At 70.2% G+C, this 57,671-nt stretch carries 39 protein-coding genes and 7 pseudogenes (1 of these 46 cut by a window edge); 27 read left to right on the forward strand and 19 right to left on the reverse strand.

Translation table 11 applies throughout. The features are described from left to right. Nucleotides 1–376, reverse strand: the start of a protein-coding gene (locus OG230_RS03245) for a S8 family serine peptidase (RefSeq protein WP_328908603.1). Its footprint begins 3,740 nt before the window's first position; only the first 376 of its 4,116 coding nucleotides appear in the window; it begins with the start codon at nucleotides 374–376; its stop codon lies beyond the left edge, outside the window. Nucleotides 377–716: 340 nt separating this feature from the next. Between OG230_RS03245 and OG230_RS03250 the strand changes: the two genes are divergently transcribed. Further along, a complete protein-coding gene (locus OG230_RS03250) occupies nucleotides 717–5,006 on the forward strand; it encodes a S8 family serine peptidase (RefSeq protein ID WP_328908604.1) in 4,290 nt (1,429 codons plus the stop codon). 516 nt (nucleotides 5,007–5,522) lie between these two features. After that, entirely contained in the window at nucleotides 5,523–6,536 is a 1,014-nt protein-coding gene (locus OG230_RS03255; RefSeq protein WP_328908605.1) for a helix-turn-helix transcriptional regulator, read from the forward strand. 232 nt (nucleotides 6,537–6,768) lie between these two features. Here OG230_RS03255 and OG230_RS03260 read toward each other — a convergent pair whose 3' ends face one another. Next, complete coding sequence (locus tag OG230_RS03260) at nucleotides 6,769–7,383, reverse strand: ALF repeat-containing protein (RefSeq protein WP_328908606.1); 615 nt, start codon at nucleotides 7,381–7,383, stop codon at nucleotides 6,769–6,771. A 617-nt stretch (nucleotides 7,384–8,000) separates the two neighbouring features. Here OG230_RS03260 and OG230_RS03265 point away from each other — a divergent pair. The 8 genes from OG230_RS03265 (at nucleotide 8,001) to OG230_RS03300 (ending at nucleotide 25,194) form a co-directional block, all read left to right on the forward strand. Then, nucleotides 8,001–11,264, forward strand: a complete 3,264-nt coding sequence (locus OG230_RS03265) for an amino acid adenylation domain-containing protein (protein WP_328908607.1) — start codon at nucleotides 8,001–8,003, stop codon at nucleotides 11,262–11,264. Then, entirely contained in the window at nucleotides 11,261–16,816 is a 5,556-nt protein-coding gene (locus tag OG230_RS03270; RefSeq protein ID WP_328908608.1) for a non-ribosomal peptide synthetase/MFS transporter, read from the forward strand. Before OG230_RS03265 ends, OG230_RS03270 begins: the two co-directional genes overlap by 4 nt. Further along, the gene (locus tag OG230_RS03275; RefSeq protein ID WP_328908609.1) at nucleotides 16,813–18,312 is read left to right on the forward strand and encodes a class I adenylate-forming enzyme family protein; all 1,500 of its coding nucleotides are present in this window, start codon (nucleotides 16,813–16,815) and stop codon (nucleotides 18,310–18,312) included. The genes OG230_RS03270 and OG230_RS03275 overlap by 4 nt, the downstream gene beginning before the upstream one ends. Then, entirely contained in the window at nucleotides 18,309–21,329 is a 3,021-nt protein-coding gene (locus tag OG230_RS03280; protein ID WP_328908610.1) for a non-ribosomal peptide synthetase, read from the forward strand. The genes OG230_RS03275 and OG230_RS03280 overlap by 4 nt, the downstream gene beginning before the upstream one ends. A 4-nt stretch (nucleotides 21,330–21,333) precedes the next feature. Further along, nucleotides 21,334–21,558: an MbtH family protein gene (locus OG230_RS03285; protein WP_328908611.1), complete on the forward strand. Its 225-nt coding sequence runs from the start codon at nucleotides 21,334–21,336 to the stop codon at nucleotides 21,556–21,558. After that, a complete protein-coding gene (locus OG230_RS03290; protein WP_328908612.1) occupies nucleotides 21,555–21,821 on the forward strand; it encodes an acyl carrier protein in 267 nt (88 codons plus the stop codon). The genes OG230_RS03285 and OG230_RS03290 overlap by 4 nt, the downstream gene beginning before the upstream one ends. After that, nucleotides 21,818–23,299, forward strand: a complete 1,482-nt coding sequence (locus tag OG230_RS03295) for a condensation domain-containing protein (protein ID WP_328908613.1) — start codon at nucleotides 21,818–21,820, stop codon at nucleotides 23,297–23,299. Before OG230_RS03290 ends, OG230_RS03295 begins: the two co-directional genes overlap by 4 nt. A 65-nt stretch (nucleotides 23,300–23,364) precedes the next feature. After that, nucleotides 23,365–25,194, forward strand: a complete 1,830-nt coding sequence (locus OG230_RS03300; protein WP_328911282.1) for a N,N-dimethylformamidase beta subunit family domain-containing protein — start codon at nucleotides 23,365–23,367, stop codon at nucleotides 25,192–25,194. Nucleotides 25,195–25,275: 81 nt separating this feature from the next. Here OG230_RS03300 and OG230_RS03305 read toward each other — a convergent pair whose 3' ends face one another. After that, nucleotides 25,276–26,979, reverse strand: a complete 1,704-nt coding sequence (locus OG230_RS03305) for an ABC transporter ATP-binding protein (protein ID WP_328911283.1) — start codon at nucleotides 26,977–26,979, stop codon at nucleotides 25,276–25,278. Between the two features lie 612 nt (nucleotides 26,980–27,591). On the opposite strand from OG230_RS03305, the gene OG230_RS03310 reads away from it, so the two are divergent. From OG230_RS03310 to OG230_RS03320, 3 genes are read left to right on the forward strand one after another with little or no spacing between them, the layout of a single operon-like run. Further along, the gene (locus OG230_RS03310; RefSeq protein WP_328908614.1) at nucleotides 27,592–28,404 is read left to right on the forward strand and encodes a hypothetical protein; all 813 of its coding nucleotides are present in this window, start codon (nucleotides 27,592–27,594) and stop codon (nucleotides 28,402–28,404) included. Continuing rightward, entirely contained in the window at nucleotides 28,374–28,706 is a 333-nt protein-coding gene (locus tag OG230_RS03315) for a hypothetical protein (protein WP_328908615.1), read from the forward strand. Before OG230_RS03310 ends, OG230_RS03315 begins: the two co-directional genes overlap by 31 nt. Continuing rightward, a complete protein-coding gene (locus OG230_RS03320; protein WP_328908616.1) occupies nucleotides 28,703–29,209 on the forward strand; it encodes an HAD family hydrolase in 507 nt (168 codons plus the stop codon). Before OG230_RS03315 ends, OG230_RS03320 begins: the two co-directional genes overlap by 4 nt. Nucleotides 29,210–29,734: 525 nt before the next feature. Here OG230_RS03320 and OG230_RS03325 read toward each other — a convergent pair. From OG230_RS03325 to OG230_RS36365, 5 genes and pseudogenes are all read right to left on the reverse strand, one after another. Further along, nucleotides 29,735–30,040: pseudogene (locus tag OG230_RS03325) on the reverse strand (transposase); the annotation flags it as partial. 111 nt (nucleotides 30,041–30,151) lie between these two features. Further along, nucleotides 30,152–30,877 (reverse strand): hypothetical protein, encoded by a 726-nt coding sequence (locus OG230_RS03330; protein WP_328908617.1) that lies wholly within the window; start codon nucleotides 30,875–30,877, stop codon nucleotides 30,152–30,154. Beyond that, a complete protein-coding gene (locus tag OG230_RS03335; protein WP_328908618.1) occupies nucleotides 30,877–33,906 on the reverse strand; it encodes a transglycosylase SLT domain-containing protein in 3,030 nt (1,009 codons plus the stop codon). The genes OG230_RS03330 and OG230_RS03335 overlap by 1 nt, the downstream gene beginning before the upstream one ends. A 68-nt stretch (nucleotides 33,907–33,974) precedes the next feature. Next, nucleotides 33,975–34,466, reverse strand: coding sequence for a DUF2690 domain-containing protein (locus OG230_RS03340; RefSeq protein WP_328908619.1), 492 nt, complete (start codon nucleotides 34,464–34,466; stop codon nucleotides 33,975–33,977). 1,492 nt (nucleotides 34,467–35,958) lie between these two features. Then, nucleotides 35,959–36,264: a tyrosine-type recombinase/integrase gene (locus OG230_RS36365; RefSeq protein ID WP_443051484.1), complete on the reverse strand. Its 306-nt coding sequence runs from the start codon at nucleotides 36,262–36,264 to the stop codon at nucleotides 35,959–35,961. 139 nt (nucleotides 36,265–36,403) lie between these two features. Here OG230_RS36365 and OG230_RS03345 point away from each other — a divergent pair. Continuing rightward, a pseudogene (locus OG230_RS03345) lies at nucleotides 36,404–36,739 on the forward strand (phosphodiesterase); the annotation flags it as partial. Between the two features lie 173 nt (nucleotides 36,740–36,912). On the opposite strand, the gene OG230_RS03350 reads toward OG230_RS03345, so the two are convergent. Beyond that, nucleotides 36,913–37,884 carry a tetratricopeptide repeat protein gene (locus tag OG230_RS03350; RefSeq protein WP_328908620.1) on the reverse strand — a complete coding sequence of 324 codons (972 nt, stop codon included), beginning with the start codon at nucleotides 37,882–37,884 and terminating at the stop codon, nucleotides 36,913–36,915. Between the two features lie 280 nt (nucleotides 37,885–38,164). Beyond that, nucleotides 38,165–38,548 (reverse strand): annotated as a pseudogene (locus tag OG230_RS03355) (IS5/IS1182 family transposase); the annotation flags it as partial. A gap of 198 nt (nucleotides 38,549–38,746) precedes the next feature. Between OG230_RS03355 and OG230_RS03360 the strand changes: the two are divergent. From OG230_RS03360 to OG230_RS03370, 3 genes and pseudogenes are all read left to right on the forward strand, one after another. Continuing rightward, nucleotides 38,747–40,300, forward strand: coding sequence for an outer membrane protein assembly factor BamB family protein (locus OG230_RS03360; RefSeq protein ID WP_328908621.1), 1,554 nt, complete (start codon nucleotides 38,747–38,749; stop codon nucleotides 40,298–40,300). Nucleotides 40,301–40,344: 44 nt separating this feature from the next. After that, nucleotides 40,345–41,510, forward strand: a pseudogene (locus OG230_RS03365) (PP2C family protein-serine/threonine phosphatase). 210 nt (nucleotides 41,511–41,720) lie between these two features. After that, on the forward strand, nucleotides 41,721–42,080 hold the full coding sequence (locus OG230_RS03370) for a hypothetical protein (protein ID WP_328908622.1): 360 nt from the start codon (nucleotides 41,721–41,723) through the stop codon (nucleotides 42,078–42,080). Between the two features lie 105 nt (nucleotides 42,081–42,185). Here OG230_RS03370 and OG230_RS03375 read toward each other — a convergent pair whose 3' ends face one another. The 5 genes from OG230_RS03375 to trhA all read right to left on the reverse strand — a co-directional run bounded on the left by OG230_RS03375 (nucleotide 42,186) and on the right by trhA (nucleotide 46,492). Further along, on the reverse strand, nucleotides 42,186–42,497 hold the full coding sequence (locus OG230_RS03375) for an SCO5918 family protein (protein WP_328908623.1): 312 nt from the start codon (nucleotides 42,495–42,497) through the stop codon (nucleotides 42,186–42,188). Nucleotides 42,498–42,553: 56 nt separating this feature from the next. Next, nucleotides 42,554–42,958 carry a CBS domain-containing protein gene (locus OG230_RS03380; RefSeq protein ID WP_328908624.1) on the reverse strand — a complete coding sequence of 135 codons (405 nt, stop codon included), beginning with the start codon at nucleotides 42,956–42,958 and terminating at the stop codon, nucleotides 42,554–42,556. A 46-nt stretch (nucleotides 42,959–43,004) separates the two neighbouring features. After that, complete coding sequence (locus tag OG230_RS03385; RefSeq protein ID WP_328908625.1) at nucleotides 43,005–44,525, reverse strand: DEAD/DEAH box helicase; 1,521 nt, start codon at nucleotides 44,523–44,525, stop codon at nucleotides 43,005–43,007. Nucleotides 44,526–44,850: 325 nt separating this feature from the next. After that, a complete protein-coding gene (locus OG230_RS03390) occupies nucleotides 44,851–45,054 on the reverse strand; it encodes a cold-shock protein (RefSeq protein WP_328908626.1) in 204 nt (67 codons plus the stop codon). A 607-nt stretch (nucleotides 45,055–45,661) separates the two neighbouring features. Beyond that, nucleotides 45,662–46,492 carry a PAQR family membrane homeostasis protein TrhA gene (gene trhA / locus OG230_RS03395; protein WP_328908627.1) on the reverse strand — a complete coding sequence of 277 codons (831 nt, stop codon included), beginning with the start codon at nucleotides 46,490–46,492 and terminating at the stop codon, nucleotides 45,662–45,664. Between the two features lie 216 nt (nucleotides 46,493–46,708). Here trhA and OG230_RS03400 point away from each other — a divergent pair, with 216 nt between their 5' ends. Next, complete coding sequence (locus OG230_RS03400) at nucleotides 46,709–47,245, forward strand: hypothetical protein (RefSeq protein WP_328908628.1); 537 nt, start codon at nucleotides 46,709–46,711, stop codon at nucleotides 47,243–47,245. Next, nucleotides 47,238–47,363, forward strand: a complete 126-nt coding sequence (locus OG230_RS03405) for a hypothetical protein (protein WP_328908629.1) — start codon at nucleotides 47,238–47,240, stop codon at nucleotides 47,361–47,363. Before OG230_RS03400 ends, OG230_RS03405 begins: the two co-directional genes overlap by 8 nt. 307 nt (nucleotides 47,364–47,670) lie before the next feature. Here the strand turns inward: OG230_RS03405 and OG230_RS03410 are convergent, their stop codons facing one another. Next, nucleotides 47,671–47,985 carry a helix-turn-helix domain-containing protein gene (locus tag OG230_RS03410; protein ID WP_328908630.1) on the reverse strand — a complete coding sequence of 105 codons (315 nt, stop codon included), beginning with the start codon at nucleotides 47,983–47,985 and terminating at the stop codon, nucleotides 47,671–47,673. A gap of 911 nt (nucleotides 47,986–48,896) precedes the next feature. On the opposite strand from OG230_RS03410, the gene OG230_RS03415 reads away from it, so the two are divergent. Together OG230_RS03415 and OG230_RS03420 are read left to right on the forward strand one after the other, a co-directional pair. Beyond that, the gene (locus OG230_RS03415) at nucleotides 48,897–49,325 is read left to right on the forward strand and encodes an ATP-binding protein (RefSeq protein ID WP_328908631.1); all 429 of its coding nucleotides are present in this window, start codon (nucleotides 48,897–48,899) and stop codon (nucleotides 49,323–49,325) included. Between the two features lie 99 nt (nucleotides 49,326–49,424). Then, nucleotides 49,425–49,604, forward strand: a complete 180-nt coding sequence (locus tag OG230_RS03420) for a hypothetical protein (protein ID WP_443051485.1) — start codon at nucleotides 49,425–49,427, stop codon at nucleotides 49,602–49,604. A gap of 105 nt (nucleotides 49,605–49,709) precedes the next feature. On the opposite strand, the gene OG230_RS03425 is transcribed toward OG230_RS03420, so the two are convergent. Then, nucleotides 49,710–50,342, reverse strand: a complete 633-nt coding sequence (locus OG230_RS03425; protein WP_328908632.1) for a carbonic anhydrase — start codon at nucleotides 50,340–50,342, stop codon at nucleotides 49,710–49,712. Nucleotides 50,343–50,553: 211 nt separating this feature from the next. Here OG230_RS03425 and OG230_RS03430 point away from each other — a divergent pair, with 211 nt between their 5' ends. Beyond that, nucleotides 50,554–50,760 carry a ferredoxin gene (locus OG230_RS03430; protein WP_328908633.1) on the forward strand — a complete coding sequence of 69 codons (207 nt, stop codon included), beginning with the start codon at nucleotides 50,554–50,556 and terminating at the stop codon, nucleotides 50,758–50,760. 75 nt (nucleotides 50,761–50,835) lie between these two features. Here the strand turns inward: OG230_RS03430 and OG230_RS03435 are convergent, their stop codons facing one another. Then, the gene (locus OG230_RS03435; RefSeq protein WP_328911284.1) at nucleotides 50,836–51,390 is read right to left on the reverse strand and encodes a tellurite resistance TerB family protein; all 555 of its coding nucleotides are present in this window, start codon (nucleotides 51,388–51,390) and stop codon (nucleotides 50,836–50,838) included. 397 nt (nucleotides 51,391–51,787) lie between these two features. On the opposite strand from OG230_RS03435, the pseudogene OG230_RS03440 reads away from it, so the two are divergent. Both OG230_RS03440 and OG230_RS03445 read left to right on the forward strand, forming a co-directional pair. Then, nucleotides 51,788–52,042: pseudogene (locus tag OG230_RS03440) on the forward strand (thioesterase II family protein); the annotation flags it as partial. 130 nt (nucleotides 52,043–52,172) lie between these two features. Beyond that, nucleotides 52,173–53,753, forward strand: a complete 1,581-nt coding sequence (locus tag OG230_RS03445; protein ID WP_328908634.1) for an ISL3 family transposase — start codon at nucleotides 52,173–52,175, stop codon at nucleotides 53,751–53,753. A 246-nt stretch (nucleotides 53,754–53,999) separates the two neighbouring features. Here the strand turns inward: OG230_RS03445 and OG230_RS03450 are convergent. Continuing rightward, nucleotides 54,000–54,483 (reverse strand): annotated as a pseudogene (locus tag OG230_RS03450) (SAM-dependent methyltransferase). Between the two features lie 862 nt (nucleotides 54,484–55,345). Between OG230_RS03450 and OG230_RS03455 the strand changes: the two are divergent. The 3 genes and pseudogenes from OG230_RS03455 to OG230_RS03465 all read left to right on the forward strand — a co-directional run bounded on the left by OG230_RS03455 (nucleotide 55,346) and on the right by OG230_RS03465 (nucleotide 57,465). Continuing rightward, nucleotides 55,346–56,464, forward strand: coding sequence for a hypothetical protein (locus OG230_RS03455; RefSeq protein ID WP_328908635.1), 1,119 nt, complete (start codon nucleotides 55,346–55,348; stop codon nucleotides 56,462–56,464). Beyond that, nucleotides 56,451–57,125 (forward strand): annotated as a pseudogene (locus tag OG230_RS03460) (enolase C-terminal domain-like protein); the annotation flags it as partial. The gene OG230_RS03455 and the pseudogene OG230_RS03460, both read left to right, overlap by 14 nt. A 73-nt stretch (nucleotides 57,126–57,198) precedes the next feature. Further along, on the forward strand, nucleotides 57,199–57,465 hold the full coding sequence (locus tag OG230_RS03465; protein ID WP_328911285.1) for a hypothetical protein: 267 nt from the start codon (nucleotides 57,199–57,201) through the stop codon (nucleotides 57,463–57,465). Nucleotides 57,466–57,671 lie beyond the last annotated feature (206 nt).

Here is a 57,671-nt window from a genome sequence, read left to right on the forward strand (position 1 = left end):
TGCCACCTGCCTCCGGGAACATCTCCCCCAGTGCGCTGCGGAATTCGGCGTGGGACTTCTTGACCGCGTCCTGCGCGTCGGCGTCGCTGAGGCTGCGCCCCTCGGCCGCGGCGAGGAGGCGGGCCGCGTGTGCGGGCGGCGTACGCAGCTGCACGATCACGTCGACGGGCTCGGTGGAGCGCAGCGCGGCGGCGTCGGTGACGTGCAGGCCGCCCAGGTCCAGGGTGGCCATCCGGTGGAGGGCCTGGATCTCCTGGCCGTCGAGGGAGGCCAGCACCTCGCGTGCGGTCGCCGTGCCCTCCTCCGAGGGCTGCGTGGCCGCTGCCGCGGGTGTCGCGGCTGTCAGGGTGGCGAGCACGGTGGCAGCGGCTGTCATGACGAGGCGTATTCGCCCCGGGTGTTGCGTCATTGGTTCCTTGGCTCCGCTCAGGACGGGAACGGTACTGCCCGCCGCGCCGTCGGGCGGGAAGCCGGCATCGTACGAGCATCGACGAGCCGCTGACCAGCGGGAAGGCGATCCGCTGGCGAGAGTGCGCCGTGGCGCCGACTCGCCATCCGCCGGGCTCCGTGCCGCGGCCCGCGGCACGGACCGGCAGACGCCGGGGCCCGGTTGACGACTTCACGCCGTGTCGGACACCCGCCATCCGTCTCCGCTGCGCCGGCCCGCCCGGCTCGGCCAACGTGGCCCTGAACTCCCCCTCACCGAAAGGCAACCCATGCCCCGCTCCCACCCGCTCCGCAGACCGCGGCTCACCGCCGCCGTCCTCGCGGCCGGTCTGACGGGCTCACTGCTGAGCCTGTCGGCGCTCCCTGCCCAGGCGGCCGACGTGCCGCAACCGCTGGGTACGGCCGTCGCCGACTCCCCCAAGGGGCCGCCGGGTTCGGCGCGCGACAAGCTGGGCTCGCACGACCGCTCCCTGTTGCAGAAGGCGGAGAGCAAGAAGGAGAAGACGGTCACCCTCCTGCTGGCCACCGGTGCGGGCGACACCGAGAAGCTGCGCGCCGAGGTCGCCGACATCGGCGGCCACGTAGGCAGGTTCGCCGACGCGCTCGGCTATGTGCGTGCCACCGTGCCCACCGGGAAGGTCACCGCGCTCGCCGCGCTGGCCTCGGTCCGCGCCGTCGACCTCGGTGAAACATTCGAGCTCCCCGATCCGTCCCCGGTCACGGAGCAGGACAGGAAGAACGGGGCCAGGAAAAGCGGGAACACGGCCGCCGAAGGCGGCGGCCCGGCCGCGCCCGGCAAGAACACCCCGGCGGACAACCCGTACCTGCCCACCGGCGAGATCGGCGCCACCGACTTCACCGAGGACCACCCCGGGTGGGACGGCCGCGAGGTGACGATCGGGATCCTCGACACCGGCGTCGACCCGTCGCACCCCGCGCTGCGCACCACCACGACGGGCGATCCGAAGATCCAGGACTGGGTCACCGCGACCGACCCGGTCGGCGACGCCGACCCGACCTGGCTCGAGATGCGCATCAAGGCGACCGCCAAGAACGGGACGTTCCGGTACGGCGGCATCGACTGGAAGGCGCCCGACGGCGACTACACGTTCCAGATCTTCGAGGAGGGCGGGACCTGGGGCAGTGAACTCGCCGGTGACGTGAACCGTGACGGCGACTACAAGGACGCCTTCGGTGTCCTGTACCGCACGTCGGACCACACCGTCTGGGTGGACGCCGACCTCGATCACACCTTCGGTGACGGCGACGTCGTCGAGCCGTACGCGCAGAGCGGCACGTGGGGCACGTTCGGTACCGACGACCCGGACACCGCGGTGAACGAGTCGATGGCGTTCACCGTCGAGCACCGCGACGACGTCGACCTGTCGCCACGCGGCGGCTCCAGTGTCGGCAAGACCGCCGACTTCGTGAACATCGGCATCGTCTCCGGCGCGCACGGCACCCACGTCGCCGGCATCGCCGCGGGCAACGGCCTGTTCGGCGGAGAGATGGACGGAGCGGCGCCGGGTGCGCGCGTCATCTCCGAGCGCGTCTGTCTGTTCGCCTCCGGGTGCACCTCCTACGCCCTGGCCGAAGGCATGATCGACGTCGTCGTGGACAAGGGCGCGGACGTGGTCAACCTGTCGATCGGCGGACTGCCCACGCTCAACGACGGCAACAACGTGCGGGCCGTTCTGTACAACCGGCTGATCGAGGACTACGGCGTCCAGATCGTGTCGTCGGCGGGCAACGACGGCCCGGGCATGAACACCGTCTCCGACCCCGCCGTCGCCGACAAGGTGATCGCGGTGGGCGCCTCGGTCAGCAGGGAGACCTGGTGGGCCGACTACGGCTCGCAGGTGCGGGACCGCCAGTCGCTGTTCCCGTTCTCCGCACGCGGTCCGCGCGAGGACGGCGGCATGAAGCCCGAGATCGTCGCCCCGGGCGCAGCCGTCTCGGCGATACCGACCTGGCTGCCGGGCGAGGGCGTACCGCAGACCGGTTACGAACTTCCTTCGGGATACGGCATGTTCAACGGTACGTCGATGTCCTCGCCGCAGGCGGCCGGCGCAGTGGCGCTGTTGCTGTCCTCGGCTGCCGACGCCGGGGTGAAGGTGACGCCGGCGGCGCTGCGCACGGCGCTCAGCAGCTCGGCCCGCCATCTCGACGACCAGCCCGCGTACGCGCAGGGCGCCGGTCTGATCTCCGTGCCCGGTGCGTGGAAGCTGCTCGCGAAGCAGCTCCGGCCCACGGCCTACGCCGTCGAGGCGCCGGTGTGCGGCGTGCTCGCGCCGCTGCTCGCCACCCCGAAGGCGGGAGCCGGCATCTACAACCGCTGTGCCCCCGGCGACGGCGGCCAGACCGTGCACCGTCCCAGGAACTACGACATCGAGCTGACCCGCACGGGAGCCGGCAGCGGCGTGGCCGAGCTCTCGTGGCTGGGCAACGACGGCACGTTCGACGCCCCGCGCTCGGTGCGGCTGGCCGAGGGCAGGCCGACCGAGGTCACGGTGCGCGCGCACGCGAAGTCCGCGGGCGCCCACTCGGCGCTGCTGCGCGTCGACGACCCGGCAACGCCCGGAATCGACCGGCTCGTTCCGGTCACCGTCGTGGCCGCCGCCGCCCCGGCGAAGCCGTCGTACGCCGTGTCCGACAAGGGCGCGGTGGACCGCAACGCGACGCGGTCGGTGTTCGTGGCCGTTCCCGAGGGCGCCGCGGCACTCACGGTCGGCCTGAGCGGCGTCGCCGAGGGCAGCCAGACCCGCTTCCTGGCGATCGACCCGCAGGGCAAGCCGGCGGAGGACACCGGGGTCGCCCGCTGCTACACCAACTACTCGGACGCGAAGGACTGCGACCCGGCCTCGCGCACGTACGAGCAGCCGATGCCGGGCGTCTGGGAGTTCGAGGTGGAGGCGCGGCGTACGTCGCCGGTCCTGGAGAACCCGTTCCGTCTGGACGCCACCGTACTGGGCGCACGCTTCGACGAGCCGTCCTCGGTGATCGAGGAGGCCGCGCTGCACGCCCCCGCCGAGAAGTCCTTCACGGCGGTCAACCTGTTCGCTCCCGTGACCGCTCACGCCGTGGGCGGTTCCCTGGGCGCGCTGGCCCAGGCCACGCCGACGCTGGGCGACCAGCAGATGACCGGCAAGACGGTGACGGTGCCGCGGGACGCGACCCGTCTGGAGGTGTCGATGGGCAACGCCTCCGACCCGGACGCCGACCTGGACCTGTATCTGATCGCGCAGTCCGGCGCGCTCGTCGCCTCGTCGACGAACGGCGGCGCGCGTGAGTCCCTGACGGTGAAGGACCCCGCGCCGGGGTACTACCTGCTCTACATCGCGGGCACCGACGTGCCCTCCGGGAGCACCACCTTCGACATCCAGGACACGATGTTCTCCGCGTCGCTCGGCTCGGTGACCGTGGACGAGGGCGCCCCGGTGCGTCTGGAGCCCGGCGAGTCGGCGAAGGTCGGCGGCCGGCTGGTTCCCGCCGCGGTGCCGCCCGCGGGCAAGCGTCTGGTGGGCCGGTTCTCGCTGGCCACCGAGGAAGGCACGGCACTGGGCAGCGCGGACGTGCTGCTCGGCAGGGTGACGCAGCCGCAGGCCGAGGTCACCGGCTGGTTCGGTCCCGCCGTCGGCATGAGCCTGGACGACACCGGCCGGGTCGCGGGCTCCCAGCAGGTGTCCGGCAAGGGCCGGCCGGTCCGCTGGGACGCGGAGCACGGCGTCGAGTTCGTCGAGAACGCGGACGCGCGAGACGGCCACGTGCTGAACCAGAGCCGGTCGGGCGGGCACGCCGTCGGCCAGCTGACCCTCGCGGAGGGTACGCGGGCCGCCGTGTGGGACGCGGACGGCAAGCTCACCGCACTGCCGCTGCCCGACTGGGAGGCGTACAGCTTCGCGCGGGCCTTCGCCGTCAACGACCGTGGCACGGTGGTCGGCAACGCGACCGGCTACATCAAGGACCCGGCGACCGGCCGCAGCCTCCAGGTGAACGACCCCTTCGTGTGGACGGCGGAGGGCGGCTTCCGCAAGCTGGCGCACCTGACCGACCGCCGTACGCTGACCGAGCCGGTCGCCCTCAGCGACTCCGGTGAGGCGGTCGGGCACTCGTCCGTGAACGGCGTGCGACACGCCGTACGGTGGGACGCCGACGGCACCATCACCGATCTCGGTGTGCTGCCGGGGATGGCCGACAGCACCGCCAGGTCGGTCAACGCCTCGGGCGTGATCGTCGGCACCAGCGGCGACGACGCGTTCGTCCTCAAGCCCGGCGGCACGATGACCCGGCTGCCCGACTACGGGTTCGACGCGAAGGCGCTGAGTGTGAACGACGCCGGCTGGGTCAGTGGCACCGTGGAACGCGAGCCGGAGGTCGAGACCGCCGTGGTGTGGGACCCCGAGGGCCGTATGTACGACCTGAAGGCGATGGTCGATTCGACCCGCTGGGTCCCGCTGGAGGGCATCGGCGTCAACAACCGCGGTGAGGTGGCGTTCTACGCCATGGACCGTGAGGCGCAGGGCGGAACGAGAATCGTGCTGGCCAAGCTGCCCGTCTGATCGTCCGCTCCACCCGTACGCGCGGCCCCCCGGCCCGGCCCTTACTCCGGGCGGGGGGCCGCAACGCTGAGGGCCCGCCCCCGGCACACGGCCGGGAGCGGGCCCAGGGAAGGTGGCTCCTGAGGAGAGGGGCGGGGCACACACCGCGTGATCATCGATCACGTCCGCCGGCCTGTCGACATCACGTCATGTCGCAGTCTCGTCAACCGTGTCCGAGCCCGCCCGCCCAAGGACCTGGACACACACCTGCGGGCGGGCCGAGGACCCCGTCGCTCCCCGCCCCCGTCCGCTTCGTTCGGATCCTGGAACCACCGTCCTCTCCCGGATTCAGCAGGTCCCGGCCGGGGGCGGGCGCGCTCCACCGGGTTCGTCGAGGCGGTGGTGCCGCCCAGCCGGAGCACGCGATTTCCGGTGTCGGCCGCCGCGAAGATCCGGTCCGGACAACGGATCACCTGTTCCGAATAGTGGACACACTCACTTGTGTGGCCTGTGACCTTCGAGTAAAGATCCCTCCCCATGAACTGGCCTGACAGAAACTCCGATTGGGAAGAGCTCGGTCTCGGGCCCGATGAACTGACGCTCTACGAGGCTCTCCTCGCGCCGAGCCGGCCGGCCTCGCTCGCCGCTCTCGGCCAGGCGACGGGCCTGCCGTCGGCCCGGGTCGCGACCGCTCTCGGCACACTCACGGATCAGGGCTTCGCCCTTCCTCCGGCGCCCGGCGATGCGCTTCCGAGCGCGGTCCCACCCGCCACCGCCTTGCGCAATCTGATCCGTCTCCGCCAGGCCGAACTCCTCGGCCGGTCGGCCCGCCTGGAGATGTTCAGCGCCTCGGTCGACCGCCTGGCAGCGCGCCTGCCGGGGGGCCTCCCCGACGAACGGTCCTCGGGGATCGAGGCGGTGCGCGGCCAGGAGGCGATCGCCGCTCGGGTGCGGGCACTGATGGCCTCGGCCACCAGCGAACTGACCCTTCTGGACCGTCCGCCGTACGCGTCACGGGGCGGCAGCGGTACGCCCGCCCCGCTCGCGGTCGCCGACCTCGTGGAGCGCGGTGTCGCCGTACGCGTGGTGGTGGACCGTGACGGTTTCGACCATCCGGGGCGGGTCCGTGGGCTCAACGAGCTCGCCGATCAGGGGGTCTCGATCCGGGTGGCCCGGGACCTGCCGACGAAGCTGATCGTGGCCGACCGGCGGGTCAGCCTGCTGCCGCCCACGGACACCGCCGACCCGACGGCGTCTGCGCTGGTCGTGAAGGACGCCATGCTGCACCACGTGCTGGTACCCCTGTTCGAGTCGGTATGGGACCGGGCGATGCCGATCGGTCCGGGCGATCAGGGCGACGTCACGGCCGACGACCGGGAACTCCTGACGCTGCTGGCCTCCGGCCTCAAGGACGAGGCCATCGCCCGCCGGATGAACGTGCACGTGCACACCGCCCGGCGGCACATCAAGCGGCTCCTGCGCGTCCTGAACGCGGAAACGCGCTTCCAGGCCGGGGTACAGGCCCTGCGCAAGGGCTGGCTGACGTCGTGAGGCGGCAAGGGAACCCGCCTCCAGTAATGCGCCGGTAACGGCGTCTCCCTATGGTCCGGTTGACCGGGAAGCCCCTGGCCCGTCTGGGGAGGCGGGGCCACGGGCCGACCGTCGACCCAACCCTCGGAACCCACAGGAGCCGGAATGAACGCCGCACCGCCCGGCGGTGCCCGACAGTACGCGCCGGACGGCCACGCCCCCGGCCCCCCGCACGCGGCTCCGGCCTCGGTGCCTACGGGGTGTCCACCTCGTACCGCCCGACCTCCAGGAAGTACCGCAGCTCCTCCGGCGTACCGTCGATGACCTCCTCGGCCGCCGCACGGAGAGCCGCACTGATGGTCGGATCGGCCAGGATGCGGGCGACAGCGACGCGATCGTCCTCGGCCTGAGCCAGGCGGTAACCGGTCTCCAAGAAGGCACGCAGAGCCTCCGGACTACCGTCGTCGAGGACCTCGTTGACCTCCCGGACGACAGCCCTGTCACCGTTCTGCTGCGCCACGTACAGAATGCGGAAGACAGCGACGCGATCGTCCTCGGCCTGAGCCAGGCGGTAACCGGTCTCCAAGAAGGCACGCAGAGCCTCCGGACTACCGTCGTCGAGCGCCTCGTTGGCCTCCCGGACGACAGCCCTGTCACCGTTCTGCTGCGCCAGGTGCAGGATACGGAAGACAGCGACGCGATCGTCCTCCTCCGAGGTTCCGCCCGCCGGCGCCTCGTCCACCGGCGTCCGGGACGTGGCTGTGACGGTCGTCGGCACGGCCGACGTGCCCGTGGCGAACGCCGGGGTCGCGAGGGCCGATGTCAGGGCGGTGGCCGCTACGAGCAGGGCAACGCGGGTCAGTCTCATGGGTGAGTTCCTCCGTGGTCGGGTGTCGGTGGGAACGTCCCACTCCAGGGGCTCCGATGTCACTGCCGGGAGTGGGCAGTCTTCGTCGCCCGTCGTTGCCGTCCCGATCTCCCCGTAGTTCACGACCAGGTGGGTGTCTACGTAGCGGGCCGACGTGAACGGGCGCTGCGGGTCGAGGCGGGAGCGCGGGTGAGGGCTCGGCGGCCGGACGGGGGGTGATCCGGGGGCGGGTTTCAGCCGATCGCCCCCGATCCGGCGCAGTGGAGCGTCCCGAGCGGGAGCTTCCGCACGCCCGACGCGCAACCGGCCCCACCCCCGCCCCACCGACCTTGCCGTGAGAGGCGCCGGGGCCACTCACCAAAGCGCACGGAACCGCCGCCCACGCTGAGGCCATCGCGTTCTTCCTGGGCCGATGCACGTCCAGCAGCCCCCTCGGCGCCAAATATTTGGTCCAGACCATTGACCCGCCGATCGGTCTCTCTCTAGCATCTGCGGCATCACGACAGCCCATCAGGGCAGCTGTCCTCCTCCCTCCGCTTCACCCTTCGCACGCGGAATACGTGTGCGGTTCAAGCCAGTTCGGGCCGACCGCCCACGGCCCGGCCCCCAGGAGCGTCATGCCCGTACCCGACCAGCAGTCCCACCCCGTACCGGCGAGCGAAACAGGGCCGGCGGGGGTTCACGACGCAGCCGTGCTCTCCGTCGGGCAGGAACGTCTCTGGTTCCTGGACCAGTTCGAACCGGGGGACGCGGCCTACAACATTCCGCTGGTACTCCGGTTCACGGGACCGCTCTCGCCAGAGGCCCTGGGGGGCGCCCTGGACGCGGTGGCCGGTCGGCACGAGGCGCTGCGCAGTCGGTTTCCCGCCGTCGACGGACGTCCGTACGTCGTCGTCGATCCGCCGTCTCCCGTACCGCTCGACACCCGCGACCTGCGGGGCCGCTCGGACACCGACATCACCTCGTGCGTCGGCGAGTTCACCAATCGCCCCTTCGATCTCGCCGAAGGTCCGTTGCTGCGGGCCGCACTGTTCCGTACCGGGGAAAGTGCCTACACGTTCTGCCTCGTGGTGCACCACATCGTCGCCGACGGCTGGTCCCTCGGTCTCCTGCGGTCCGAACTCGCCGCGCACTACTCCGCGCACCGCATGGGGACTACGGCGGAGTTGGCGGAGCCGCCGTCCTATCTGGCTCACGCCGCCGCGGAGCGCGCGTGGCTGGACGGGCCCGAGGCCATCTCGGCCCTCGACCACTGGCGGGAACTGCTCAGCGGCGCATCGCCGTTGGCGCTTCCCGTCGAGCGCCCCCGACCCGAGGTCCCGGGCAGCGGCGGCGCCTACTCCACCCAGGTGCTGCACGGTCTCGTCCCCGTGGTGGAGGCTTTCGCCCGGTCACGGCGCCTCACCCCGTTCATGGTGATCGCCGCCGCCTACCAGGCTCTTCTCCACCGCTGTACCGGCCAGGACGACTTCTGTGTGGGGGTGCCCACAGCGGCGCGGACCACGGTCGACAGCGAGCGGACCGTGGGCTATTTCTCCTCCACCCTGGTCCTGCGCGCGGACTTCGCCGGGGCGCCGTCCTTCGACGTCGTCCTGCGGCGGATCCGCGGTGACTGGCTCCGCGCCCTGACGCACGGCCGCGTACCGTTCGAACGGCTCACCGAGGAGCTGCGGCAGGACCGTGACACCGGCCGTACGCCGGTCTTCCAGACGCTTCTCACCGTGCACACGCAGAGCGGCGGCGCTCTCGGCGAGCACCGCTTCGCGGACCTCGTGTGCGCCGAGGGCGACGGCGGCCACACGGCCGCCAAGTTCGAACTGAGCCTGGACGTCCGCCCGGACGGAGACGATCTGCACGCCGTCTTCGGCTACCGCACCGACCTCCTCGACGCGGCGCAGACCGCCCGGATCGCGGCCCGCTTCGAGGTCCTGCTGCGTGCCGCCCTGGCAGCACCCGACACGCCAGTGCACCTACTGACCCTGCTCGACGCGCACGAACGGGCGGAGCAGCGGGGCGAGGATGCGGGACCCGCTCTCCCCCCGCACCCTCCGACGGTCCTCGCCGCGATCGACCGGGCGGCGCTCGTCCCCGGCGCGGTGGCCGTCATCGGTCCGGACGGAAGCCTCACCCGCGGCGAACTCGCCGACGCCTCCCGTGCCCTGGCTGCCCGGCTCCTGGCCCACGGCGTCGGCCGCGGGGACCTCGTGGCGCTCTGTCTGCCTCGCGGTCCGCTGCCGGTCGTGGCGATGCTCGCCGCCTGGCGCATCGGCGCCGGATACCTCCCTCTGGACCCGCACTACCCTTCCTCACGACTCGACTTCATGCTCCGGGACAGCGGTGCCGCTCTCCTGGTGACGGCTGACGGCGCGCCCGTCCCGGGTCTCACCGTCGACCTCCCTGTCCTGTCTGTCACCCCGCCGAACCGCCCGGAGAACGCGGCCGGGCCTCTCCCCGGAGCCGATACCGAGGCGGGCCCGGACGACCCCGCGTACGTCATCTACACCTCGGGCTCCACCGGTACGCCCAAGGGCGTCCTCGTACCGCACCGCGCTCTCGCGGCGCGTGTCGCCTGGATGCGCCAGGGCTACGGCCTCGACGAGGCGGACCGCGTCCTGCACTGCGCCTCACTCTCCTTCGACACCAGCGCCGAGGAGATCTTCCCGGCACTGGCGTCGGGCGCGGTCCTCGTCACGGCCCGGCCCGGAGCCGCCCTCTCCGACCAGCTGGCCGAGCCGTACGCGGCCGGTGTCACCGTCCTGGACCTTCCGACCCCCTACTGGCACCACCTCGTCGCCGACCTGGACGAAACCCCGTGGCCCGACTCGCTGCGCCTGCTGATCCTGGGCGCCGACCAGGCGCGCGCCGAGGCGGTCGCCGTCTGGCGGGCCCGCTTCGGCGACACCGTACGACTGGTGAACTCCTACGGCCCGACGGAGACCACCGTCATCGCCACGACGGCGGACCTGGGCGCTGCCGACGAGCTGCGCAGGCCGCCCATCGGGCGCCCCATCGGCGCGACGACCGTCGCCGTGCTGGACCGCCACGGCACGCCCGTGCCGCCCGGCACGCCCGGTGAGCTGGTGATCGGCGGGGCCGGTGTCGGCGACGGGTATCTGGGGCGCCCCGGCGCCACCGCCCGGTCCTTCGTGCCCGACCCGGACGGGCCTCCCGGGGCCCGCCGCTACCGTACGGGCGACCGGGTACGCCGTCGCGCCGACGGGCAACTGGAGTTCCTCGGCCGCCTGGACGGCCAGGTGAAGGTGCGCGGATTCCGGATCGAGCCCGGCGAGGTCGAGTCCGCGCTCCGCTCCCTGCCCGGTGTGGCCGAGGCCGTGGTGTCCGCCCGCGACGACCGGCTGATCGCCCACGTCGTACCGGCGCCGGCGATGCCCGCGCCGGACCCGGCGCGACTGCGCGCGGAGCTGTCCACGGTGCTGCCGCCGCATCTCGTCCCCAACGCCTGGGTCGTGCTCGATCAGCTGCCGCTCACCCCCAACGGCAAGGTGGACCGGGCGGCCCTGCCGGATCCCGAGGCCGCCTCACCCGCGAGGGCCGTGCACGTGCCGCCCCGGACCGAGGCGGAGGAACTGGTGGCCGAGGTCTGGCGGGAGGTGCTCGGCACGGGTCCCGTCGGCGCCGACGACGACTTCTTCGACCTCGGCGGCCACTCGCTCCTCGCCACCCGGGTCGTCGCCCGCATCCGCGCCGCCGTCGACCTCGCCGTCCCCCTGCGCACCCTGTTCACCCACCGCACGGTCGCGGCCTTCGCCGAGGCCGTGGAAGCCGCCCTGACCGCCGAGATCGACGCCCTGTCGGACACGGCGGCCGAAGAACTCCTCGCTGCGCAGGACGCACTGGAAGGAAGCCGGCCCGTCTCATGAGCGCCGACACCGCCAACCCGGCGGAACCCGCCGCGGCCCGCCTCTCGGCCGCCAAGAAGGAACTGCTGCGCCGCCGACTGGCCTCGCGCGCCGCCGCCCGCACCACCGTGCCCCGCCGGGACCCCGGCACGCCCGTCCCGCTGTCGTTCGCGCAGGAACGGCTCTGGTTCATGGAGCAGTTCGCTCCGGGAACCGCCGCGTACAACATCCCGGTGGTCCGCAGGCTCCGCGGCCCACTGGACACCGGCGCTCTCCGCGCCGCTCTGGACGCGAGCGTGGCGCGGCACGAGACGCTGCGCTCGCGGTACCCGGCCACCGACGACGGGCGCCCTGTGCTGGTCATCGACCCGCCCGGGCCGGCCGATCTCACCCATGCCGAAGCCGCCTGCCCGTCCGAGGCCGAGCGCCTCGTCGACGAGGCGTCGGCCGTGCCCTTCGACCTGGAGGAGGGGCCGCTGCTGCGAGCGCTCCTCATCCGGCTCGCCGACGACGACCACGTCCTGCTCCTGGTGGTCCATCACAGCGTCAGCGACGGCTGGTCCAGCGAGGTCCTGCTGGGCGAGGTGCTGCGCGGCTACGCCGCCCGCGTCGCGGGTGATCCGGATCCGCTCCCCGAACTGGCCGTGCAGTACGGGGACTTCGCCCTGTGGCAGCGCGAGCGGCTCAGCGGCGAGCGGCTCGCTGCCGAGGTGGCCCACTGGACCCGTGAGCTCGCCGGGATCGAGCCGCTGGAGCTCGCCTTCTCCCGTCCCCGCCCGCCCCGTCAGACCTTCGAGGGCGCCGGGCACGCGTTCTCCGTCGACCGCGGCGTCCTCGACCGGCTCGCGGCGCTCGGGCGCCGGCACGACGCGACCGTCCACATGGTCCTCCTGGCCGCCTTCCAGATCCTCCTGGCCCGCTACAGCGGTCAGCGCGACTTCGCCGTCGGCTCCCCCGTCGCCGGACGCGACGAACCCGAACTCGAAGCTCTGGTCGGCATGTTCGTGAACGTGATCGCCCTTCCGGCCCGGCTGGAGGGCGACCCGTCCTTCGCCGAGCTCCTCCGCCGCACCCGCGAGACCTGCCTCGATGCCTACGCCCACCAGGACCTGCCGTTCGCGCAGCTGGTCAGCGAGCTCAAGGTCCCCCGGGACGTGTCGCGACCGCCCGTCTTCCAGGCCGTCCTGGCCGTACAGAACTACGCCACCCAGCGCGACGCCGGATCGGACGGCCCCCTGGCGGCGGAACCGTTCGGGGTGCGGGCCAGCGGTACCCGTTTCGATCTCGAACTCTTCCTCCAGGAGTGGCCCGACGGGCTGCACGGCTCCTTCAACTTCAACACCGACCTCTTCGACGTTTCCGACATCGCGCGCCTCGCCGACCACCTCGGCAGGCTCCTCCAGGCCGTCGCAGCCGCCCCGGAGACCCCGCTGTCCGCTCTCGCCGGACGCACCCCGGACGAACTCGACTTCGAGACGCGCCGGTTCAACGACACCGCGCTGGACCGTGCGCCCACCACCCTCACCGCCCTCGTCGGCGAGCAGATCGCCCGCACTCCCGACGCGGTCGCCGTGGCCGTCGAAGGCCGGGCGGCCCTCACCTACCGGCAGCTCGACGCGCAGGCCGACCGGATCGCTGCGCGCCTGGCCGCCGAGGGGGTCGGTCCGGGCAGCCTCGTGGCCATCTGCTCCGAACGCATGCCCGAACTCGTCGCCGGTCTGCTCGGCATCCTGCGCACCGGTGCGGGCTACGCCCCGCTGGAACCCGGCTACCCCGCCGAACGCCTCGCCTTCCTCCTCGCCGACAGCGACGCGCCCGTCCTGCTCACCCAGCGCGGACTGCCCACACCGCACGGCTGCACGGCTCAGGTCATGCTGCTGGACGATCCCGCGGAGCCACCCAGGTCGCGCCGCGGCCCCGTGGGACCCGGCCCCGACGACACCGCGTACCTCATCTACACCTCCGGCTCCACCGGCCGCCCTAAGGGTGTCCCCAACACTCACCGGGCGATCGCCAACCGCATCCAGTGGATGCAGGACACCTACCGCCTCGGGCCGGAGGACGCCGTCCTGCAGAAGACCCCCGTCGGCTTCGACGTATCGGTCTGGGAGTTCTTCTGGCCCCTGGCCACCGGTGCGCGCATCGTTCTCGCCAAGCCCGGCGGCCAGAAGGACAGCGGCTATCTGCGGGACCTCATCGCCTCCGCCGGCGTCACCGTCGCCCACTTCGTCCCCGCCATGCTGACGGTCTTCCTCGCCGAGGAGGGCATCGAGCGGTGCACGACCCTGCGCCGCGTGATCAGCAGCGGAGAGGCCCTCCCGCCCGACGCCGCCCGCGAGCTGACCGGCCGGCTGCCGCACTGCGCCCTCGCCAATCTGTACGGGCCCACGGAGGCCGCCGTCGACGTCTCTTCGTGGGAGTGCTCCGGCCCCCTGGAGACGGTGCCGATCGGGCTCCCGATCGACAACACGCGGCTGTACGTACTGGACGCCGCTCTGAGCCCCGTACCGCCCGGCGCCCCCGGCGAACTGCACATCGGCGGCACGGCCGTCGCCCTCGGCTACCACCGCCGGCCGGGCCTGACCGCAGCCCGGTTCGTGCCCGACCCGTACGGCCCGCCGGGCTCCCGCCTCTACCGCACCGGCGACCTGGCCCGCCGCCGCCCGGACGGCGCTCTCCAGCACCTCGGCCGCGTCGACCAGCAGATCAAGCTGCGCGGGCTGCGGATCGAGCCCGGCGAGACCGAGGCAGCGCTGCGCGCCCAGCCCGGTGTCGCCGACGCCGCCGTCGTCCTGCGCGAGGACCGGCCCGGCGACAAGCGTCTCGTCGGGTACGTCGTGGCCGCCACCGGCTCCGACGAGCCCGACCCCGCACGGCTCCGTACCGCGCTCAAGAGGGTGCTGCCCGAGCATCAGGTCCCCGCGGTGGTGGCCATCGTCCCCGCCCTGCCGCTCACCCCCAACGGAAAGCTCGACCGCCGCGCCCTGCCCGCTCCCCAGATGCGGCGCGCAGCCGGCGCCACCCGGCCCACCACCCCGACCGAGCTCCTGCTCGCCGAGATCTGGAACGAGGTGCTCGGCCTGACGGAAGTCGGCACGGACGAGGACTTCTTCGACCTCGGCGGCCACTCGCTGCTCGCCACCCAGGTCGTCGCCAGGGCCCGCGGCCGGCTCACCGAGGCGGGCGCGCAGCCCGTCAGCGTCATGGACCTCTTCACCCACCGCACGATCCGCGACCTGGCCGCCGTCGCCGCAAGAGACGAGCACGACGACACTCCGCGGCCCCTGCTGCACCGGCTCACCCCGCCCGTGTCCGCCGCCCGCCGTACCCGCACCTTCGTCTGTGTCCCCTACGGCGGCGGCAGCCCCGTCGTCTACCAGCCCGTCGCCGACGCGCTGCCCTCCGACGTCGAACTGTGGGCCGTCGCCGTGCCGGGCCACGACGTCGGCGTGACGGAGGAGTCCGTGCCGTTCGACGAACTCGCCGAGCGCATCGCGGGCGAGGTACGGGAACGGACGGAGGGACCCGTCGTCGTCTACGGCCACTGCGCCGTCGGTACGGCGCTGGCGATCGCCGTGTCCCGGCTGCTGGAGGCGACCGGCCATCCCCTGGAGGCCGTCTACGCCGGAGCCCAGTTCCCGTTCGCCCGGCCGCGCAGCCGCGTTCTCAACGCACTCAGCCGCGTCGCCTCCCTCGAACCCCTGCTCGGCGACCGGGTCTACGCGAACTGGCTCATCGGACTCGGCGTGAACACCTCCGACCTCGACAAGGAGCAGGCCGCCTTCATCATCGGCAACATGCGCCGCGACACCCAGGCCGCCGAGGACTACTTCACCCGCGCCATCGCCGACGTCGCCGCCGGCGCTCCGCGGCTGCGCGCCCCGCTCGTCTGCCTGATCGGCGACCAGGACCCGGCGGCCGACTTCTACCAGGAGCGCTACCGGGAGTGGCTGCTGCTGGCCGAACGCTCCGCCGTCGCCGTCCTCGACCAGGGCGGGCACTTCTTCCTCAAGTACCGTGCCGCCGAGGTCGCCGACGCGGTCACCACGGTGCACCTCGCGGTCCGCGACGGGCTGACCGACGAACTCCCCGCCCGCGATCCGCTCCACTCGTGGTGGTTCCACGGGGACACCGGCCCCGTCGCGGCGGCCGATGGCACACCGGCGGACGAACAGCCCTCTGCTCCACCCCACGAGGGCACGGAGTCCGGAGCCGGGCCCGAACCCAGCATGCGCCGGTTCCTCCTGGTCGCCGTCGGGCAGCTCGTCTCCATCACCGGCTCGGCGCTGACCGAGTTCGCCCTCCCGATCTGGATCCTGCTGAACACCGGCTCCCTCACCCGGTACGCGCTGTACGCGGTCGTCGCCATGGTCCCCGGCATCCTCGTCGGCCCGCTCGCGGGAGCCCTCGTCGACCGGATGAACCGACGTACGGTGCTCCTCGCCGGCGACATCGCCGCCTGCACCACCCAGGCCGGACTCCTCGCTCTGCTCGTCACCGGAAACCTTCACTCCTGGGAGGTGTACGTCCTGCTCGGCGTACTCTCCCTCGCCCTGACGTTCCAACGGCTCGCCTACGCGTCCGCGGTCCCGCAGCTCGTGCCCAAGCAATACCTCGGCCACGCCAACGGCATCGTTCAACTCGCATTCGGAACAGCTCAGTTCGTCGTTCCACTGGTGGCCGTGGCGCTCATGGCGGCGATCGGTCTACGCGGCATTCTCGTCATCGACGTGGTCAGTTACGTCCTGGCCATCGGCATCCTGCTCGCGGTGAAGTTCCCCCGGACGCTTCCGTGGACGCGGCGCGAGTCCCTCGTGTCCGAGATCCGGCACGGCTTCACGCATTCATGGCGCAACCGGGGTTTCCGCGCCATGCTGCTGTGGTTCGCGGGCCTCAACATCTTCCTCTCGCCCCTCTTCCTGCTCATCACTCCGCTGGTCCTCGCCTTCGACGACCTCGCGGGCGCGGCGCGGGTCGCCGTCGCGGGCGGCGCCGGAGCGATCCTGGGAGGGATCGTCATGGGCTTCTGGGGCGGCCCGCGCCGGCACCGGCTGCGGGGCATGCTCGGCATCGCGGCGCTTCTGGCCCTGGCCGGAGCCGTCACCGGGCTGCACGCCAGTCTCTGGGTGATCGCCGCCGGGGCGTTCGGCATGTCCTTCGCGCTCTCCCTCGTCAACGGCGTCTACTCCACGATCGTCCAGGTCAAGGTGCCCCAGCGCTTCCACGGCCGCGTCTTCGCCCTGAACACCCTGGTCGCCTGGTCCACCCTGCCGTTGGGGCACGGAGTCATCGCCCCGCTGGGCTCCTCGCTGCTGGGACCGCTGATGGAACGCGGAGGGGCGCTCGCCCCCGTCTTCGGCCCCCTGATCGGCACCGGCCCCGGGCGCGGTATCGCCCTGATGTACGTCCTGTTCGGGTGCGCCATGCTCGGCATGGTCGCGCTCGGCCTGCGCCTTCCCGTGCTGGCCCGCTTCGACCGGGACGTCCCCGAAGCCGAGCCCGACGACCTGGTCGGCCTGCGCGAGCGTGCCCGGATCGCCGCCGCCCGCCGTGCGAAGGAGAGCCGGACGTGACCGACGCTGCCGCCACCCTGCCCGCCCTGCTCGCCCGTCGTGCCGCCGTGCACGGCGACCGCACGGCCCTCGTCACCGGCCGCGAACGGCTCGACTTCGCTTCCTGGCAGGCCCGTTCGGGGGCGTACGCCTCCGCTCTGCGCTCCGCCGGACTGCGGCCCGGGGACCGCGTCGTGCTGCAGCACGGCACGAGCCGGTGGACGGAGTTCGCCGTCGCGTTCCTCGCGGTGCTGCGCGCCGGCGGGGTGGCGGTGCCACTGTCCGACCGGTCCGCGCCCGCCGCCACGGCGTACGCGCTCGCCGATGCGGGGGCCCGCTTCCTGCTGCACGGCGGGACGGACCTCCCGGCCGGAATCCCTTCCGGGACACGTGTGTTGACCGAAACCGACGCCGAAGGCCACCCCGCCCGGCCGGACCTGCCCGACCCCGCACCCGGCGACCTCGCCCAGATCCTCTACACCTCCGGCACCACCGGAACCCCCAAGGCCGTCGGCGCCCGCCACGCCAACCTGGCACACGGCTGCACGCTGGACGAGCGCCGTCGGCCGCTGCGCCACTCCTCCGCCTTCCTGCACGCCTTCCCGGTCGGCACGAACGCCGGACAGACCATGCTGGTCAACGCGCTCAACGCGCACGCCACGTGTGTCACCGCTCCGCAGTTCACCCCGGCGCGCTTCCTCCGCCTGCTGTCCGAACACGACGTCGGAAGCGTCTTCCTCGTCCCCGCCATGGCGATCGAGCTGCTGGCGTCACCGGCCCTCGCGGACGCCACCGCCTCCGGCGCGCTCGACTCCGTCCACCTGGTCGGTTCCACGGCAGCCGCCCTGCCGCAGCCGGTCGCGCTCGGACTCGGCCGCGCCTTCCCGAAGGCGCAGATCGTCAACTACTACACCTCCACCGAGGCCGCGCCCGCGCAGATCACCCTGCTGTTCGATCCGGCCCGTCCCGCCTCCCCCGGCCGGCCCGCCTCCCTGGCCGATCTGCGCGTGACCACCCCCGACGGGCTCCCGGTCCCGGCGGGCCGGGCGGGCGAGCTGTGGCTGCGTTCGCCCTCGGCTCCGCGGGCGTACATGGGCGAGACGGACGGCGAGGTCTTCCAGGGACGCTGGGTACGCATGGGGGACCTCGGCCGCATCGACGAGGACGGCTTCCTGCACCTGCTCGACCGGGAGCGCGACGTCGTCAAGTCGGGCGCCCACAAGGTCTCCACCCTCCAGGTCGAGAACGCCCTGCACTCCCATCCGCAGGTACGCGACGCCGCCGCCGTCGGAGTACCTCATCCCGTGCTCGGGAGCGTCGTCGCCGCCGTGGTCGTGTCCGACGCCGGTCTGACGGCGGCGGCCCTGCGGATCTTCCTGCTCGATCACCTGGCCGTCCACGAACTGCCCGCCACCGTGCTGTTCCTCGACGCGCTGCCCCGTAACGAGGCCGGCAAGGTCCTCAAGCGCGATCTGCGCCGGCTCCTCGCCCAAGACCACCCCGAGGCCACCCTGTGAACGCGATCCTCAGCCCCGCCCAGCACGGCATCTGGCTCACCGAGCGCACCCTGGACACCGCTGCCGCCTATCACCTGACCCTGACCGTGGACCTCGACGGCCCCGTCGACCCCGACGGCATGGTGCGGGCGTGCTCCGCCGTCGCCGCCCAACACCCTTCCCTCAGCACGGTGTTCGCTCCTGACGGCACACCTCGAACCGGCACGGAACCGTCCCGTGCGCGGGTGGTCGACTGCGCCGCCGGTGAGCTCGACACCCTCCTCGCCCGGGAGCGGGCCCTTCCCTTCGACCTCGTCGGCGGTCCGCTGCACCGCTTCGTCCTCTTCCGGCTGTCCCCGGTACGGCACGTCCTGCTCCTGACCGCCCATCACCTCGTCTTCGACGGCGAGTCCAAGGACCGGCTGGTCAACGACCTGGCCAACGCCTACCGGCGGGGTCCGCTCGCTCCCGTCGCCCCGCGACCGGCGGTCGAGCCCTCCGCCGGTGCCCTCACGGACGCGGAGGCGTACTGGGCCGCCCGTTGGCGCGAGCCGGCCGCGCCCACGCTGCCCGGCCTCGTGCCGTCCGGCGCCCCCGGCACCGCCCCCGCGCCGGGCGCCGAGATCTCGTCGAGCCTCGGACCCGGGAGGACCGCTCTCCTGGACACCACGGCGCGCCGGCTCGGTCTGACCCGCTTCGAACTTCTCACGGCGTCCTGGCACGCCCTGCTGGCCCGTTACGGCGACCCCGCCCCGGTCACGGCCATCGAACTGTCGCTGCGTCCGCGGGGCGAGGCGGTCGGCGTGGGGCTGGCCGTCAATGAGCTGCCCCTCTTCAGCACCACGGCCCCCGACGCGCCGTTCGCGGCCTGGTCCCAGACCGTCCGCACCGAACTGCGCGCCCTGTACCGGCACCGGGCCGTCCCGCTGGGCCGCTCCGTACGCGGCCTGACCCCGCGCACCGCGCTCACCCCCCTCTCCCTCAGCTACCGGCGCCGACCGGCCGCGGAACAGCCCGCTTTCGGCGACGGGGTGCGCGCCGAGGTCCGCTGGATCGGCTTCTGCGGCACCGCGCGCAACCTGCTCCACCTCCAGCTCGTCGACTCCGGGTCCGAGATCGACGCGAGCCTGCAGTACCGGGCCGACGCCCTCACCGCCGAGTCGGCCCGGAGCATCGCCGGGCACTGGAAGACGCTCATCGACGGCGTACTGGCCGACCCCGGCACACCCGTCGGCGACCTGCCGCTACTGACGCCCCGGGAACGGTCGGACCAGCTCGCCGCACCGGCCCCCCGGCCCGAACTCGCCCGGTGCACCGTGCCGGCGCTGTTCGCCCAGGCGGTGGCGGCCCACCCCGACGCGGTCGCCGTCGTCCGCGGCGAGGAGATCCTGACCTACCGCGAGCTCTCCGGTCTCGTCGCGCACGCGGCCACCGCGCTGCGCCGCCACGGCGCGGGCCCGGGCACCCTGATCGGCATCGGCCTGCCCCGGGGGCGCGACCAACTGGTCGCCGTCCTCGCCACCCTGGCCTGCGGTGCCGCCTACCTGCCGCTCGACCCCGACTACCCGGCCGAGCGGCTGGCCTTCATCCGGTCCGACTCCCGTCTCGCGCTCCGGATCACCGCGCACCCCGACGGCCCCGGCGACCTCGTGCCGGCCGATCTCGCACCCGAGGGCGCGGACACCCCGGCGCTGCCCCCGGGTCCGACGCCCTCCCATCCCGCCTACGTGCTCTACACCTCCGGCTCCACCGGGCGTCCCAAGGGGGTCGAGGTGCCCCACTCCGCGCTCGCCAACGTCCTGGGCGCGCTGCGCGACCATCTGGGCTCCGGCCCCGAGGACCGCTGGCTCGGACTCACCTCGCTGTCCTTCGACATCTCCGCCGTCGAACTGCTTCTGCCCCTCGTCACCGGAGGGCGCGTCGTCCTCGTACCGGAGGGCGGCCACCGCGACGGCCCCGCGCTCCTCGGCCTCATCCACGGCGAGGGGATCACCCACGTCCAGGCCACCCCCAGCGGATGGCGGCTGCTCCTCGACGCGGGCCTCACCGGCGCGGCGGCCGGGCTCACGGCGCTCACGGGCGGTGAGGCGCTGCCCCCGTCCCTCGCCAGGGACCTGGCCGCCGTGAGCAAGCGGCTCGTGAACGTCTACGGCCCGACCGAGACGACCATCTGGTCCTCCCTCGCGGAACCCGCGATGACCGACGACGAACAGGTCCTCATCGGCGAACCGCTCGCCAACACCCGCGCCTACGTCCTCGACGAGCGGCTGCGCCCCGTCCCGTACGGACTGCCGGGCGAGCTCTGCCTCGGCGGCGCGGGGCTGGCCCACGGCTACCGGCACCGCGCGGGTCTGACGGCCCTGCGGTTCCTCCCCGACCCGTACGGCCCGCCGGGATCGCGCATCTACCGCACCGGCGACCTCGTCCGACGGCTGCCCGGCGGTGGGCTCGTCTACCTCGGCCGCTCCGACACCCAGGTCAAACTGCGTGGCCACCGGATCGAGCTGGGCGAGATCGAGGCACGGCTGGCGTCGCATCCCTCGGTGGCCCAGGCCGCCGCCGCGGTGCACGGCGCGGACGGAGACCGCCGGCTGAGCGCCTATGTCGTCCCAGCAGGCCCGGCTCCCACGGCGGAGGAGCTGCGTGCCCACCTGTCCGCCACGCTCCCCGCCGCCGCCGTGCCCGGCACGTACACCCTGCTGGACGCCTTCCCGCTCACGCCCAACGGCAAGCTGGACCGGGCCGCGCTCCCGGAGCCGGTCCCGGACCGGAGCGGGCCCTCGGCCGCCGACGACACGGACGCCGAACTCGACCCCACCACCGGAGCGGTGCTCGCCATCTGGCGCGAGGTCCTGGCTCTGGACGACCTCGGGCCCGACGAGGACCTCTTCGACCTCGGCGGCCATTCCCTGACCATCACCGCCATCGCCGCCCGCATCCACCAGAACCTCGGCGTGGACGTCCCTCTCGACGTCTTCTTCGACACCCCTACCGTGCACGGCGTCACCGCCGCCGTCACCGCACTGCGCAAGGAGTAACCCCATGAGCGATCCGACCCGCTATCTCGTGGCCGTCAACGACGAGGAGCAGCACGCCCTCTGGCGGGACGGCACGCCGCTGCCCGCAGGCTGGCGGGCCGAGGGCTTCAGCGGCACCGAGGAGGAGTGCGTCGCGCACGTCGACCAGGTGTGGCCGGACATCCGGCCGCTCAGCGTGCGCCGCCGTCTGGCCGACGAGGCCGCCCGCCAGGCCGGCGGTGCCCGGTGAACGCGCCCGCCCCGACCCGCCACCGCCTTGCCCAGCTCGTCGAACGGGCCACGGACGGCCAAGTCGCCGCCGACGAGATCGTCGACTCCGCCGAACCCCTCGCCGCGCTCGGCGTCAGCTCGCTCTCCCTGCTGCGGCTGGCCGACAGCCTGGAGTCCGAGTACGGCGTCCTCATCGACCTCGGCGACCGGGCGCTGTACACGGAGGGGCTCGCCGGGCTCACCGCTCGCGTGCGGAGTCTGGCGGCGGAGGGCACCCCGTGACGGCGGCGGCGCCGGACACGGTGGTTCCCGGCACGGCGGCACCGGGCCCCGGTCGGAACCCGGCGGACGCGACGACGACGGTCTCGTTCACGGGCGGCCGCTCCGGCGACGCCCCGCTCACCTGGGGCCAGCGCGCGATCTGGCACGCGATCGGCCGCACCGCACCCAACGATCACTACTTCAACATCGGGCGCGTCCTGCCCCTCGCCGACCGGGGTGCGCCCGTCGACCTGCCCCGGCTGACGGGCGCGCTCGCCGCGCTCCTCGTCCGTCACGAGGCGCTGCGCACCCGGATCGTGGCCGGTGACGACGGAGATACCCGTCAACGCCTGTATGCCGAGGGGACGGTGGAGGTCCGCGTCCACGACGAGCCCGACCCGGACGGCAGCGGGGCCGCCGCCGAGAGCCTGTTGTCGTCCCTCGCCTCCCGCCGTTTCGACTACGCGCGCGAGTGGCCCGTACGGTTCGGCGTCGTACGCCACGAAGGCCGGATCACCCACGTCGTGCTGGCGCTGTGCCACCTGGCCACCGACGGGCACGGCGCCGAGGTCCTCGTCCGCGATCTGCGGCTGCTGGCCCGCCGCGGGTCGGCCGGTCCCGCCTGCGCCGAGACCCCTCTGGATCTCGCACGGCACCAGGCGTCCCCGGCCGGCCGCCGCTCCGGCGGGGCCGCGCTCGCCCACTGGGAGAAGGGTCTGCGGCAGGCCCCGCCGACGATGTTCCCCACTCCGGTCGCGGCGCCGCGCACCCCCCGTTTCTGGACGGGCCGCCTGGTCTCCGCCGCCCTCCCCCGGGCCGTCGAGGCGCTGGCCGCCACCCACCGGGTCAGCGGCTCGACCGTGCTCCTCACCGCCTCGGCCGCTCTGGTCGCCGCAGATCAGGGGCACTCCGTGGCGACGGTCATGCCGATCGCCGGCAATCGGGCGGCGCAGGACCACCGCACCCTGGTCAGCACGCTGTCCCAGGACGCGCTGTTCGTTCTGCGCATGGACGATGTCCCGGGTCCGGACGCCGATTTCACCGACCTGCTCGCGGGTGCCTGGCCGGCCGCGCTCGCCGGGTACCGTGCGGCCGCCTACGATCCCGCCGACTGGGACGCCCTGTTGGACCGGGCGGCCCAGGAGCGCGGCACCGAGGTGCACCCGTACTGCTGCTTCAACGACATGCGGCTGGCGGAACGGCCCGCAACCCCCCGTAAGGCGCCGCACGCGGACGAACTCGCCGCGCTCCGCCGCCGCAGCGTGCTCGACTTCCCCGCGACGCAGGACCGCGTCGCCTGCCGGTACTGCCTGCACGTGAGCGGGGACGACAGCGCGCTCACCGTCACCCTCACGGCCGACACCGCCTATCTGCCGCCGGCCGCCATCCACGCGCACCTGCGCGCCATCGAGGAGGTCGTCGTGTCCTCGTCGGCCGGAACCCCGCCTCCGCTCGCGGCGCTGCCCGGACTCCTCGCCACGGAAGGGTCCGGCCGATGAGCGCGAGCCGCGTCCCGCGTCCGCTGGCCCGCGCGGGGACGACGTCCTGCGTCCAGGGCGGGAGCATGCGTTTCGGCGTGACCGCCGGCGACGGCGGCCCGCTGACCGGTCACGTCGTCGTCACCGACGTCGTCTCCGAGCGCCCGATGACGCGCGTACCCGTTCACGGGACCGGCTGGACGCTCGACGTCCCGCCCCACTGGCCCAGTTCCCTGTACGTGGCCCGTTTCCACGACGACCGGCCCGAGACACCGGCGCCGGAGCGCGACGCCGAACACGAGGTGTGGTTCGTCGTCCGCGCGGCACGCCCGGCGGCGACCTCGTCCGTGCTCGTCTCCGTTCCCTTCGCCACCTGGCGCGCCTACCACCGTGCGGGACAGCCGGGCCGCAGCATCTACTACGCGGAGGAGCCGGGCCGCGCCGCACGGGTGTCCCTCACCGAACCCGGGGGCGGGCCGCCGCCCGAGCGCTGGGAGGAACCTCTGCTGCGCTGGCTCCCGGAAGCCGGGTACCCGGTGGAGTTCTGCTCCGGCTTCGATCTGCACGACGGCGACGAACTCCTCTGCGCCTACCGGCTGCTGGTGATCAACGGGCACGACGAGTACTGGTCGGCCGGGATGCGAGACAGCGTCGAGACCTTCGTCCGCAAGGGCGGCAATCTGGCGGTCTTCGCGGGCAACACGGCCTGGTGGCAGATCCGCCTGGAGGACGGGGGCCGCACGATGGTCTGTCACCGCGACGCCGCCGCCGACCCCGTCACCGCCGTGGACCCGCGCCTCACCACCGTCGAATGGTCCAGTTCTCCCGTCGACCGTCCCGAGAACTCCATGACCGGGGTGAGCTTCCGCAACGGCGCCGGCGCGTGGGGCGAGGGCATGGCCGTGATGGGACGCGATGCCTATACGGTCCGGTTCGCCGACCACTGGGTCTTCGAGGGCACCGGGCTCGCCGACGGCGACGCGTTCGCCCGGGGCGCGCTCGGGTACGAGACGGACGCCGCCGAACTCGACTGGTCGGCCGGCGTGCCCCGGGCCACGGGCCGTGACGGCACCCCGCGCTCCTTCGCCGTCCTCGCCACCGCGGACCTGCGGCACTGGCGTGCGTACGGACAGGGCGGCTGGGCCACCATGGGCGTCTTCCGCCTGGGCGCCGGCACGGTCTTCAACGCGGCCACCATCAACTGGGGCCGGGCACTGCCCGATCCGGTCGTGGACCGGATCACCCGCAACGTCCTCGACCGCCTCGGTGGTACGTCGCCCCGGTCCGCCTGGCAGACCGTCGGGCCGGCGCCGCGTCTGCGGGCGCTCGCCGCCTGCGAGGGCCTGCTCTTCGCCGTGGCCGAGGACGGCAGGACCCTGCTGCACCGCGAGCCGTCCGACCAGAACGTGCCGTGGGTCCCGTGTCCGCCCGCGCCGGGAGCCGAGCCGGAGATCCGGTGTCTGACGGCGCCGCGCGAGGCGTGCCGGCCCGTGCCCCTGGCCCTCCTCGCCGTCGGCACGGACGACCACCTGCTCGTGCGCGCCCCGGTGCCCGGGCCGGCTCCCTGGACCCCGGCGGGAAAGGTCCCTGCCGGGACGACCGCCCTGGCCATGTGCGACAACACGCTCTTCGCGGTGACCCCGCACGACGACACCCTGCACCATCGGCCGGCCCTGCACCCCGAGGCGCCGTGGACAGCGCTGGGACCGGCGGGCAAAGCAGCCTCCCTGACCGTGCTCAACGCCCGTCTGTACGCCGCAGGTCCGGACGGACTGCTCACGCGCCCGCCGGTCACGACCGACGTCCCCTTCACCCTCGCCGGCCCCTTCCCGGAGGCCAGGGCTCTCGCCTCGTACGCGGGGCGGCTGCTCGCGGCGACCTCCGACGACCTCCTCGTCAGCCATCCGCCGGCGTGAACGGAACGCTCCCCGTGGCGCCCGCCCCACACCGCCCGCCGGGACTTTCGCGGCCCGGGGCACTCCTGTCACCCGCTCGGTTCACCTGAGGTCGGCCTGTGAGGGGGCGTCGTCCAGGAAGCCGCCCGACTGGTGCTGCCACAGCTTCGCGTAAGCGCCGTCCGCCGCGAGCAACTGCTGATGCGTGCCCTGCTCGACGATCCGCCCCCGGTCGAGGACGACGAGCCGGTCCATGGTGGCGACCGTGCTGAGCCGGTGCGCCACCACCAGCGCCGTTCGGCCCTCCATCAGGTGCCACAGCGCCTTCTGGACCAGGACTTCGCTCTCGGAGTCCAGGGCGCTGGTCGCCTCGTCGAGCAGGAGGATCGGTGCGTCCCGCAGGATCGCGCGGGCGAGGGCGACCCGCTGGCGCTGTCCGCCCGACAGCTTCACGCCCCGCTCGCCCACCATGGTGTCGAAGCCGTCCGCCAGCGCGTCCGCGAACTCCGTGACGTGGGCCGCCTCGGCGGCGCGGCGGATCTCGGCGTCGGTGGCGTCCGGGCGCGCGAACGCGATGTTGTCGCGCAGCGTGCGGTGGAACATCGCCGGGTCCTGCGGAACGTAGGCGAACAGACTGCGCAGATCCGCCTGACGCAGGGTGCTGATGTCCTGCCCGCCGACCAGGATCCGGCCGCTGTCGATGTCCGTCATGCGCAGCAGCAGCCGGCTGAGCGTGGTCTTGCCACCGCCGGACCTGCCGACGAGCCCGATCTTCGCACCGCTGCTCACCTCGAGGTCGAGGCGTTCGAAGAGCGGCTTCCCACCGGTGTGGGCGAACGTCACCTGTTCGAAGCGGACATCGGCGGCCTCGGACAGCAGGGGTTGCGGTGCCACCGGGTCGAGGACGGTCGGTTGCGCCAGCAGAAGCTCGGTGAACTGCCCGGCCTCTGTCATCGAGCTCTCCAGACGGCGGTAGATCTGGTTGAACTCGAACATGATCCGTGTCGCGTTGGTGTAGTACGTGAAGGCCACGACGACCGCCTCCACACCGTGTCCGCCGCCGCCGAGCGTCACCGCGAGCAGCAGGCCCAGGACATTGGTCAGCACCGACATCGGAGCGACGAGCGTGTCGATGCGCAGGTTCCCGTAGTCCCACGACCGCAAGGTGAGCCGCCGTGACTCCGCGACCCTGGAACGGTGTTCGGCGGCCTCGGGGCCCTCGGCGCCGAAGGCCCGGACCGTATCCATGTTCATCAGGCTGTCGGCGACATGACCCGACACCTGGGCGATGGCCTCCTCACGCTGGTCGACAAGTGCCTGCCTGCGCCGGATGAGCGGGGTCACGCACAGCGCGGTCAGTGCGATCATCGCCAGGAGTCCCACGACGAGCAGCGGATCGTAACTCCACAGGACGACCGACCCGAACAGCAGCGGCACCAGGCTGCCCACGACCGAGAAGGTCAGGGTGTCGACGCATTCCTCGAAGCGTGAGGCGAAGCTCAGGACCCGCTTGGTCAAGGACCCCGCGAAGTTGTCGTGGAAGAAGGTGGCGTCCTTGGCGAACAGCTCGTCCATGCCGATCACGTAGAGGTGCTCGATGCCCCGGGCGTCCACGCGGTTGAGGAAGTGGAGACCCACGCGCCACAGTGCCTCGGCGAGCAGCAGCACTGCGGCGAAGCCGAGCAGGTAGGGCATCATGGCGCCGAGGCCGGTCCCGCCGCCGTCCGCGATGTGGCCGACGAGCTTGGCGACGATCAGCGGCGCGATGTACTGGATGCCGATATTGCCCAGTGCCGGCGACAGCATCGCGGGTGCCGTCAGCCATCGAAGCCGGACCAACTCCTTTCCGTAGTACCGCAGTACCAGGAGGACCGATCCCTTGCCCGGCCCTTCCTCACGTACGTCAGGCAATGCCCTTCCCCCTGTGTGATGGTGCGGCGGGCCCCTCCGCGTGTCTCCGGGAGGAGGCGCGGTCGCGGTACCGGCAGCGGGGCGATTCGGTTGTTCGGTGCGGTGGCGGCCGGCTCGGTCCGTTCGGCTGACTGTCTTCGGCCGCGTCGTCCTCCGACCGGCCGTGTCCGGCGGTAGCGCATCGCAGTGTCCCGCGACCGCGTCCGAGGGTTCCACGCGTTTTTCTCGGCCATCGACACCGGAGAAATCCCGTCAGCCCTACGCAGGAGCGACGGAACTGCGCGCCTCGGCAGGAATAGCCCCCTGTTCTCCGTCCACGGCGACACCGGTACGGGGGAGGGAGCGCGGGCCCCTCTGACGGCGAAGGCCCCATGCATCCGGTCGGCGCACGGACACGGGACGCTCCGAGGGCCCCGGAGTGCGGCGACGATCGTTCGAGTCGTGGAGACTTGAGACCTGGGCGTCGCCCGCCGAGCAGCTGAACGCCACACAGGCGAGGCACGGAGGGTGGTACGAGCGCGCCACATCCCGCTCCAGCACCAGACCCAGGCCGACGAGGAGGACACGATCAACACCGCGGAAACGAGCAGGCACCCGCTGGACCCCGCCAGCATTCTCAACGCGAAGAAGACGCTCCTCGAACTCCTGAGCCGCGCCGGGGTGTTCCGGGACGAGGCCGAAGAGCTGATCGCTCTCGTGGAGGCAGGGGCGATCGCAGACGCGCACAGCGAGGCAGGGAAGGCGGACGTGCCCCCCGGTGAGCACGGGGAACCGTACGCCACCGGCTGGCACGACGGCGCCCGGGCCGTCAGTGACGCATTTGTCCGCGTCGCCGAGCGCGCCCTTGAGCGCGCCATCGGCCAGGCGATGTCCGACGCGGTGGGGGACGACGCCGCACCGGGCCATCACGTCGTCGGCAGGGTGGACGTAGAGCGCGCGAAGGTCGCCGTGACGCCGCTCTATCTCTCGTTCAGCGACGTCTCGAACCTCGACCCCGAGGTTTCGGACGAGGTCCTCACCGCGGTACTCGGCACGATGAGCGTCGTGGGGCGGATCGGGTACTCCGGCCGGCTGAAGGAGTTCACCGAGACCCACCGGAAGCGGCTGGCCGAGGTGTACGCGCAGTACGGGCCCGGGAGCCGCATCGCCGTCCACGGCCGCTACTCCCTCCTCCACTCCCCCACGAGCGTCGCCGTGCTCGAACGCCTCACCGCCGCTCCCTCGGCGCTCCGGGCGGAATGGGAGCAGGCGGAACTCCCGCCGGCGTGGCTGGACGGACTCACGACCGCTTGGGACGCGCCGCACGCTCCACCGGGCTGACGCCGGTCCGGCGCAGTGCCTTCCCGTACGACGTCACCGTCCTTTCACCCCTCACGTTCGACCTGCCGCAGGCACAGACCGGCCAGGAATGGAGCGGCACGCTGCTGATGCCGCACGGCTCGCGCCCGCCGACGATCCCCGACGACCTCGCCCAGGCCGCTGCCGAGGCTGGTGTCGACACGGGAGGCTGGTCACCGGCCGAGGCCCGGCAGCTTCTGACCTTCCTCGGCGAAGCCGGCCCTGGTCCCGTCCGCACCGACCGGATCGGCATGATCATCGCGGCTCTGGCGGGTCGTCCGTGAGCGCGGCAGCCTCGGTGCGGTTGGTGAGCCTCGATGTCGGATACACCCTGGGAGAGCCGTCCGGGACGACGCTGACACAGCGACTGGTTGAACTGTCCCCGCTGCCGGTCCGGCAGGCGAAGCGGATCGCCCAGCAGATCCCGCACGCCCTGGACCCGGACAGCGATGTGACGGGGCCGCAGACGGTATGCGCCGCCCTGGGGATCGCACCGGCCGCATTCCCCCACGGCCACCGCCCGCCCGGCTTCGAACTGTGGCCCGGCGCGGGAAGGGTGGTGGGCCAGATCGCCCATGTCGTGCCGGTGGTCACCCTGTCGAACGTGAGCCACTGGGACGAACGAGCGGCCGATATCGCCGGGCTCCTGGCGCCCCACCTCCAAGCTCACCACCCTTCGTGGCGGCTCGGGTTCGCCAAGCCCGACCCGCGCGCCGTGCAAACTGTCGCGCGACTGCATGGCCGTGACCCCGCGGAGGTACTGCATGTCGGCGACAGCTTCGACTAGGCCGTGTCCGGCCGATCATTCGTCTGGGATGGAACGTGCATGATGTCGCCCAGGTCCTGACATCTGCGGCGCCACCACGGCCAGGCACGTGGAGAATGAGGGTCGGGCAGGGTACGTGCCAGGAAGTCGGCGTCGGCATCTTTGACGATCGAGGCGATTTCCCGGGCTGCTCGTCTGTCGAGAGCGCCGATGGCTCGCTCTATCAGGAGTCGGTCATCCCAGATGTCGTAGCCGGGCAGATGCGGCTCGGGCAGGTAGAGAGGCCATCCTGGACGGCGTACGAACGCTTGCCAGCAGCGGACGGCGTCCTCGAGCTGCCGGATGGGTAGGTCGCGTTCGGCTTCGAAGCGGGCCGCCTGACGAAGTGTGTGAGGTGAGAGCCGTGAAGGCCGGCGCCGGTAGCCCCGAAGATGGGACCGGCAGAGGGCGTCCAGGCGTAGAGCAGCCGCCGTCTTGCGGGGCATGACTCTTCTTTCGCAAGTAGTGATCTCGGTGAGGAACTCTACTGTGGGAGCTTGCGGCAGGTCAGGTCCTGAGCCAGATGAGAAGTGCCGCTGCGGTCACAGTGCCGAGGAAGACGTGGACCCGCTTGTCATAGCGGGTGGCCACGGCCCGGGACTGCTTCAGCCTGTTGATCGCCCGTTCCACGACGTTCCGCTTCTTGTAGCGCTCCTCGTCGAAGCCTGTCGGCCGCCCGCCCCCGCTACCTCGCTTCAGACGGGCGGCCCGGGAGTCGGACTTTTCCGGGTTCGCGTGCTTGATGCCGCGTCGGCGCAGGTAACGGCGGCAAGGACCGTTGCTGTACGCCTTATCGGCGGCGACGCTGTCCGGCGCCCTCGCCGAGGACGGCACTCACCCTCTCGCACAGGCCCTTCAGCAGCCCAGTGGCCCGGAAGCTGCAGCGCTTCCGGGCCACCGGGGGTACCTCTCTTCTTCCCGCGATCAGGAGTTCTCGGCGACCCCGCCGCCCGTCACCGACAGCTCGTACGTTCCGGTCGAATCCGACGTGGGACCGGATCTGCGCAGGAGCGCATGCGCCTTTTCTGACAAGAACATGGAACTGACGACGGGGCGGCGTTCCTTGGAGTAGACGGCGTCGACCTGTTGTTTGGCCGTACTCAGCCAGGCCACCGCGCGCTCGTTGTCCCAGTTCGGTATCCCGGTCTTGGCGCAGTCCTTCAGGAATGCCTCGGACTTCGATCGGTCGGCGTCCACCAGGCAGGAGAACCCGATGATGTCGCCCTGCTTCGTCGGCACGCCGGCGATGGAGAGCTGCTGCTCGCCGCCGCCCGCCGCTGAGCCCGTGAAATGCCAGACGTTGCTGTCCCCAGGGGCATCGATCAGCCGCTGTTTGCCGAGGGAAACGTCCCACCGTCCGGCCAAGCCGGTCAGGAAGTCGTCCACTCGGTAACCGGGTGCGATGACCTTGGGTTCCGCCAGCGCCGGCGCCTGGTCCGCCAGCTGGGCCTCGCTCGGCCATTGAGAGGCCGAGGGGGGCTTCGTCGCGGTGAGTCCGGGAAGCGTTCTTGCCGGCGTCGGAGGGGCGTCACCGGGGTAGACGCCGGGGTCCGGTGTCGCCTTCTGCTGTGTGCAGCCGACCACGGTGACAGCAGCCGCAAGAGCGACTGCCGTCACCACCTGGCGGCGCAGCAAGCGTGTGCGTCTCATCAGTATCCGAACTTGCAGTTACCTGCGTCGGGATTTGCCGCAGGGACGAGGGCCACGGCGTCGAACGCCACGTTGGCATCACCCGTGCCTGCGTCGTGCTCGTTGTCCATCTCTATGCGACCGCCCTTCCAGAACCTCATCGAGCCCAGTTTGAACCACGTGTCCTTGCCCTGACTCTGGTTCGCCTGACCGACCCTGCAGGTGTCAGGCCCGAGCCCCTCGGCGTTGGGGCCGGGGTGAACGGTGTAGCGCACAACCGCCTCTGCGCCGTGGTTGGGCAAATGAATCCACACGTTGTACCGCTTGCCCGCTTGATCGGCCACTGGCAGGTTCGACGGGTTCAGTGTCCACCGTCCCGTGACCTTGTGGAAGAAATCGCTCTCGGGGTAGGAGTGCGTGAAGAAGACGTGGCCGTTGTAGCCAGCGCCCAGCTGGTGGACGTCGATTTGCGCAATGGCCGGGGTGGCTCGCCACGTCGCAAGGTCATCGCGGTACGTGAGGAGGCTGTCCCCGTACTGAAGGGTGAACTTGCCGTCCGAGGCGGCCTCGTAGTCCCCGCAGCCGTAGACGTCCTCACGGCCATTGAGGTCGTCGATGATCATCGTGCCGGGGGTGCCGTCGGGCGTCGTCATGCAGGGACCCGACGGATACTTGGCGATGAGCGCGGGTTCAGCCGAGCCAAGTGCGTACTTCAGCGTTTCCACGGACGAGTTGCCGGTGTCCTGAGCACTGCCGAGCCACGATGCACTGCCGGCCCAGCGACAGGTGTCGTTCCAGGCAGGGCAGGGATCGGCTGCTTGCGGCGTGCAGTTGTTCACCGTGGGTGAGCAGAAGGTGAAGTAATTGCCCGGCAGGTTCATCTGTTCGAAGTTGATCAGCCCCGGGAAGTCCGGCTTCTCGTAGGACTCCTCCCAGTTCCACGTCTTGTGCGGGGTCTCCGCCCAGCCGAGGACCTTTTCCTGGTACGGCCAGTCTGCAGGGTGGGAAGCGTCGTCGTAGCTCTCCCGCAGGAACGGCGTGCGGTCTGCCGGGTACTCCGGGTTGGCCGGGTTGTTGAAGTAACCGAGGCCGCGGGGCTCGCTCGAATCGGTGTAGACACCGCTGTTGTAGCCCCAAAGCGCCATGTACCAGTTCTCGATGTACTGGGGATCGCCGCTGTTGGCCTCCATGCCCAGTGCCTTGAGCTGGTTCCACTTCTCGGCGAGGATCTGCATGCCGGCCGAGATGTTCGTCGCGTAGTCGGTGGCGATGGCGCCGGCCCGCGTGGTGTCGAACGGCGGGGTATCGTCGTTGGCCATGCCGGTGGTGACCTGGGCGATGCCGTAACCGCAGTCTGACTTGGAGCTGTTCGGGTAGTGGTGGATGCTGGCTCCGTTGCCGAACCAGTCCGCCTGCAGGACGTTGCCGGCCGCGCCGTTCATCGAGTGCCAGGAAGCCTGCTTGAAGTTGGACTCCTGGGCGAGGATGCCGAGGACCACCTGGGCCGGGATGTCACCGCCGCCAGTGAGCGTCGGCTTGGGGAAGAGTCCCTGTGGGCTGTACGCAGGCAGACCGGTGTCGTGCCAGCTGGCCGGCCGCTGCAGGGTGAGCCGGCCGTGCACGGCTTGGTCGACCGCCCACTCGACCTGGTTGGCACTCGGTTGGAGCGCCTGCCGCTTGGGATTGTTCCGCTTGACGGTGCAAGGAATGTCGTAGCCTTTCACCTCGCCGTCGCGGACGAAGACCTCGGCACCGGTGCTGGAGAGACAGAACGACTCCTTGGATCCCTCTCCGCAGTTGAGGGGCTCCACATCGTCCCTCGGCTCTGCGGCCGCACCGATTGCCGTCGCCGGACCTGCGGTCTTGGTGGTGTCGGAGGTGGTGAAGGCGACGGGATCCATTGCGGGGGCGTTTGCCGTGCCCGGCTTCACCCGCGTGGTGTCGGCATCGAAGGCGATCGTGGACTTGGTGCCCGTGCGGGTGGCCGTCGCCTGGATTCGTATCAGCCCAGCGGCCTGGCCGTCGCCGGTGGCCTCCGCTTCCGGTGTGCCTTCGGGCGCTGTGACGCCCTTCAGTTCGTCCGAGACCATCGACGTGGTGATCAGGTGGCCCTCACGTGACACACTCGCGGGGCGTCCGGTGAAGGGCTGGGCTTTGAGGCCGGGTGCGTGCGAGGTGTCGACGCCGGCCACGTCGCCGACTACGAGAGAGCCGCCCTTACGGGGGAACAGCTTGAGTTTGCCAACCTCTCCGGAACCGAGCGTGGTGAGTTTCCCGCCGTGCCAGCGGTTGATGACGCTCTTGCGGTCTTTCACGACGCCGAGGTCGAGGGCGCCGTCGGCGGAGGGGATCAGTTCGAAGACCGGCCCAGGCAGCGCGGTTTGCTTCTGCGCCCGTGTGGTCTTGCCCTGGCCGGTCAACTTCACCAGGTTGCCGTTAAGCACTCCGTAGTCGCCGCTCGGGGTGGGCAGCAGGTGTGCGAGTTGTCCGGTGACCTTCCGGTTGGCAGTGGCTTTGCCCGTCGCAGCGTCCGCTTCGATGACCGTGGTCGTCCCGGCATTGCTGTCAGTGGCCGTACTGCTGGCGAACAGCACCCGGTCGTCGTCGCCACAGCCCGGCGAGTGGTAGGAGAGCTGCACGCCTTGGGCGATCTCGGTGACCTTGCCGTCGCTGAGCCGTATGACAGCGGCGAACGCCCCGCGGTAGGTAGCGCCCGGTTTATTGACCCACAGTGCCGGCATGTAGACGGCCGCCGCGTACCGGCCTGAGCCGGTGGTGCACAGATACCCTGTCCAAGGGCCGGCGTCGATGTCCTTGCGCTGCAGGGAGGCGACCTCGTGGAAGGTGTACCCCTCCCGCTCTGCGGCGGTCACGACGTGGAAGCCGTCGGAGTCGCCGGTCCCGCTGACGACGACGTCGTCGGACTCCTCGAATCCGTCGCCAAGGGCCTTCTTAGGCGCGGAGAAGAGAACGTTCGTCGTGGCGTCCGCTGCCTCGGCGGGGCTGTCCTGGGCCACGAGCGGGATCAGGGCAATCGAGGAGGCCAGCACGGCAGTCGCGAGTGTCTGCCCGGTAAGTCGTTGGCGGAGCGTTCGTGGGCGCTTCAGCATGTGCCGTCTCATATCCAGTCCGTGCAGTCACCGTTGATCAGGGCCGTGGGGATTACCTTGCCGCCCTCTTCATAGAGCAGGGGCTCCGGTTCCCAGTTGTCATTCCGGCTGTTCCAGCATGCTTTGCTGGTCATCTTCCAGTCACCCATGGGCGAGACACCGCTCGGGTTGGACGTGGTGATGCTGGGGGTGGGGCGGGGCGCCGCGAAGCCTCCCAGCGTCGGGGTCTGCCACAGCGCCGCGTACACCGGCTGCTGGTAGAGCGGGTTGACGCTCACCTTCGCCCACGTGGCCTGGCATGCGGGCGACCACACCAGCTTCAGTTCTATGTCATTGCCCTGGTTGATCTGTTCGATGACCTGGGCGTCGGCGTCGCAGCCCATGACAATCGGGTCCTTGCCCGTACAGCCCGACCGGGTGCACCCAGCGGTCTCCGCGGCCGCGGCCGAGGTCGCCGCCAGCGTCGGAGACAAACAGAGGAGCACCAGTGCTGCTCCCACTCGACCCCATCTTCGCGTGCGCATAACGTTCTCCTCAAGTTGGGTGAGAGGTAGGGATCTGAGGTAGGTACCGCTGATCCCGCAGCTCGACGAGGCCAGAGTGCCTGGCGGCGGGCAGGCCAAATCGCTTCGCCGCCGGGTTGGTTGGTATCCGCGTGGCTTCTGCTGAGTATCCGTGCAGCAGTGCCTCGGTCCAGATCGATCACTAGTACATGGCTGAATCGATGCTGCTCCTCGGCTCGACCTGGTCGGCCGCCGACGCAGCGGGTGAAGGGGGCAAGGAGTCCATCAACTCGGCTCTGCAGGTAGGAAGATCCCTTGCTCCTCCTCCGAGAGCTCGCCAAAGCGGCACGTGATCGTGAAGGTGTCCGCGCGGCCTCGTGCAGTTCGCCCCGATCCGCCCCAGTCCCGGAACGGGTAAATACCCTGAGCCCGTCGGGTCCGACGGGCTCGCCCCCTCCCTTCCAGACTGAGACACACTCCTCACGGGTCTGCGAGAAGGATGCGTCCGAATCGGAGGCTCCAGCCGTCCAGTCCGCAACAAATGGCCTGACTGCAGCGGAGCGTAGTCAGCACCAAGTCAGCACGGGAGGGGTGAAGAGAGGTGATGACGCGGGCTATTGGTCAGCACCGAATCAGCACGGGAGTCAGCACCGCCCTCGCGAAATATCCGGAACAGTGCGATTCGGACATCCATCTCCCGTCCGACCCAGCCCACCCCCACAGAGCAGGAGCAGGCCCGCAGCGCCTTCCCGTAGCGCCCGCCCGCACACCGCCCACCCGAACTATGGTGTCCCGCCACATACACCCCTGACCTGCCCCTTCCTACGGTATGGCGACACGGAAACGTCCCCGCCAACTGTCCGGAAGTGGTACCCATGGCCGCCGCAGCAACCGCTCCCCCACCCCCGTCCAACCTCCGCCGCATCGTCGCCGCGAGCCTCGTCGGAACGACCGTCGAGTGGTACGACAACTCAATTGATCAGGGTTATGGCCTGCGGTTATCCACAAATCCTGCCCCCGAAGCCAGCACGAAACCAGCACCGGGTGGGCGGAGTGCTGACTCGTCACCGACGGAGCCACTTGCCCAGCGCCCACCCCCTGGGCCCGAAGCTCGGGGTGTGGTTACACAGCGTTGCAGATTGCCCTGCTCGCCAGGGGCGTAGATGGGGCCTGACCCGCCCACGAATCGCCGGCCCTGGGCGGGCCGCATGTCTCGCTCCCACGGTGCGTCCGCCGTGCTGGTCACGCCCGTCGGCGTGGACGTCGAGTAGCTCAGCATCGGTCGTGGCTTGAAGCCGGCCATGGCGGAGGAGGGGCGAATCCTGCCGCCCGTCGGGATGGCTCGGCCGTCGCCGACGCCATAGCGCCCCGTTGGCTGCGTCGCGGTGACGGCGGCGCAGCAGTTGAGTCCGCGACATCTCGCCGCTGAGGTGGTGGACGGCATCGCCACCCGACTCCCCCATAGTCCCGCACGGCCCGGCCTCATACCTTATGAGGCGCTCGAAGCTTCGAACTCCAGCGGTATTTGCAACTCCGTTTCCCTAGCGAAGACGGAATCCATCAGCGCCCGCAAACGTTCGGGCGCGTCCGGCATGACGTGTGCGTAGGTCTGGTAAGTAATCTTCGGGTCACGGTGCCCCAGCCACTCAGCCATGTCCGTTACGGGAACGCCTTTGGAGAGTCCGGCCGACGCGAAGAAGCGGCGAAGCCAGTGCGGCGTGATCTTCCGGGGGATTCCCGCATCCCACTCTGGGAGTAGACCGCTTTGGGCACGATAACGACTGTCCTTTGTCATCCAATCGAGTCGTTTGGCATCGAACCCAATCCGGGGCAAACTCCAATGGTGTGTTTGTGTGGCCGAGCGTTCACGTACCCGCCAGAACCGTCCCGTGTTCGAAACTCACCCACAACTCGTATTCACGCATGCTCCAGAACCGCAGGACACTCCGGCGCTGATCGCCTTCCACCAGCCGCCGGTCGCGCTCCACCACCCCCTGCCCGACTCCGGCATGCTCGAAGAGCCCGGGCAGCTGGCCGCCCTGCTCGTCGCGCTCCCGCGCGTCGCCGCCGTCCTCACGGGCCACGCCCACACCGCGACTGCCTCGACCTTCGCCGGACGTCCCCTGATCGTCGGGCTGGCCATCACCTGGACCCTGCGCATGCCCGGGGAGGGCGACCGGGCCGCGGACCGGGACCAGCCGCCCGGGCTGGCGTTCCACGTCATGGACGACGAACGGCGGCTGACCACCCACTACCGCGTCGTGCTCTGACGCCCCGACCGCACGCGTCCGGGCCCGGCCGGTTCGGGTGCGTGAGACCACTCGAACACCCCGATTGGCGTGTGCACGCCATCAAGGGGCGCCCGTTGGGACGCTTCGGCCGCCGCAAGGAAAGCAGCAACGGCACGCACAGGCCGCGCCCCGGGCGATCAGGCAGCGGACGTCTACCGGCCGTGGCCTTCGCCGGGCGGCTGCGACGCCGCCTCCGCGGCCCTTCGGGCCCACGCCCGCGCCTGGCGGGAACGCCCCTGCCGCTCCAGGAGATTCGCCAGCCGGGCCATCGCGCCGAGGTGCCCGGTCTCGGCGGCCTTCTCGTACCACTCCTGCGCCGCTCGCACATCACCCTCCCGCTCACTGGAACGCCCCAGCGCGAGCATCGCCTTGACGTCCCCTTTCTGGGCGCGCTCGGTCATCCATGCGTCGAGTTCGGCGGCCAGCTCGGCGCGGCTGAGCATTTCCACGAGCCGGCGGGCGCCCTCGTCGTCGCCGGCCCTGGCCGACTTGCGGTACCAGGACTTCGCCGCTTCCCGGTCGCCCTGTTCCAGCGACAGGGCGGCCAGGGCGTTCATCGCGGCGGTGGAACCCCCGTCCGCCGCCCGCCGGGCCCACCGTGCGGACTCGTTGACGTCACCCCGGCGGTACAGCAACTCCCCGAGGGAGTAAGCCGCGTCGTCGAGACCCGCCTCGGCGGCCCGGCGGAACCAGTTCTCGGCCTCGGGCTCGGCGCCCCGCTTCTGACTCAGTTCACCGAGGACGGCCATCGCGTGCGGGTTTCCGCCCTCTGCCGAACGCCGGTACCAGCGATCGGACTCGGTGTGCTCCCCGCGCAGCCGCAGGAGATACCCGACCATCTCCATCGCGCGCACGTGCCCGCCACCGGCGGCCTCACGCAGCAGCGCCTCGGCCTCGGTGTGTCGTCCCCACTCGTGAAGCAGCACCCCGAGCGCGGCGGTCGCATCGGGCTGCCTCATCTCGGCCGCCAGGCGCAGCCACCGTTCACCGCCGGCCTGGTCGTTGTGCGTACCGAGGTACAGGCCGTACCGGAGCATCGCCTCGGCGTCCCCCGTCTCGGCGGCCTCACGGAGGCGACCGGTTCCGTCGCCGACCCCGCTCTCGTCCCTCGAACCCTCCTGCATGAGCGTCCCCCTCCGGATACCCGGCACTCGGCTGTTCGCCGCCGGTTCACGGCGACGGCACGAGCATGCCGCGCGCGTGGTTGGTCACCTGACTGCCCAACAATTGCCGCTGGATAAGCAACAGTCGAACTAGTTTCGCTTCTGCGAGGTGAAAATGGGGTCGCGAACTGTCATCGTGCTTGTGGTGCTGGTCTGTGCACTGCTCGCCAGTGGTGCACAGATCGTGCGTTCCGCGCGACGGCGGCGGAGACTCGCACGGTTCTGGTCCCTGTGGAGGGGCGTTGCGGTTTCCGGGCAGTAGCTGGCCGACGACTACGAACCGATAGGTGTCCGCGTCGATGACCATCTGATGGTTTGTGGGGTAGCGGTAGTTCTTGGATCGCTGGGCGAGGGTGTGACCGCGAGTGGGCACGAGCGTGCCTTCCACGGTGAGAACAGTGCCTTTGCGAAAGAGTTGCCACTGGATCAATGCCAGACGCGGCCCCTGCTCATCGACTACGCGGTCGACCGTGGGCTTCGAAACGCCGAGCATGAGCGCGGGTTACGGCATCGTCAGGTCGGTAGGCCAGCACGTGACGACCAGCAGGACACGGTCCTCGAAGCAAAGCGACCAACGTCCCGGGCGCGCTACACATGCACTTCGACGGCGCAGAGCAGTGACCAGGTCCGCACCAGCTGGGAGGTTGCGTGCGGTCCCTTGCCGTTGCGGGAGAACCGCATCGGCGCGTGGCACGTCCCTACCAGTGATCTTCGGGGGCGGCCTCGTGAGACGACGCAGGACATCTCCGCCCGGCGTCTCCCGAGTCCGGGCCCGCAAAGCAGGAGTTTCCTGACCGATTGACACGTCTGAGGGGGAAGACCCATGCCCAACCCGCCGCAGCCCTGGTACACACCGGGCTCGCCGCAGCAGCCCGTTCCCGGCAACCCGTATGCCTCGGAAGGCTTCGGGCCGCCACCCGGACCACCACCGCGTCGGCGGCGCTTCGGCGGAGTACCGGTCATAGCCGCCGCCGTCGCGCTCCTGCTCGTGGCCGCGGGCGGAGGGGCGTACGCCCTCGTCGACCGGGGAGAGGACCGGCCAACCGCCCCCGTGGCGAAGGAGTCGTCCAGTCCTTCCGCCCCGGCGGCCCCGCCCGGTTCCCCCGCCGTCAGTACCCCTCAGGCGAAGCACATCCCGACCACGCAGGAGATCAACGCCGCACGGAAGCCGGGGGATGCGGCGACGTGGATCGTCGACGACAAGACCGACCTGCCCAGCGGGAGTCACAGGCTCCACGACCTGTGGATCGTCGGCGACACCGTCGTCCAGGCCCTGCACAAGAAGGTCGCGGCCTACCGTCTCTCGGACGGCGCCGAGGTCTGGAGCATGCGGTTGCCCGCCCCGGTCTGCGAGACACCGGCCAACCCCACGCCCGACGGCAAGGTCGTGCTCGTGTACCACAAGAGGGCCGACACAGGGAGGAACAACCGGTGCAACCAGATGCAGATGATCGATCTGAAGACCGGGAAGCCGGGGTGGCACAAAGAGCTCCCCGAGACCGGTGACGGGGACAACACGTTCATCGTGTACAGCGCCATCAGCGCCGGCACCTTCGCAATCGCCCGGAGCATGAAGGCGACCGCCTACCGGGTCGACGACGGGACTGAGCTGTTCGACATCCCCATGGAGGACCCGGGGAAGTGCTTCCCCGACGACGTGGCGGGCGGCTCCCGGCTCCTGGTGAAGTCCGACTGCATGATCGACATCGACCAGAGCAAGAACCACAGCCAGCTCCGCGAGATCGACCCGCTCACCGGCAAGGTCCTGTGGCGCCACCGGACCAAGACCGGATGGAAGATCGGAAGCATGATCTCCGTCGATCCGGTCGTCTTCACCACGGAAAACGCCGTGGACCACCTCAACGACTGGCGGGTCGTGTCCCTGGGCCCGGGCGGAAAACCCGGGGCCACCATCGACCCACGAGGCAAGAGCATCGAGCCGTGCGCCGGAGACGGGAGCGGCGGCGAGATGCAGCCCTGCCGGGGCACCGCGGTCGGCAACGGCCTCATCGTGCTGGGCGGCAACGACAGGTTCCGCGTGTACGACCTGGCCACCGGGAAGTTCCTCTGGGGGATCAAGACCAACGAGCCGCGCCTGTTGCATCCCCTGCGTGCGGAGAAGGGCAAGGCGGTACTCGTCTACGAGTCGGCCACAGTGAGCCGCCCCGGCCGGACCTTCCTGATGGGCCCGAGTGCCGCGGGTACGGAGAAGGTGTTGCTGCGACACCCCGCATCGACTGCGGCGCAGGAGTACGAGATGTTCAGCGGGCGGCTGGCCTATGCCGACGGACGGGTCGTCCTCACGTCAGCGCACGTGCCCGGCAACGACGACCAGCACGAAGCCCGCATGCTGTCCTTCGCTCCCGGCCCGCCCTGACCGGGCACGGGCGGTCCGCCCACCCACGCACGCCGGGCAGAAGCTTGTTCTTCGATGACGCCTCCGCGAACGCTGCCCCTCCCGACCATCAGGCAGCAGACTCACCCCCACGGCCTTCGTCGTGCCTGATCACCGACTTCACGGGCGCCTCCGTCGTCCGCCTGGGCACCGCGGACGACATCGACCTGGAGCGTTCCGAAGATCCGATCGCCGTCTCCGGCACCGTCTACGACAAGGTGATCCGGACCCAACGGCCGCATGTGGAGGCCGTAGAGGGCGGTGCGTGGACGCGGGTGATCGCACCGGTCACCAATCGCGGGGATGCGCTCGGCCTGCTGGAACTCCATCGGCCCCTGTATCCCGGGGCGGACACGCTGCTGAGGATCAGCCGGAGTGCCCACGCCCTGGCCTAGATCATCATCGCGAACCGGCCCTTCACCGACCTGTATCAGTGGGGTCGGCGTACCTCCCCGCTGGGCCTGGCCGCCGAGATCCAGCACCGGCTGCTGCCCACGTCGCTGGCCTGCGAGGCGGCCCAGTTCGCGGTCGCCGGGGCCTTGTCCAGCTGTCCGTCACCGATGCCATGGGACACAACGTGGATGCCGCGATCCTGGCCACCCTCCTCGTAAGCGCACTGCGCCGCGCCCGCAGGCAGGGGGCATGCCTCGCCGAACAGGCGCAGAGCGCCGACCGGGCCGTGGCCGAGCACAGCGGCGGCCGCTACGTAACCGGACAACCGCTGCGGATCAGCCTGCACGACGGTCGAACCGAGTTCATCAACGCCGGCCACCCCTGGCCCCTGCGCCTGCGCGGCGGGAAGGTCGAGGAGATCACACCGGCCGTCGACTTGCCCTTCGGCTGCACAGCACCCCACACCTACTCGGTCCAGGAGCTGGACTTGCAGGCCGGCGACCGGCTGGTCATGCTCGCCGACGGAATGCCGGAGCGCAGCGCCGCGGACCTCGATCTGCCGGCCCTCATCGAGAGCACCCAGGACCTGCACCCGCGCGAGGCCGCCCGTGTCCTCATCGAGCACGTCGTCCATGCCCATGACGGGCACCTGCACGACGACGCCACCGTGATGTGCCTGGACTGGTACGGCACCGGCTTCACCCGCCGCGACGCCGACCACGGCGCCGACGTCTCCGAAGCATCCCCGACGATCGGACAGCACACCTCTCCCCCGGAGCCCGCTGGGCCTCGAAGCTGAAAATGCCCGGCCTCATCCCCGTAACGGAGCATGCGGCGAGCGCGGAGATCGACTCGACGCGGAGCTAAGCCGACTCGTCTCCTTCTCGGAGCAGGCGTCCGCAGGCAGGAGAAGTATTGGCTGCGGTGCCGCTCGCAGGCGGTTCAGCGCCTCCAGCAACAGGGCCTCAGCGCTGTCCTGCCCGAAGCGGCAGCGCGGGAAAGCCCGCCGATGTTCGACCATGACGCACTGCTTGTTGACGTTGCCGCCCTGGTGGAGTCCGGGCGCAGCAATCAGATGCCTTTGACCGTGGTCGCCGGTGGTGCTGCCGTCACGGGCCGGTTGGCTCCCGAAGCTGTTTGGGGGCAGCGGGTGTCGGAGGTCCTGGCGGACTCGGCCCGCCTGGGCGACTTTTCCGCCATGTTCACGACCGCTGCACCCGAGGAAGGGCCGCCCACGCGTCTGCACGTCCACGTGGCTCGGATTTTGCAGGGCACGGTGGGGATGCTGGAGACCGGCGGGATGTACCGGGTCGCGATCGAGGACGTCAGCGTCTGGACGACGGGCGACTTCAGCTACTCCGACCACTGAGACACTGCCGACCCGGACTGCTCCAGCACACGGTGAGGGTCCGCCCGGATGCTCCGGACGGACCCTCACCACTGCGTGCCCGGCGCGGCTCACGCCTGCCCTCGGTCAGGCGGCCACAGGGGCGCCGAGCATCGCGGAAGCCTGCTGCAGCGGGTTGAGAACGCGGGTGGGCGTGGGGGCCGGGGCTAGGTCGCGGCAGGTGAAGCCGAGCTGGGTCATGGCCCGCAGGACTTCTCCTGCGCTGAAGTCTCGGCGGTCCTGGCGTGTGATGACCTGTCCGACCTGTTTGACGGGGTAGGTGCGTCGGCCGATGATCACGGACTCGCCGGAGGTCTGCTCGGGCTTGATGCCCTTCATCGATTCCAGGACGCCGATCCTGGTGAGGTCGAACGGGAAGCGGGCGATGACACAGCGCATGATGCCTCACAGGGAGAGAAACGAAGAGGGAGTGGTCCTGCCGCGGATGGAACGGCTCAGCGGGCGAGGGCGAGTACGCCCAAGGCACTGCCGTGTTCGTCCACCACGGGCAGGGCATCGACGTCGCTGTAGCGCATCATGTGCCCGGCTTCGGCCATGGTGGTCACGGGCGAGGTGAACGGCCCTCGGTCGCCGAGGATGTCCCGCAGCCGGACCCTGTCCGAGTACGCGGAGCCGTCACGAACTGCTGCAAGATGGGCGTGGGTGACCAGTCCGGTACACCGGCCTGTGTCGTCGCAGACAAGCAGATGCCCAGTACGGGCACTGGCCATGACGGACAGGGCCACCTCGACGGTCATGTCGTCACAGACCTGCGGTCCGGCGGTGTCCATGGCGTCGGCCACCGTCCTGCCTACGGCAGTGGCATGCGTCGTGCGGGGCTGCATCTGGACGAGCGTCAAAAGGTGCCTCCTGCAGTGGTGGGTGAGTTTCCGGATCACGGAGTTCTCAGGCTGCGGCGTCGAAGGAGGACTGATGTGCGGTCACGCGCCGGGCTGCGGAGGCGGGGCTGCGCCGACCGCGGGAGGATGCGCTGCGGCTGCGCTCACGCCGCGCGACTACCGGCGCGGTGATCGTCACGGGGATGCCTGAGGGGGTCTGGGCGCCGGTGATGCGGCCGAGTGCCTCTTCGCCGGAGCGGACCTGGGTGGTCTGGGGCACGATACCGGCGGCGGTCATGAGGCGGGTCATGTCGCGGCGCTGGTTGGGGGTGACGAGGGTGACGACGCTGCCTGACTCCCCTGCGCGGGCGGTTCGGCCGCCGCGGTGGAGGTAGTCCTTGTGGTCGGTCGGCGGGTCGACGTTGACGACGAGGTCGAGGTTGTCGACGTGGATGCCGCGGGCGGCGACGTTCGTGGCCACGAGTACGGTGACGTGCCCGGTCTTGAACTGAGTCAGGGTCCGGGTGCGCTGCGACTGCGCCTTCCCGCCGTGCAGAGCCGCGGCCCTCACACCGCTGGCCAGCAGGTGGTCGGTGAGCTTGTCCACGGCCCGCTTGGTGTCCAGGAACATGATCACCCGGCCGTCGCGGGCCGCGATCTCGGTGGTCGTACGGTTCTTGTCCGCGCCGTGCACGTGCAGCACGTGGTGCTCCATCGTGGTGACCGCACCGGCGGAGGGGTCGACGGAGTGGACGACCGGGTCGCTGAGGTAGCGGCGGACCAAGCGGTCGACGTTACGGTCCAGGGTGGCGGAGAACAGCATCCGCTGGCCCCCGGGGCGGACTTGGTCCAGAAGCTCGGTGACCTGGGGCATGAAGCCCATGTCAGCCATCTGGTCGGCCTCGTCCAGAACGGTGATCGCGACCTGGTCAAGTCGGCAGTCGCCACGGTCGATGAGGTCCTTGAGCCGGCCCGGCGTCGCGACGACGACCTCGGCACCACCGCGCAGTGCGCTGGCCTGCCTCCCGATCGACATGCCGCCGACGACGGTGGCAAGGCGCAGCCTCACCGAGCGGGCGTAGGGTGTCAGGGCGTCGGTAACCTGCTGGGCCAGCTCACGCGTCGGCACCAGGACCAGGGCCAGCGGCTGACGGGACTCGGCACGCTGACCGACGGTGCGAGCCAGCAGGGCAAGGCCGAAGGCGAGGGTCTTGCCGGAGCCGGTGCGCCCCCGTCCCAGTGCGTCGCGGCCCGCGAGGGTGTTGGGCAGGGTCGCCCCCTGGATCGGGAACGGAACGCTCACCCCCTGCGCGGTCAGCGCGGCCAGCAGCTGCCCCGGCATGTCGAGGTCGGCGAACGCCTCGACGGCGGGCAGCGCGGGAGTGACCGTGACCGGCAGGGCGAACTCGCCCTGGACCGAGGTGTTCCGGCGGGTCTGACCGCCCGATCGGCCAGGTCCACCGGAGCGGGTCGGGGAGGCGGAACGGGCCGGGGCGGCCGAGTTGAAACGGCTGCCCCGGCCCGCGCCAGGGCCGAATTCTGCGGTGCGGCTTCGGGAAGAACGGTTGTTCGTACGTGTGGGGTTCATTCAGAACCTTCCTTGATACGGCACCTATCAAGGAATTCCCGCAGCGGAAGAACAGCGCGGGGAATCACAAGAACGGGCCGAGCAGAATGGGAAATCAAATTAAGACCTGCGGTTGATCCTGGATGGGGAGACAGGCCATGAAATGGGCGATGCCATAAGGGCGAGAAATCCAGTTCCACCGGTAGGTGGGACTCGGAAGGAGTGGGCAGCGAGAAGACTCTGCGGGGGAGGTTTCACCGCAGGTGGCACCACTCCGGGGGAATGCCCGGAGCTGGGGCCCGCACCCCGAAGGATGCGGGCCCCAGCTACGAAGTGCGCGTCAGAGTCAGGCGGGAACGATGTTCTCGGCCGTCGGGCCCTTCTGGCCCGGTGCGATGTCGAAGGTGACCTTCTGGCCTTCGAGCAGCTCGCGGAAGCCGTGGGCGGCTATGTTCGAGAAGTGGGCGAAGACGTCAGCGCCGCCACCATCCTGCTCGATGAAGCCGAAACCCTTGGCTGCGTTGAACCACTTCACAGTGCCTGACGCCATGTCATATCTCCTTCGGGGCAGGTACGTCGGGATCCGTCATACACGGATGCCGCGTCGCCGCAATGATGCCCCGCCCGGAGAAAACCGGAAATACAATGAAGCTTCCACTGGTCGGAAATACCCACGCAGAAGCTTGAAGTTTTGGGAACCACAACTGCAACCGAGATCGACAGTAGCATGCCGTAATGGTCCGCGTACGGTGAAGAATTCCAGTCTCTTCGCTGCGGCAAGAACCCTTCCGGCGGGACGCATTGAAACCTCATCCCATGGTTGTAGATATTGATCTGCACGGAGGGAGCAATTGCTGCCCTTCACGGCGGAGGAAGCCCTGGATGGTGCCGATATCTCGGCAGCCAGGACCACAGCAGGGGACGACAGAGATAAGGGTGGCCTGATGGACGCGATGAGCGTCAACGTCTCACCAGGTCGCCCGGGGCAAGCGTCGTCAAAGCACGAGGCCCGCAAGGAACTTCCTCGAAAGTTGCGTTCCAACGGTCGCAGCAGAGGCCACCGACACAGGGGTCCTGGTCCACCAAGGAGTCAGAACACTCGGGTCGAAGTACTCCGGGCTGGTTGCACCGCAGGCCCCACCGAGCGCAGCGGCGGGTCAGCAGGCGGCCAGAAGGATGGCGGTGTAGTGGGCGGTGAAGGCTGTCACAGTGAGCGCGTGGAACACCTCGTGGAAGCCGAACCAGCGAGGTGAGGGGTCGGGGCGCTGGAGTGCGTAGACGACCGCGCCCGCGCTGTAGAGGAGACCGCCGACCACGATCAGGGTGAGTACGGCCGCTCCCCCGGTGTGCAGGAAGTCGGCCAGGTACCACACCGGCGCCCACCCCAGGGCCAGATAGCACGGGGTGTACAGCCAGCGCGGAGCTCCGACCCACAGGACTCGGAACGCGATGCCGACCAGCGCGCCTGCCCACACGGTCCACAGCAGCACGGACCTCTGGTCCGGCGGCAGAAGCAGCACGGCCAGGGGGGTGCAGGTACCGGCGATGATCAGGAAGATGTTGGCATGGTCCAGGCGCCGCAGAAGAGCCTCGCCGAGCGGCCCCCAGGTGCCGCGGTGGTAGATGGCACTCGTCGCGAACAGCAGCCAGGCTGTGACCGCATACACCGTGCAGGCCCAAGCTGCCTGCGGAGTGCGAGCCAGGCAGATGAGCGCGATGCCCGCGATCAAGGAGGCGGGGACCATCCCGGCATGAAGCCAGCCACGCAACCTCGGTTTGATCGGGTCTACCAGGTCGACGACCTGTTCCCTAAGAGTGGCAACCGGGTGCCCCTTTTCCGCCCCACCGTCACCCCGTGGTTCGCGGGGCAGCCAGACTTCAAGGTGCTCTGCACGCCCTGAGCCGACGTGGACATATCCGTTCTCAGCGGCATCACGGGGCGTAGCTTCCCGCCCCCCACTGGACTCATGGGCGTCACTGGCAATCATGCACTCATGCTAGGAGAAGTCACTCGAGAACCCTCACGAGGCCCGGTCGAAAGCGCCTGCCGCCAGGTGGGCGAAGGTCCCTTGCTCCCTCCGCCAATTAGGGCCCTTCGAAGCTGAATAGACCGGCTGGTCGTGGGAACGATCAGGGCTTTAGAACGGGCATCTCAGCTCGCCTACCCGCAAGGATCGCCAATGCTTCCTGAGGTTCGGCCCCACGTGCCCGCCCCTCTCACCGATCAGTTGGAACATCAGCTGGGCCCGGCTTCGGACCTGGGAACCTGCCAGCTCGACGTGGAGCGCGTCGCGGGTATCGCAGTCGTCGCAGCTGCCCACTCCGGTGGCTACGCGGCAATCGGCCACCTGCTCGGCCTGCTGGCCGCGCTCCCTGCCCCCACCCAGGCAGGAGAACGTTTCTGGTCGGACCTGTGGAGGTCTTCAGGCACCGCCTACCTGCTGCCCGCCACCATCAAGGCAGGTGTACTTCAGTCACTGACAGGCGAGGGAATCACGCTGGCCCGGCAGATTCTCTCGGCCGTCGACGAGATGACGGCCCCCCAACACGTCGCAGCCGCAGAAGTGATCGGCCAAGCCCTCGTCGAGTCCGACCACCTCCCCGACCTCAAAACACAGGTCATCGGGGAACTATGGCTGCGCGATCTCGAACTCACCGCCTGGCACGTCCTGCACGCCGACCACAGGTCGGACGATCCTGCTGGCAGGAGAGCCTTCCTCGAAGCCTGGCCGAATGCCTGAAGGCCCCTATACGCCCGACGGTGTCAACGAACCCTTCTGCGGCCGCCACCGCAACGCCGGTCAGAGCAGGATCTACAAGCAGGGTTCGGACTTCTTCGGGACGGACGAGCAGGTATGACAAAGCGGCCGCACTCCACCGTGGCTTACCTCCGCACCACCGCACCTCAGAGCTGACAGCCCTCTTACCAGCAACGAAACAATTGACGTCTGATCACAGCCGAACCCATGAGCCAGCACCACGGTGCGGCCCTGACGATTCCCGGTCTTCACCAGGAAGGGGGTGCGTGGCAGGAGCTCAGTGGGGCAGGTCCCTGCGCTGAGGCATCTTGGGCGCTCGAGCCATGCCGAGACGCCGCCCGACTGGTGATCAGCCCTCGCCGCTCGCCGACGGACTCGCGCCCTCCAAGGTCCGCCGGCAGCCCCGTTCACCGGCCGGATCGGTGATGTTCGGCGTTGATGCGCTGGGCTTCTTCGAGCTGGTCTTCAAGGATCACGATGCGGCAGGCGGCGTCGATCGGGGTGCCCTGGTCGACGAGCTCACGGGCCCGCGCCGCCATACGGAGCTGGTAGCGGGAGTAACGCCGGTGGCCGCCTGTCGAGCGGAGCGGGGTGATGAGACGGGCCTCGCCGATCGCGCGGAGGAAGCCCTGGGTGGTACCGAGCATCTCAGCGGCCCGACCCATCGTGTAAGCGGGATAGTCATCATCATCGAGACGGCTGAAGGAATTGTCTGCTGCCACTTGCACCTCACTGCAGAAGAGGCATCTACCGGCGGTGCGACTAATGGAACGTCCCAGGGGTGTGCGGGAACATGCATGGAGGGGCCCCGGCGCCATTGGCACCGGGGCCCCGAAGGAACTGCTACACCATCGGCCGGCTGTGAACAGCTGTGCCAGCCTTTCTTGTTCCGCTCGTCCGCCCCGGGGGGAAAGGGACGTGCGGGGATCGCGGTTGCTCGACCGGAGACCACCTCGCTCACGATGTCCTGCGGTACCCGGACCCACACGTTCGGCCCGGGCGATCCTGATGGCGCCCAACTCCTCCGTTTCTTACCCTCTGAATCACTTACTGGTACTGCTTCTGCGTACTACCGGGTGTTGCGTACTACTCGGTGACCTTTCACAGCGTCACTCCTTCGGCAGCCAGCCCCGTCGCCCGTCCTGCAACTTCCGTGGCTTAGAACCCCACTGCCGAACTTCCCGGTACGCGCGCCGCAGTCTGACGCCTTTTACCGAGGGACCACTGGTACTGCGGACTGCACTTGCGTACTGCGGACTGCTCGCGGCGGCCCCTGATCACTGCGGGCCACCCGGTGCGAGGCCAGTCCCGTCGCCTTCCTGCGTTAACCCTGGCTTCGGAACTCCACCACCGCACCGGCCTGCACTTACGTGTACTGCTTCCCGGCAGTACATCTCTGCCGCGCCCTGCTCGATCTCTTGGCTACGGACAAGACACTAACCCCAGCAACGGCCAGATGTCTACCTCCGCCAGGACAGATTTCCTGCGAGCACCGGCAGTGAAGTTCTGCGGTGTGCGGCAACGGGAAACGGCACCGGGGCACATCCGCGGGGAGTGTGAGGGGGTATCGGAGCGGGCAGGTGCGGTGTCACGTCACAAGCGGTACAACCGATCACAGGTGGGGTGTACGCGTATGAACAGCACTACGATCAGCATCCCCTCAGCCCTCCCCGTAGTGAACGTGGTCCGGGGCGACAGCGCGGCCGGTGTCAGCCAGGCACGCCAGGCCGCCTGCGCCTTCAGCGACCGCCTCACCCCAGCCCCTCGTCCGGACATGGAGGACACGCTCGTCCTGGTGGTCTCCGAGCTCGTCACCAACGCCCTGCGCCACGGTGGCGGCGCCTTCAGCCTCCGTCTGACTGCCCACCCCGACGCCGTCGAGGTCGCCGTCGACGACGTCAGCCCACGGATGTCCCGCATGCGCGCCCCCGACCTGACCGATGCCGGCGGCGGCTTCGGCTTCGGCTTCGGCTGGCCCATGGTCAACCGCCTCGCCCGCACCACCGCGATCACCCGCCGACGAGCCGGTGGCAAAACAGTCACCGCTTACCTCCCCCGCTGACACCGCCGCAGTTGACGACTCCACACCTGCAGCACTGACAGCACGACGCCCGAACCACCACCGTCATCATCAGCGTGCGGGTGGCCTCGATCTCTTCGCATGCGTGTCATGGTCGAAGGCGGTGAACTCGACCGCAGCCAGGCCGAAGCAGGCCAGGCCATCGATCGCCTCGGCACTGCCGACGTGATCGGCCAGGCCGTCCTGTGGCTGTCCGGCCCCCAGAACCGCGACGTCACCGCCATCGCCCTGCCCGTCGATGGCGGTTACACCGCCCAGTGACGCCTCTGCGTTGCCATCAAGCCGAAGGGTCGCTCCAACTCTGTCGCGTCCGGGTCGCGCAGTAAGCGCAAAGCGCCGGCGGCCTGGCCGTAGCCTCCTGCTGCGTCATGAGCCTGCGTGGCCTCCCGCCGTGATGTCACCGCGCGAGGTGACGAGCCGCGCGCTGCCGTCGGCGAGCTGGTACCCCAGACCCACCACGGCCACTTCGCCCGCTTCGACCTGTTCCGAGAGCAGGCGTGAGCGGTCGAGCAGCAGGTCGACCGTGTGGCGGATGTGCTCGTCCACATCGTGGTCGGCGGTCAGTCCGGCCGCCCGGGCGGCGAGGATACTCGGGGTGACGCGCTCGACGACATCGCGGACGAACCCGCCGACGGAGAGACCGTCCTCCACGGCCCCGCGGGCGGCCGCCACGGCACCGCACGAGTCGTGCCCAAGGACGACGACCAGGCGGGCGCCGAGCACACTGGTCGCGTACTCCACGCTCCCCAGCACCTCCGCGCCCACGACGTGCCCGGCGGTACGGACGACGAAAAGGTCCCCCAGTCCCTGATCGAAAATGATCTCGGCGGCCAGCCGCGAGTCGGAACACCCCAGAACCACGGCAAAGGGGTCCTGCCCAGGAGCAAGCTCCCTACGCCGAGCGGCGTCCTGGTTGGGATGCTCCGGCGCCCCGGCCACGAAGCGCTCGTTGCCGGACAGAAGAGACTCGAAGGCCATGACAGGCGAAGTTCTCGGCATGACATCAGCATAAAATCGAAGCTCCGCAAGCACACCGGAGGCGGCCTCATCGACGCACCCGTTCTGGGAGCAGGTGGAGCGGGGCAAGGTCGTCGATGCGCGGAGCACCAGCACCAGGCTCCTGACACCGAGGCGCCTGACCAGCCCGCGCACGAGATCCAGCACAAACCCGGGGATTGATCCAGGGTCTGCTCGAACTGCCCGTGACCTGATGAGCGGCATGGGCATCGAGGTCGACAAGGAACGCTGCGTGAGGGCCGGTATGTGCGCGCTGACCGCGCCGGACGGGTTCACGCACGACGACGACGGGTTCAGCGAGATGCTTCCCGGCCGACTGGAGGGGACGGGAGACCACTCGCTGGTGCGGGAGGCCGTACGGGCCTGTCCGGTCGGGGCGGTGTCCCTGACCGACGGCTGACGGCTGGGGCCCGGCGGGACGCAACACGGTCACGCCCGCCGGGTTCCTGCCGCTACGGGAATCGCACCGGCCGGATCAGAGGCCGAACTCCTGCGGGGACACCCCGAGCGCCATGCACGCTTCCCGCAAAACCTGCGCCTCGGCCGGGGCGATGTACCCGTCCGCGCCGGCGATCACGAAGCCGGTCTGGACGACCGCCTTGGCTTCCACAGGCTTCTTCGCGGCCTTGGCAATCTCCTGCATGGCCTCGGTCTTGCCCTGCTGGAAGTTGAACATCATCTGATCGACATGCTTGTTGAACCTCTGCCGCAACTGCTCGGGAGGGAAGTTCTGCAGGACGTCGTTCTGTAGGATCAGCGTCTCCACGTGGTGCCGCTCGGCGGGGTCGACAGACCCGTCGGCGGCCGCGACCAGAGCACACATTGCCATACTGGCGTCCCGGTACGCCCCGCTCTTGAGCTCCGTCTTGAGGGAGCCGAGCTGCGACTTGAGCAGCCCGACCAGCTTTTCCTTCGAGCCGCCCGCGGCGCCGGTACCCGCCTGCCGCTGGCCGGCGGGGCCCCTCATGCCCTGCGACTGCTGTTGCTGCAGCCCCTTGGCCTGGTCCTTGATGCGGTCCCACATAGCCATGCGCGCCACCTTGTCGATCGGATCGATGGTCCGCGCAACGTGCGCGGCCTGTTGCAACCATTATTCGTGGACCGCCCGTTGGCGGCCCTCGCCCGGTGACCATTGAACCGCCCGGCGCAGGCGGCTCCGGGCGGCTCGGCGAACCGATCACGCGTGGTCATCGGCTGCCCAGCTCGGGGGCGTCGGACAGCTCCAGGACGACGGGGCCGCGGTGCTGGGTGGCGGCGCCACAACTGACCTGCCCGGAAGGAACCGGCCTTGCGCTCACTGCACGGCGCCGCCCGTCGCGGGCAGCCATCCCTCACCCCCGCTCACCCACCGACCGGACGCAACCGCACGCCTGTACTGTGTCCCGCCGGCAGGACTCGGACCCAGCTTCTAAGCCCACTGGGCGCCGCTCCTCGCGCCCACCGTGCAGTTGTACTCGATCCAGCTGCCAGGCCGGGAAGCCCTGAGCGGCCAACCGTCCCTCACCGACCCCGGACAGGTCACCACCGCACTCGCTGAAGAGATTGCCGGCGCCGACGACGACCGTGTCTTCGGCGTGTTCGGACACAGCATGGGTGGTCTCCTCGCCTACGAGACCACCCGTCGCCTTGCCCGAACCCATCAACGCCGGCCGGCCCTGCTGGCCCTGTCGGCGTACACGTGAACGCGGCTCTGGCAAGATTTTCGTAGGCGGAGATCATCGCGGTGCCACGGTCGGCCGGTCCGCAGTGGGCAGCCTGTGACTGTGCTCTGTTGAACTGGTCAGCTTGTTACCGCAGTTGTCCGATGTGCAGGTGGTCTCTGTTGATGTTTCCGATGCGGTGGTGGCGGTCCGCGCCCGCACGAGATCCGGTGAACCAGCGTGCTGCACGGAATGTGGCCAGCTCAGCGAGTGGTGCCACAGCCGCTACGCACGGCGCCTCGTCGACGTCACGCTCGCAGGCCGCCCTCTGCGCATCGACCTGTCCGTACGCCGCCTGTACTACGAGAACACGACCTGCCCGAAGACGACCTTCGCCGAGCAAATACCGGGCCTGACCGTCCGCTACCAGCGGCGGACACCACGACTGCAGCGCCTGGTGGAGGACATCGCCGTGGTGCTGGCCGGCCGCGGCGGATCCCGGATGCTTCGAATCTTGAATATCAGGCTCTCGCGGGTCGCCGTCCTGTCCCAGCTGATGCGGGTGCCGCTGCCACCACTGGTCACGCCCCGGGTCCTGGGGGTCGACGACTTCGCTCTCCACGGCGGCACCTACGGCACCCTCCTCGTCGACGCCACCACCCGGCTCCCCCTCACCCTCTGGGAAGGACGTGACGCGGAACAGCTCGGCCGCTGGCTCCGTGCACACCCGGGCGTCGAGGTCGCCTGCCGCGACGGCTCCCTCACCTACCGGCAGGGCATCACAGCCGGCGCCCCGGAAGCCGTGCAGGTCAGCGACCGCTTTCACCTCTGGCAGGGCCTGTCCCGCCGAGTTCAGGACATTGCCTCTGCCCACCGAGGATGCCTGCCCGCAGCCCTGCCACCGGTCAGCGAGGATGATCGCCCGCCGGCCGAGGAGACCACCGAGAACGCCGTGGCGGGCAGCCGGGCCGGGCGCCATGCCCAGAGTCTGTTCGAGGCGGTCCAAGCCCTGACCCGCACCGGCCGGAGCCACAGCTCCGTGGCCCGCGAGCTCGGCTTGGACCGCCGCACCGTCGGCAAGTACGCCCGTGCCCGCACCTGGCAGGAAGTAGTGCGCCGGCCGCCCCGCAAGCCCTCCACGCTGGACCCCTACCTCGACTACCTACGACAACGCTGGGACGAAGGACAACACAGCGCGAAGATCCTGCACGAAGAACTGCAGACCAAGGGCTACCTCGGCCACTACCAGCGCGTGAAGATGGCCGTCGCACCGCTCCGCCGCGGCCTGCCCATCGACGAGCCACGCGAGCGCCCACCCTCACCTCGCGAAGCGGCCCGCTGGATCACCACCCACCCGCACCGCCGCAGCTTGCACATCAACGAGCGCCTGCCCCGGCTCCTCGAACACTGCCCCGAACTCAAGCTCACCCACGACCTGGTCCGCCGCTTCGCCACCATGCTCGACAACCGCGACGCGGCACCCCTGCCGGGCTGGTTGAGCGACCTTGCACAGAGCGGACTGGCACCACTCGCCGGCCTTGCCGGAGCCCTGCACGAAGACCGACATGCCGTCGCCCAGGGGATCACGACCCCTTACAACTCAGGGGTCAACGAGGGCCGCATCACGGACGTCAAACTGCAGAAACGGATCATGGCCGGACGCGCCAGCGTCTCTCTTCTCCGCCACCGCGTCGTCCTGATCGCCCACCTGCGCCGACGCCATGCGGACCGGCCGACCATGGCACCGCGATGATCTCCGCCTACGAAAATCTTGCCAGAGCCACATTCTCGAATACCCCGACAGGCCCTGCCCAACACTGCGCTGCGCTGGACCTACGGCGAAGGCGACCAGGGCCTTCTTCTCGTCGACTCCATGGCCGATGCGTGGGGCGTCAGCAAGGACGGCCGGACAACGTGTTGCACATTCCGAATCTCCGCGGGCAGGCCGTGATAACTGCTCCCGCGAGCGCCACTCCTCGAAGGATTACTGGCAGCCGAGCTACGGACGCTCCGAAGCGTCCAGCCAGTAGGTGGCAAGCATTTCGCTGGGCCACGCCGGCTGACGGACCTCGCTTCGAGGCGCCATCTCCTCGAAGTATGGGGCCAGGTCAATGACCGGTGTCCCGTCGACTGCGTCGAGATCGGTGACCAGAAGGTCTCGGCCCTCGACTTTCAGCAACCGTGGGTAGCTGGTCGCCAGTTGGTTGGGACGCCGGTGGTTACGGTGGACAAACGTGCCGGTTGCCGGCCACCGCGGGTATCCCCGGGGGCTACGCGCGTGCAGCTGGATGTCCTCCGGCTGCGCCAGGTGGAAACGCCACGTCACCGTCAGGTGAGAGAACTCCTCGATGCCCTGCAGCGTTTCCAGGGGGGTACACGTCGTTGAGCCGGATCACAGATTCGACTCCACCCTGGTAGTCGTCCTGAACGCGGGTGTGCCCCCCGACCACCGTTGCGATCGGTTCGACCTCGTACGTCACCATCTGCGCTCGTTCCTTTCCCGGTGCTTAGCGGGTACGGCGGCCTCCGGTCGGCGCTGCGGATCCGCTCGTCGGTCAGCCTATGGCGCGGAGCATGTCGCGCCCACGCGGCCCGGTGCTTCGTCGTTACTCGACACCGGCATCAAGCAGGTGGAGAAGGACGGCGTCATCGTCAGTGCCATTTGGGCGGCCTTGGGTGCCGTGCATGCATACCCCTCGGCCCGGGATACGGCAGCGTCAGTCCGTGGAGCGGTGTCGCCCACTGCGCCGATACCGCGGTCCTGCACCAGCGGCTCGTCGGACACCTGCAGATCGGTGTGCAGGAGCGAGAGAATCAGAGGGGCGCCCGGGCCCAGGTTCCCAGCTCGGCCAGCACGGTCAGAGGGGTCGAAGGTGTGGCTGGCGAGGTGCCGATGGTCTCTGCGATGCGTCCGCGCGAGCGCGGCCTCCGCGTCAGGAACCTCCGGCCTGGCAGATCGCTCCGGCCTCCTCTGTCGGCCGATCCGACACCAGATGGCAAAGGCGGCGCCCAGCAGTGCCGTAAGACGACCGCACCATCCGCCTGGTCGAGGACGGCGCCCTCGACATGGATCTCGGCCCCCTGGTCGAGCTGCGGGCGACGACTGGGCGTGGTACCCGCTCGACCGGCTCCCGGACGGCCTGTTCGAATGCAGCGCCCAGATTCTCACCGCCTGGCGGCCCGACCTGCACATCGACCACCCGCCGGCGCACTTCACCGCCTTCTCCCCAGCGAACCAGACAGCGCTTTAGCAGGACAGCCGACACCGATGTCCACCGGCGAGACGACGAAGGTGCCGCGCCCCAGTAGCAACACAGCGCCGCTCAATTCACATTGGAGTTCTCCATGTCGCATCTCTCCATACGCCGACGCATATCCCCGGTCGGCGCCGTCGGCACCGACCGACTGCATGATCTGGAACAGGCGGCCCTGCGCCACGGAGTCCCCGTCGAGGACGTGATCCTGATCGCCGTCAATCTGTTCGGGATCACCTCGGACCAAGACCGTCATCGGGCCCGGGTCAGCCTCAGCCTCGAACGCCGCCCCGACGTTGCCTGGCAGATCATCGTCCCGCTGAACCAGCCGGTCAGCCCGTTCCGGCTCCGGGGCGACGAGCTGTCGCTGAACGGCGAGGTGGTCGCGCACGTCGAGCGCATTGATGCCGACGAGGCGGTCGGGGGGTACTTCCGCAACGAGGGGCGTGCCGCGACCCTCAACCCGAACGCGCGCAGTAGGTGCGTCGGCTGCGGTTGGTGCCCCAACAACCTGGAGGCCGCCGCCGACCCACGGCTGCAGGAGGGGCAGGGGCTCGACGACCTGCTGCGTGCCCTCGGCGAGCAGCACCCCCGCCATAACTTGGCCGAACTGACCGAGGTCACCGTCTCCACCGGATGTTTCGAGCGAGAGGAGGCCGCTGTCGCGCACCTGACCCCCCTGCGGCCCGCTCTGCACCGGGCCGGCGTCGGGGCCCGGATCGGCTTTCTCACCTCCGTGCTGCGTAGCGACGAGGCGTTCGAAACCATCGCGTCGCTGGTGTCTCCGTTCGTGCTCCGGCTGACGGTTGAGCACTTCACCCGGCGGGCGGCCCTAATGAAGTCCACCAAGGCTGACCTCCGGCCCCAGGAGATGCCGGACCTGCTGGGGCGGGCGCTGGCGGCGGGGCTGGACACCTCGTACACGTACATCGTCGGGCTGGACCCGATGGAGGACCTTGTGCGCGGGGTGACCGCACTGGCCGACATGATCACCGCGTTCCCGAACTTCCAGAGCTTCCAAGCGCACACGGTGCTGATGCAGGGCATGCGGACACCGGGCGCGGAGGACCTGGAGTACTACCTGCAGGCGCGTACGGCCATCGAGCGGACCATGGCGTCGACCGGGCTGAGACCGGTGGGCTGGGAGTGCTACCGGCCGCTGTGGTACTTCACCTACGCGGGAGAGGCCCTCGTCGATGGACCTCGCTGACACGGTCATCGAGCGTGTGTGGGTCGAGCGCCTCGACGAGAGCGTCGCGGGTCCGTTCGAGCCGGGCGTCAGCCGGTTCGCGGTCGTGGTCGAGGCCCGCGGGGTGACGGGGGTGTTCGCCCCGGTCGACGAGCTGCCCGCCGCACTGGTAGCCACCCGGCTCGGGCAGAGCGCACTGCAACGCCCGGTAACCGACCACAAGGGCCTGCTGCGCAGGCTCCTGGCAGAACTCGGTCCACACTCGGCGGGACTCGGGCGCTGGGCGGTGGGGGCGCTGGACTGCGCGGTGTGGGACCTGCACGGCCGCCTCGCCGACCTCCCGGTCGCAGCTCAGCTCAGCGACCGGCCCGCGCGGCGGGTGCCGGGCTACGCTTCCTGGCTCTCCCTGGATTTGGCCTCCCCGCCGGCCGCCGAGTCGGTCAGGGCCACCGCTGGCGAGGGGTTCGCCTTTACCAAGTGGGCGCTGCGCGATGCGGAAGCCGGGGAAGTGGCACGGCTGGCCGAATGGGCGGCGGCGTGGGCGGGGCAGAGCGTGGCGGTGGATGCCCTGGGCACATGGGGGCACCGGCTTGCCACGGAAGTCGCGCCGCTCCTCGCTCCGGAGGTGGTGCGCTGGGTGGAGGACCCCCTGGGCCGGACCGACCCGGCCGCGTACACGCAACTGCGCGCTCGGGCGGTAGGACACGGAGACCGGCCGGCACGCCATCGTCATCACATACGAGGCGTTCGCGCCGATCACCCTCAGCCTCATCCAGCAGCAGCTCAAGCACCGGGCCGTCCGTCGTCACGCCGGGCTCGCCCCGCTGCCCAGGCGCACCTCCGAGCAGCACCGGCGTCCGATTCGCTCGCGCGTTGCGCCGCCCCCTTTTGCCAGCCCTTCTTCAGCCGCCCGAAACCGGCCTTCGCTGTCTCCATTCCGAGGACGCCACCCGCCCGTCCCCGGGATGGGTCCATACCTGCGGCAGCGTCGGCGCCGTCCTCACAGCCCCCTTCGAGACTGAGACACGCGCCTCACGGATCTGCAGCATGGACGCGTCCAAACGGAAGCTTCAGCCGTCCGCTCCGCACCCAATTGCCCGACTGCAACGCAGCGTAGTCAGCACCAAGTCAGCACGGGAGAAGTGAAGACGGGTGATGACATGGGCTTTTAGTCAGCACCGAACCAGCATGGGAGTCAGCAACACCCTCGCGAAATATACCTAACAGT

The sequence above is a fragment of the Streptomyces sp. NBC_00234 genome, assembly GCF_036195325.1.
Taxonomy (GTDB): Bacteria; Actinomycetota; Actinomycetes; order Streptomycetales; family Streptomycetaceae; genus Streptomyces.

Excerpts from the sequence above, each read along its gene's own strand:
- OG230_RS03250 (WP_328908604.1), top strand. The coding sequence starts at position 717 with ATGCCCCGCTCCCACCCGCTCCGCAGACCGCGGCTCACCGCCGCCGTC.
- OG230_RS03255 (WP_328908605.1), top strand. The coding sequence starts at position 5,523 with ATGAACTGGCCTGACAGAAACTCCGATTGGGAAGAGCTCGGTCTCGGG.
- OG230_RS03260 (WP_328908606.1), bottom strand. The coding sequence starts at position 7,383 with ATGAGACTGACCCGCGTTGCCCTGCTCGTAGCGGCCACCGCCCTGACA.
- OG230_RS03265 (WP_328908607.1), top strand. The coding sequence starts at position 8,001 with ATGCCCGTACCCGACCAGCAGTCCCACCCCGTACCGGCGAGCGAAACA.
- OG230_RS03270 (WP_328908608.1), top strand. The coding sequence starts at position 11,261 with ATGAGCGCCGACACCGCCAACCCGGCGGAACCCGCCGCGGCCCGCCTC.
- OG230_RS03285 (WP_328908611.1), top strand. The coding sequence starts at position 21,334 with ATGAGCGATCCGACCCGCTATCTCGTGGCCGTCAACGACGAGGAGCAG.
- OG230_RS03300 (WP_328911282.1), top strand. The coding sequence starts at position 23,365 with ATGCGTTTCGGCGTGACCGCCGGCGACGGCGGCCCGCTGACCGGTCAC.
- OG230_RS03305 (WP_328911283.1), bottom strand. The coding sequence starts at position 26,979 with ATGCTGTCGCCGGCACTGGGCAATATCGGCATCCAGTACATCGCGCCG.
- OG230_RS03330 (WP_328908617.1), bottom strand. The coding sequence starts at position 30,877 with ATGAGACGCACACGCTTGCTGCGCCGCCAGGTGGTGACGGCAGTCGCT.
- OG230_RS36365 (WP_443051484.1), bottom strand. The coding sequence starts at position 36,264 with ATGACAAAGGACAGTCGTTATCGTGCCCAAAGCGGTCTACTCCCAGAG.
- OG230_RS03350 (WP_328908620.1), bottom strand. The coding sequence starts at position 37,884 with ATGCAGGAGGGTTCGAGGGACGAGAGCGGGGTCGGCGACGGAACCGGT.
- OG230_RS03360 (WP_328908621.1), top strand. The coding sequence starts at position 38,747 with ATGCCCAACCCGCCGCAGCCCTGGTACACACCGGGCTCGCCGCAGCAG.
- OG230_RS03370 (WP_328908622.1), top strand. The coding sequence starts at position 41,721 with ATGTTCGACCATGACGCACTGCTTGTTGACGTTGCCGCCCTGGTGGAG.
- OG230_RS03375 (WP_328908623.1), bottom strand. The coding sequence starts at position 42,497 with ATGCGCTGTGTCATCGCCCGCTTCCCGTTCGACCTCACCAGGATCGGC.
- OG230_RS03385 (WP_328908625.1), bottom strand. The coding sequence starts at position 44,525 with ATGAACCCCACACGTACGAACAACCGTTCTTCCCGAAGCCGCACCGCA.
- OG230_RS03390 (WP_328908626.1), bottom strand. The coding sequence starts at position 45,054 with ATGGCGTCAGGCACTGTGAAGTGGTTCAACGCAGCCAAGGGTTTCGGC.
- trhA (WP_328908627.1), bottom strand. The coding sequence starts at position 46,492 with ATGATTGCCAGTGACGCCCATGAGTCCAGTGGGGGGCGGGAAGCTACG.
- OG230_RS03405 (WP_328908629.1), top strand. The coding sequence starts at position 47,238 with ATGCCTGAAGGCCCCTATACGCCCGACGGTGTCAACGAACCCTTCTGC.
- OG230_RS03415 (WP_328908631.1), top strand. The coding sequence starts at position 48,897 with ATGAACAGCACTACGATCAGCATCCCCTCAGCCCTCCCCGTAGTGAAC.
- OG230_RS03420 (WP_443051485.1), top strand. The coding sequence starts at position 49,425 with ATGCGTGTCATGGTCGAAGGCGGTGAACTCGACCGCAGCCAGGCCGAA.
- OG230_RS03425 (WP_328908632.1), bottom strand. The coding sequence starts at position 50,342 with ATGCCGAGAACTTCGCCTGTCATGGCCTTCGAGTCTCTTCTGTCCGGC.
- OG230_RS03430 (WP_328908633.1), top strand. The coding sequence starts at position 50,554 with ATGAGCGGCATGGGCATCGAGGTCGACAAGGAACGCTGCGTGAGGGCC.
- OG230_RS03435 (WP_328911284.1), bottom strand. The coding sequence starts at position 51,390 with ATGGCTATGTGGGACCGCATCAAGGACCAGGCCAAGGGGCTGCAGCAA.
- OG230_RS03455 (WP_328908635.1), top strand. The coding sequence starts at position 55,346 with ATGTCGCATCTCTCCATACGCCGACGCATATCCCCGGTCGGCGCCGTC.